Below are 57,671 nucleotides of genomic sequence, written 5' to 3' on the forward strand. Positions count from 1 at the left end.
GCCCGGTAGCGCGAGGAAAGATCCGCTGTCGAGCGGAATATGTTTGCCATTTTGTTCTGCGACGCCAAACCCGCCGATAACGTAGAAAATTTGTGATGTCGCAAGCGGGTCGAGCGTAATTTTTTCTCCGCCGGTCACGCGAATAAAATTTGCCAGCAGCCCAGGGCCGGTGGCTGGCGCGGCGCAATGTAATTGGTCTGACAAATCTAACGGCACCACGCGAGTTGCGCCATGGTTATACAGCGACGCCGGAAATTGGTGATAGGGCACGCGAGAAATAATATTGGCGCCGATCGGATTCGCGGCTTTTGAATACTCATAAAACACCGCGTCGGCAGTGACATCTGCAGGATGAATAGTATGACGCTCAACGATGGAATCAGTCATTTTATAGCTCCTTATCGGGAATAAGGGGTCAATCACGCCCCTTGGGAGAGTACAAAACTACTGTAGCGTTGAGGTGAGCAACACAGTAAGGCCTGGCCCGGCAAAACTGTGTTGCGTTAATTCATATCAAACCCGTCTGCCGGGGCGCATTACTCGCGAAGATCAAGCGGTGAAGGTTGAGGCGGCTGTTTTTTACTGCCGATACAGAGCGCGCCAATGCAGGCGCAAATGGTCAACAGCAACAAGGGTGCCAGCGCGTAAGTAAAACTGCCGGTGCTGGTTCGTATCGCGCCGATAAGCCAGGTGCCGATAAATACCCCGAGATTGTTAAGCGCGTTGATTTGCCCAATCGCGACTGCGGCAGTACCGGCCGGAAGCAATTCCGTCGCCATCGCCCAAAATGGGCCTTTAATCATTGAGGCCGCCGTGATGGCGACACACAGAATGAATAATGTCGGCCACAGGTGCGTGACATACATGCTGCCCGCCAGACCTAACGCGCCCAGGATCAGGGGCAGGGCGGTGTGCAGACGGCGTTCGCCATGTTTATCGGAATGTCGTCCCCACAGATACATTGCCAGGCTGGCGATGGCAAAAGGTACCGCATTAAGTAACCCAATTTGCATGGTGGTGAGATTAAACGCCTTAATAAATTGCGGTTGCCACAGCGCCAGGCCATTGGTGACGGCGGTGCCGCCCATATAAATCAGGGTCAATAACAAGACGCGCGGATGAAATAGCAGGCGTATCAGGCTGCCTTCAATGGCATGATGCGATGCGGTTTGCTGTTCACGGGCGATCTCTTGGCTTAGCCACTCCCGTTCTGCGGCGGATAGCCATTTAGCCTGTCCGGGCTGTTCCGGTAACAGGGTAATCGCCAGCACACCCAACAGCAGCGCCGGTATCCCTTCAATAATGAATAACCAATGCCAGCCGCGTAGGCCTAGCACGCCATCGGCATTCAGTAGCGCGGCGGAAAGTGGGGAACCCAGTACGCTGGAAATCGGCAATGCCATCATCAAGATCGCCACCATCCGTCCCCGGTATTTTTTCGGGAAGCAGAGGGTGAAGTAGTAGATCACGCCAGGGAAAAACCCGGCTTCGGCGATGCCGAGTAAAAAGCGCAGCGCATAGAAAGAGAGTGGCCCCTGGACCATGGCCATGCAGGTTGATAAAACTCCCCATGAGATCATCACCGCGGAAAGCCAGCGCGTGGCGCCAACCTTCACCATCAGCATGTTACAGGGCACGGCAAACAGGCAATAGGCGACGAAAAAGAGCCCGGCGCCCAGGCCAAAAGCGGCGGCGGATAAACCGACATCGTCGTTCATTTGCAACGCGGCAAAGCCGACATTAACCCGATCCAGCGAGGCCAGAAAGTAGCCGATAGTAAACAGCGGCATTAAGCGCCAGGCAATTTTACGGATGGTGTGGCTTTCGAGTTCAGCGGTCTGGATTGTCATCATAGGGATACTCTTTGCGGGTTGTGCTGGCATTTTTGTAATAACCAGTCATTGATCAACTGAGCAATGGCGTCGCTGTTACGTTCCATCATCAGCAGATGAGAGTTGCCATTAATACCGTGCTGGGGCAGATCGACGAAGGTGACATCACCCCCCTGTTGTTGGAGCTGGTGGAAAAAAACGTCGGTACGCTGACGGATTTGCGGCCAGCGCTTATCGAGTTCGAGATTATCGCCATACACCACTAAAATAGGGATTGCGCTTAACGCGGCGATTTCGTGTCGTTCAGCCGCCTGTGCTGGCTCAATCGCCACAATAGCCGCGACTTTATCCGGGCAGCGTGCCGCCGCGCGTAATGCAAATACCGCACCCTGGGAGTGGGCCACAATCGTGACCGGGCCGGTGCGTTCAAGCAATGCGCACCAGGCGGTTAGCATCAGTTCATCGGTTTTGGTCCAGCGCGGAACCACTTGGCACATAAAATCGGCAAAGTGTTCGAGCGGAAACTGACACTGGGGATAAGCGGCTTGCGACAATGCCTGCGGCGTCAGTTGGCTGACCGGCGAACCGATACGAAACTGCGTAAAGCAATCTTCCGCGGTGCGTAAAATGGGCGCTTCCGCAAAAGGCGGCGCGTCCGGCGCCCAGCCTGAGCGTCCACGTTCCACCGCATCCGCGTTATACACGCGCCAGCCACGCCGTAAGAACCACGGTAGCCAACCGGCGCGTCCATCCGGCGTTTGCTCCCACATTGCGCCGGTCATTGAACCGCCATGCCAAAAACTGAGTGGCGGAGCGTCAATGTTTTGCGCCGGGAAAAAGTATTGCACATACATTTGCCCCAGCCACTGCGTGCCATTGGGGTTAATCGTGACCGGCACGCCGCCGGGCGCCAGTACCACTTGTTTGGTGGGCAACGAGGTTTGTACTCTCGGTTGTCCGGCGAGATAAAAAGAGCCGAAGGTTTGTAAGGTGAGTGCGCTATCCGCTTGCGACGTCATTCGGTTTAATCCAGGTGAGATAAGGTAAATTCAAGCTGCGTTTTTGCCTGTTGTAACAGGGGAAGGCAGGCGGCCACTTTTTGCTCGCTCATCCGGTCGGATGGGCCGCCGATGGTCAGTGAGGCAAAGATTTCCCCGGATGCTTTTAACAGCGGCACGCTGATGCCGGTAACATTAGGTAAGCGCTCGCCACGGCTTAGGATCCAGCCACATTGGCGTAGTTGGCTGAGTTGCGCTTCGAGCGTGAGACGCTTCGTGGGGTCGGTCACCAGTTCGGCAATCACCGCCTGGCGGCGTGCCTCTGGTAGCCAGGCGAGAATCGCTTTGCCGCGCGAACCAAGGTGCAAAGGGGTTCGTTCCCCATTACGAATTGCGATCACAATATCCTGGCGGCTTTCGGTCAGTTGCACGCAAATCGCCGTCTCGCCATCCGGCATACTGCAATAAGCGGTTTCACCACTTTGGTCGGCCAGGTTTTTTACCGTTTCGGCAATCAGCGTATCCAGCCGTAAATGCTGGCGAAAGAGCATGCCGTATTGCCAAAAACCAATGCCGATTTCATAGCGACGGGTAACGGCGTTTTGTTGCATCAAACCCTGACTGCAATAGGTGGCCAGTACGCGCTGAACGGTTGAGGAGGAGATGCCGCTCCATTGGCTGAGTTCGCGTACTCCCCAGCTTGGTTTTTCCGGCGTGAACGCCTTTAACAAATTCAGTGCGGTATTAAGCGCGCTCATTGCTTGTCCCTAATTGCGGGACGCTGTCCCTATTTTTGGATGCGGTTATTTGTGATCTTAACGTTAATGATGTCAACGAAATGCTGCGTTTATTGCCGGAAATGTGATCGTGACGAGGGTTTGAAATAGAGGGAATGGGATGAGGGGGGTGATAAGGCGCCGTGAAGGTGGGAAAGGGTATTTAAGAAAGGATCTAATTATTTAATTGTTTTGCAGCCAAATTTCTGAATCCATTGATAAACGGTATGAAAATTTTCTCTCCTTAAAATATCTGCTTTTAATACCGAAACCGTTTGCTGAAAATAAGGCGCAAACAGCACATCATATTCAACATTAGGATGGCCTGTTAAACCGCAAGCGATATAGAGATGTGCCTCTGGTGTCAGATGGCGATCTTTAGCCATATTAAGTAATTTTTTTTCCGCGTTAGGTGAGCCAATAATCGCTTGTAGATATTTTTCACCCTCGCTTTGCTGCGCGATAAAACCGTTATTACCTAAAGAAAAATACGCAACGGCAGCAAGTTTTTTTTCAGGATCGTCTTGCTGGTCAAACGCCGAAACAACGGCGGAAAAGAATAACGTGATGAGCAAGGGCAAGGTGCTAATTTTTGCCGGGTGAAACAGAGTGATAAGGGCTTTGGTGTGGGGATTATTTTTAATCATTCCAACTCCGTCTGAAATCGTATGAATTCCGTTCAAATCCTTAAACAAGCGTTACATTTATCATGCTGTCATTTGCCGGTCAATACATTTGATAATCATTCTCGTTTGTGCTACTAAAAGGGCTCATGCGCGCAGCGGGTTGTGCAAGCTTTATCAAACCAGAACAGGGAGAGAAAAATGGTAAGTAACGGAAATGTAGCGACGCAGCGGCTATTTTCAGTGGAAGGGGCATTACATCTCTACTCCAGCCCTCCTGCGGTGCTAACCCCCGCCGATCTCTATTTATTCAAAGAAAATGAACAAATAAAACAGGTCATATCGGATTGTAATATCTATCTGATCACCACACGGCGGCGCATATTAATTGACTGCGCAGATGTTTCTGTCAGAGATAATATATTATCGGGTTATTTTCTGGTGGTGCGTGATAAGCGCCGGGTACGGGTTCGGTTCCAATATCCTGGCATTACCGATCATATTGGGGAAAATGTCCGTGTCATTGAGGCGAATGTTGATCCTTCCGGCGTCTCAGTCGAGATAGTGACCTCGCGGGGGCGTATGCAGCTGATGACGCATATTATTTTAGCCAGTGCGATTTCAGATTTAACCTTCGAAGATAAGCGGTTAGAAGTGTTGTACATTGGTCAGGGAATAGGGCGTTCGACTAAGCGCAGCGCGGTTGACCGTCTGCTCAATCACTCGACTTTTCAGCGTATTTTAGCCGAAACGACCACTTATCAGCCGGATAATGAAATTCTGTTATTACTCTATCGTTTTGAACACCAAAAAATGTTTGCCAGCACAGGGGGGGACCTTAATACCGAACCAAGCGCATCAACAGAAGAAGAGATGCGGCATCTGGCGCGCATTCGCCGTGTTCAGTTTAACCGCCACGGTATCGTCGCCCTGGCAGAAGCGGCATTAATTCGCTATTTTCAACCTTTTTTTAATCTCCATTTTAAACATGCCAATTTTACCGCGAGAAATAAAATAAAAATATTAAAGAAACTGTTAAGCAAAGATATCACCGGAATTATTGTTGAGATCGCCTCGGGTAATATTAATGCGCAATTAACCACGCCTGGCGCATTACCCCTGAATATGTCAGAGATACTTACTCCCGCGCAATATAATGGTGACTATTTAGACACGCCAGAGCTTAAACGACAGTGGGAAGAAGAGTTACATCTGATGTGCCATACGCATTTTGCGCAATTTCCTCTCACCACAGCCGATGAGAGAGATACCTTTCTGCATGGAATGGTGTGGCGCGGTGAGACAGAACGAAATCCGCCGCTGTTTTAAACAGCGATATCGGTCATCACGGCTTCACCGCTGAGTTTTTTATCGGCCATTAGCGTATTAACGTCAGGCGTTAATACGCAGTTTGACCGCCTGTTAGTTCTGAATAATAGTAACCGTATGGTTTTGTCCGTCATCAAGCAGTGGAATTCGGTCATCTGGCAGTATTACGCCATCCAATGCTACCTGATATTCTCCACAATTACGCGAGATGGTGATGTGATACTGGCTGTTACCTTGTTGCCAGGTTATACCAAGCGAGGGCCAATCATGAGGCAACTGCGCATGTATGGCGAAGGTCGTACCGTAACGCTTAATTCCCAGTAACTCCTCTGTCAGCAGGCGGTATGCCCAACCGGCGGAACCGGTATACCAACTCCAGCCGCCACGTCCGATATGCGGAGCGACACTGTAGATATCCGCGCTCATCACATAAGGTTCCACTTTATATCGTGCCACATCATGGGCGCTCAGCGCGTGGTTTATCGGGTTGAGCATCGACCATAATTGCCAGGCGCGTTCTGTATTACCCATGCGTGCAAAAGCCATTACCGCCCAAATAGCCCCATGCGTATACTGCCCACCGTTTTCCCGCACGCCTGGCAAATATCCCTGGATGTAGCCCGGATTCGGCCCGTGACCATTGAACGGTGGCGTTAAGAGTTTAATTAACCCGGCATCGTCTTCTACCAAGTGCGCATCCAGTGCCTGCATAGCCTGTGCGCTACGCGTCTGGCTGACGGCGCCGGATAGCACAGACCAGCTTTGTGCAATGGCATCAATCTGACAATCCTGTGACCCTTTAGACCCCAAAGGTTCACCTCCGTCAAAATATCCACGTCGGTACCATTCACCGTCCCACGCGGAGGCTTCAAGGTTTTTCTGTAAACTTAGCGCTTCCGTGCGGCACAGCGTCGCTGTTTTGCCGTCTTGATGTTGTTCGGCAAGGTCTGCGAAGCGCTGTAAAATGTCGTACAGAAAGAAACCCAGCCAGACGCTTTCGCCTTTACCTTCAATACCGACCCGGTTCATCCCATCATTCCAGTCGCCTGCGCCCATCAGTGGCAGACCATGCCGCCCGAACCTCAAACCATGCTGAATGGCTTTCACACAGTGCAGCCAGAGCGTTTCTTCAATGGCGCTGGCAATTGGGGTATCGTAAACCGATTCCTCCCCGGTCTGGAGCAGACGCCCCTCCAGATAGGGTATGCGCTGTTCCAGCACGCCGGTGTCGCCAGTGGTTTCGACATAGTGACAAACGGCCAGCGGGAGCCAGAGATAGTCATCCGAGCAGCGCGTGCGTACACCGTTGCCATGAGGTGGGTGCCACCAGTGCTGTACGTCGCCCTCAATAAACTGCCGTGAGGCACACAGTACTATCTGTTCTCGCAGGCGTTCCGGCATGGCATGGCTCAGCGCCAGCGAGTCCTGCAACTGATCGCGAAAACCAAACGCGCCGCCGGATTGGTAGTAACCGCTACGCGCCATAAGACGGCAAGCCATCGTTTGGTACAGCAACCAGCCATTCACCAGTAAATTAACCGAGGTATCAGGTGTATTGACCACAATGAGATCGAGCATGTGGTGCCAGTAGCGGTGCACATGGTTTAGCTCTTCGCGGGCGGCCTCTTCGTTCAGATAGTGGGTGAGGGTGGCTTGGGCCTGCGCCGGGTCTTCGCCAACGCCGAGAACAAAAATAAATGTCTTCTGATCGCCATCAATCAAAGTGGCCGCTGACTGTATCGCACCACAGGGATCGAGACCGGCCCCGGTTTTATCCGACAATTGGCGTAACGCCATCGCGGCTGGTTTTTGCAGAGAACCATTGCGACCGAGAAACTCGCGCCGGTCACCCGTCAGCGAACAGTGAGAGCCGGTGACGGCAAAAAATGCGGTGCGAGCGGAACCGTTACTATCGTAAAAGTTGTTGGCCATCACACCGCAACCACCCGCGATGTTGACCGCTTGCGTGACAACGTGGAGGGCAGATTTTGTGCGTGATTCACCGAGTGTCCACTCGACATAGCCCGTGACAGACAATCTACGCGTACGCCCGGAGTTGTTACTGAGCGTTAGAATGGCGAGTTTAACCGGTGCCTGCTCGGCGACCAGCACTGTCAGCTCGCTGTCTATACCGCTTTCGCGGTGGGCAAACACACTGTAACCGAAACCATGACGGGACAAATAGTCGCCCTCACCTCGCAGCGGCAAGGTGGTTGGCGACCAGCACGCTCCGCTCTCTTCGTCGCGTAGATAAAACGCTTCTCCGCTGCGGTCACTGAGCGGATCGTTTTCCCACGGTGTTAACCGATATTCATGGGCATTTTCATACCAACTATAAGCCTGTCCCGCTTCAGACAACACGCTACCGAAACCGGGATTTGCCAACACATTTGACCAAGGGGCGGGAGTCGGCTGGTTTTCCCTGAGCAGTATTTGATACTCGCGGCCATCCTGAGAAAAACCGCCGAGCCCATTGAAATGCAGTAGCTGACCGGTATCCGGTGACCAGGGCGTGTGCTGATTCATCTCTGTCTTGATGTGGGGGACAAAGGGTTTTGGCGACGTTTTTAATGCATGAGTGCGCTGAGTCAGTTGTTCATTAAGGCCGCCTGCGCGGTCATCAAGGCACAGGTGCGCCACGCTCATCAAAAGTAGCTTATCTTCAGCGGAAAGATGTTCGCCATTACGGACAAAAATTCCGCCTGATTTATCCAACAAGCTGGCTTCAGACCCGGCATAAATCAGATCCATAATTTGATTTTGTAGCGTCTGCTGGTAGCCGCCAGGGCTATCATTCAGGATCACTAAATCCACCATCAATCCTTTCAGCCGCCAGTATCGGTGCGCCTGAATCAGCGTGGTAATCGACAGGATACTCTCCTCGCTGGTGACACTGAGCAGCACAATCGGTAGATCACCAGAAATGGCCCAGCCCCACAGGCCGGACTGACCGCGCCGGTTACGGCTGATTATTCGACTGTCAGCGCGTAGCTCCTGACTGGGGTAAAGGATCGCACTGGCAAGGCGGTTAAATAGCCCTGCATCATCCTCGTTGGCGTTAATTTGCCGTAATACCACTTGACTGTGTGACCAGGCCAGCTCAAAGACACGGTCGGCGATCGGGCGATCGCGATATTTTTCCAGCAGCGCCAGGCTAAGCGATCGGCTTTCGCTGATACCATAAACGATATCAATAGTGACCGCTTGCCCGGGGCGCAGGGTGATAGATTGTTGTATCGCCAGCATCGGATCCAGTACCGAGCCTGCTGTGTTGCTGAGTGCGCTGCTTTCACTGGTCGTTAGCGCCTCGACGGTGCTCCTGCCACGACCAAGAAATTGCGCCCGATCGGTGTCAAACGAGGCGCGCTGCTGATGGTCGCCATGCACGATCATCATGTGAAACAACCAGGGATTTTGTTCGTCCGGCGCGCGCGGGCGTCGGTGGCATAAAATGGCATCAAGGGCAGGTACCAGCTCGGTCTGGATAAATAAATTGCTGAACGCCGGATGCGCTAAATCGCTAGCGGCAGGTGCCAGCACCACCTCAGCGCAAGTTGTCAATTTTATGGTGCGTGGCTGGCGACCGCGATGCGTCAAGGTGATCCTGCGTAGTTCAATATTATCTTCCGGCGATACCACGACTTGTGTTCTGACGTTGAGCGTACCACAGGTACGTTTAAACTCGGCCCCGGCATCGTTGAAGATCACTTGGTCGTTGCTGCTGGTATCACCTGCAGATTGCCAGCTATTGCTCCATACTTCGCCGGTTTGCGGATCGCTGATATAGCAGAATGCTCCCCAGTTATCACGGGTGGTATCGCTATGCCAGCGTGTGAGAGCGAGGCCGTTCCAGCGGCTGTAACCGCCGCCAGTATGAGTCAGCATCAGGTGATAATGACCATTGGACAGCAATTGAACCTCTGGTGCCGGGCTATCTGCTGCGGTGAAAATACGCGGTTCATAGCGAACCGGTTTTACTCTGCCTTCATGAGACTCAAAATGACGACGCGGGCTGTAAAGATCGACGGCATCCGGTACTCGTTCCTGTAATAGCAGGCTCGCCGATTGGAAAGCGGGATTCGCCATGAACCGATCTGCCATTGGGGCATTAAGCAGCGTATGTGCCAGCGCCTGAAATGCCATACCCTGATGGTGTGCCATCCATGATTGCACTACCGCATATAATTGTCCGCTGGCGAGGCGTGACGGCGTATAGTCCAGCGCTTCATAGAAACCGTACTCGCCGCGTGCACCGTTTTTTTCCAGCTTGAGGAGATTGTCACAGGCTTTCTGTGGTGAAACCATCAACGCGAGCAGAGTGGCGTAAGGAGCGACTACCATATCATCAGCCAACCCCCGACGAAGGCCAAGGCCGGGAACGCCAAATGCTTGATATTGGTAATGTTGCTGAACATCAAAAGCGTAGTAGCCTGACTCTGAAACCCCCCATGGCACCCCACGTTCTCTGCCCCAGCGAATCTGGCGAGCTACCGCGGACTGACTCATTTTGTCAAGCAGGCTACCGGGCCAAGTCGGCATTACCAGATTCGGCATCAGATATTCAAACATTGAACCGCTCCACGACATCAGGGCGGTTTCATTATCAATGGTAGTAAACAGCCTCCCCAGCGCGTACCAGCTTTTGAGCGGCAATTGGTTAGACGCAATAGCGAGGAAACTGGTCAGGCGAATTTCCGATGGCAACAGGTCGTAGTGACTTTTATCGAGTGTATTACTGTCGCAGTTGTAGCCGATATTGAGTAGATGGGTCGCTTTGCTGTACAGGAAGGTGAAATCCATTCGTGCATGTTCATTCAGCCGCTGTTCCAGTTCGGTGATAATGTCGAGCCGCAAGCGTGCCAGTGCGATCGTTGATGCCGGAGGCGTTCCTTTGCCGATATATGTTGACCGGGCCAGCTCGTTCAGTGAGGGTAATTGCTGCGCATCAAACGCTGGCGTTAACCAGCCAAGCAGAGACGACCATTCGTGGCACAGCAGGACCAACTGATGTTGCAAATGCCCGATCCAGCGCAGAACCAGGCTGTCTTCGCGATCGCACAACGCATGCAGATGATTGCTTTGAGCGCGCATACTTTTTAGCTCAGTCAATAGTCGTGCCGGAAGCAGCGAAGTGGCATTGATACACTGTTTGCGCAGTTGCCGTAGAGCCGTAGGGACGTTCTGACCCCAGTGCTGCTCCAGGATGCCCAACGTATCATCCAGCCCGGCTAACACTTGGACTGAATTTAATATCGGCTGATTGCGCATGGCAGACAGCCCTTCACGTAGTGTTAGTAAATGACCGGCCATATTGCCGCTATCGACACTTGAGACATAGCGTGGGCTGAGTGGGGCACAGGTACGGGTGTCATACCAGTTATATAAATGCCCCCGGAAGTGCTCCATTTTATCCAGCGAATCCAGGGTAAGGGTGATGCGCTGTAACACTTCGCCCAGCGGAAGGTAGCCAAAATCCCAGGCGGTAAGGTTAGCCATCAGTGAGAGGCCAATGTTAGTAGGGGAGGTTCGATGTGCGATGACTTGGTGCGGTATTTCCTGGTAATTATCAGGCGGAAGCCAGTTTTCTTTGGCGGTGGCAAAAGTTTCAAAAAATGCCCAAATTTCTCGACTGGTCTGACGTAACAGCAATTTCTGTTCTTTATTGGGTGAAAACGCGTTATTGACCGGCGGGCGGCTCATCCAACTCAGTAGCATCGGTGCCAGACACCATATGATACTGACTGGCAGAGCGATTACCGAGAACAGCGGTGTAAAATGCGCGGTTAAAACCGTTAATGCCACGCCGCTGACCACATTCAGCCACATCGCCCGGTAAAAGCGGATGGGTGAGTTTTTTGTCTGTTCATTGTCCGGGCTATAACTGGCCCATTGGCTGAGGTTACGCTTGCTGAACCCCAGACGCCACAGCGTCACGGCAATGGCGTACAGAGAATAACCGGCCTCGTGCGGCAAGGTAACAAAATTCAGTCCAACCCGGGAGAGCCGCTTAAGTGTGGCGGCAGCAACCAGAAATAGGTGTTGTCTAACCGGACGGCGAGCAGGTTTATTGAAAAGATCGTGGGTGAGAGTTAAGGCTGCTGGCAATAGCCATACCAGCACCAGTACGCTTAGCCAGTAAAGCGGATTCGGTAGCCAGAGTAATGCACAAAATAGCAGTATCAGCAACGAGGGCGCGACCAGACTGCGTCGCAAATTATCGAATAACTTCCAATAAGAAAGAGCGGATAATGGATTTCTGGCGTGCGTGCCATCTGCTTTTCTTACGCGGAGTTTGAGCCAGTTAAGCAACTGCCAGTCGCCACGGATCCAGCGCGTGCGCCGCGCGACGTCCGACAGATAGTTATTCGGGTATTGTTCGTAAAGTAAGACTTCGCTCAGTAACCCCGATCGGACATAACATCCTTCCAGTAAGTCATGGCTGAGTACCAGATTTTCAGGACAGGTATTTTTTGTCGCCTGAATAAAAATATCGACATCATAAATCCCTTTACCGACGAATGATCCTTCGCTAAAAAGATCTTGGTAGATATCTGAAGACATCATCGAATAAGGATTATTACCCGGTACGCTGCTACGCATGGCGGCATAACGCCCTTGTCCCTGACGCGGGATTTCCTCGGCTAACCCTGGCTGTAAAATCCCATATCCTTTGACCACTCGCTGACGTATGGGATCATACTCTGGTCGGTTCAATGGATGTGCCATGGTCGCAACCAGCTTATGCGCCGTATCGCGCGGCAGCACGGTATCGCTATCCAGCGTGATGACATATTTAATCCGCACAGGTAACCGGGGATCATCAATACCCGTCATGTTGGAAAACTGCTTCGCGGGCTGGCGTAACCAGCTATTTAGCAGTGCCAGTTTGCCGCGTTTGCGTTCGTAACCCATCCAGACACTTTGTGGTGAATTCCATTCGGGGGCTCGATGGAGTAGATAAAAGCGCGGATGGCTGGCTGAGTAACGCCGATTGAGATCCTGTGTCTGTTTGATCGCCTGATCGAGCAGGGCGCTATTTTCCGGGGAGTTTTCATGGGCTGAGTCAGCGAAGTCGGTTAGCAGGGCAAAATAGAGGTTTTCGCTCTGGTTGCCTAACCAACAGACCTCAAGACTGGTGAGGAGTTTGCTCATGCCTGTGCTGCTGGTCAGCAAACACGGAATGACGACCATGGTGGCGGATTCTTCTGGGATTCCGGCAGAAAAATCCATACGCGGCAACGGTCGCGGAGTGCGGAAACGGGTAGTGGCCTCGCTCAGCAGGTCGCTGACCAGTTGGCTGACCACTACAATTAGCGGGATGGCAAGAAGTATCAGCAGCCAGTCAATCCCATGCCGCGCTGTTGCCTGTACTATGCCTGCCGTTGTTGCCGTGGTCAGTAAACTTAGGCTGCCAAGCCAGGAAAGTAATGGAACTTGGTTGAAATTGTGCCGCAGGCGGATGAGCCGTGAGGTATCCGCCGACAGTTGTATTTCCAGTTGCTGACGGCCTTCACCCATCAGGTAATAACCGATATGGCGTCCTGGGGTATCAGACGCGGCTTCCCTGGAGTGTGCCAGTACGCGGTGGGCGACATCTGGTTCGCTGAAGCGACTATCACGGGCCAAAATCTCAATGACATGGCGATAGTGGTCTCGGGTATCAAATTGCATCAGAGGATAGATGCCGGCCGGATCCAGGCGTAACGTTTGTTCCACCACGCTCATCGCTTCAGCGAAGTCCGCCCAGTTTGTTTCACTCAGTAAACGTAAACCGGCAATACTATTGCTGACCGAAAGCTGGCTGGCGGCCAGTTGTTGATTGAAAAGATGAATGAGCGCATCGATTGTGACGCCCTGTTCAGTAAGATGTTGTTCAACCCAAGTCAGTGGCAGCATCAGCATATTGCCGCGCCCTTGCAGACGGCGTACCAGTTCCGCGACAAATGCGCTGCTTAGCGGAGGGCGAGAGCGGGCCATATCGGCGATTACCATGATCAAGTCGGCGGGGGCGCTCTCTGCACATTCGAAAATTCGCGTTACCCAGCTATCGGCCAGATTGCGCTCTTGTTGGGCTTTTACCACCTCGATACTGACCCGACGCAGGTTCTCAATCAAGGCGAGACGTAGCATACCGGGTAAAGCCCATACTTCTCCTAATGTGAGCGACGTTTCCTGTTGATAGGCGGTGATATAGTTGGTCAGACTGACCGCGTCCCAGCGTCCGTCGCCGTGAGCAATTGCTTCGGCAGCAATATCATAAATGCGTGGACAATGATGCGGCGCGGTCAACGCCGGAAGACCTTTGCCGAAGTTTTTCGGCAAGTGCTGGCGGACGATGCGGATTTGCTCTTCAATAAGGTAGTAATTATCCAGCAACCACTCTCCTGCTGGCATGATGCTGGCTTTTTTACCTGCATTGAGTACGTAGCAATTTTGCGTAATTACCGCCTCATTGTTATCAAGACGTTTGAGAAGGTAATAAGGCAGTCTGTCAGAAGATAATTTATGCGAGCGTGCCAGCTTTTGACCGTAGCGCTCCATCTGCGGCGTTGAAAACAGCTCGCTTTTAAGGCTATTTTCAACCACCGGCTCGTTGTCCGGAAACGGCAGAAATTCTAGTGCTGGCGGCGACGGATCGGTGCCGGTAAGCCACTTCTTAAAATTCATTTTCATAGGATTGCTCTAAGGCGACATTCGCGCGCAGGAGCAGTTGAGAAATCAGTTCAGAAACGTTCTCTCAGGATGGGCGTAAGGCATCAGGGATTTAACAGCTGCGGATATATTGCTTAAATATAGAACAGATAATTTATGTCCGAATAGGCTTTAGGGATCAACGTGGTGCAACAAACAAAGCCTTACAGCCGGGGCAAAGCATGGCCTGCTTGAGACGAATTTTGGAGAGCGGTTGCGAGGACTTAAAACGACAAAGGGGGCAGGTGACAGTGGTTGTCGAAGTGCTACCGATTAATTTCATTGTGTAATCGATAAAAGACATGATGATTAACCTTTCAATGAATGAGCTTTATTCTATCATGTCATGGTCAAAGAGTATGCAGATAATATCCGATGCCTCCGCGCGCGGACTGACGCTTATTTTGTGGGTTAAAGCGATTATCATACGCACCGCGTCGCCCACATCCCGATACTTTGGTATTAAAGGCGCAGCAGTAGCGTATGGAATGTTGATAAACAGCAATAGGCTTAACTCATCATCTCATGGCGGATCCAGTCAATAACGGAGCGACGTTGAGGTTGCCATCCCAGCAATGAATAAGCATTTTTACCGCGTACCCGGCTGTTAGAGCCCAGGCCATAAGAGGCCATTTCGTAACCCCACTCCTTAATTGCCTCTTCCAGCGGCCAATCTTGCGGTTCCCCCAGATTAAGGGCTTGCGCGATAGCGGCACTCATATCGCGAAACGACGCTTCACCGCTTTCCACAAAGTAGAAAGTTCCCGCCGGGGTGTTTTCAAGCGCCAGTAGATAAAGCGCCACCACATCATCAATATGCACATTTGACCAGATGTTCTCGCCGGGGCCGACATGGCGAACCACGCCGCTTTTTTGTGCTTGTTTTAACAAGCGAGGCAATTGCACGCTGTCACGCGGCAGTGCGCGCGGGTGACCATAAATTAGCGTGTTACAGAGAACCGCTGAGCGCACGCCTTTGTTGGCGCTCTCCAGCACATAATTATCGATCGCCACGCGTGCCGCTTTATCCTCGGTGGGTTCCGGGAGATGGCCTTCACTGTAGATTATATCGCTGGCATGGCCTCCAGAGGCATCGCCTACGATGCTGGAACCACTGGTATGCAAAAAGACTTTATTACTGCCAGCCAATGCTTCGACCAGCGTTTTGACGGCTTCAAAATGGTCGCTGCTTGCGGCGTTAATGACCGCATCCGCCTGTTTTGCTTGCCGGGTAAGTAGGCTGGCATCGTCCAGCGTGCCCACCACGGCAGGAATGCCCAGTTTTGCCAGCGCTTCCGCTTGCTCCTGTTTACGCACCAACCCGGTGACATCATGGCCTGCGCGTACCAGACCCTCCGCAATAGAACCCCCAATAAAGCCGGCGGCGCCGGTTAAAAATACTTTCATCTGTTCCACCTTTTGCGTTGGTTAATTTTGCGTCCCAATCAGTATAGGCCTGCTTTATTGAACAAAAATTGTTAATTACTCAAAAGATTATTGCATTAAACGCAATAATTTTTGCGAGACTTGATTAATAAGCGAGAGCTTATAAATAAATTAAAATGGCCCCGGCCTGGTTCCGTGGCGTGAGGACGTGATGGTTTAGTGAGTTCGGTGACCGTCTGAGCGATCACCTTTAATAAGATGGCAGATACACAGAATTATTTACAGGGCAATTTTCGGAAACCATGATTCAGAACTACTACTTCATCAATCCGGACTTTATGTTCAACGGTGATCGGTTGTCATTTGTTAAATATTATATTTTAACTGAATTGAAACTCAAAGTTAAAAAGAAAAAATAAAGCCACGGAAAGGAACGGGTCAAAATCTTAAACTGCATTATCTCTGACTTAATAATAAATTTAAATGATGTTTTTTATTTTTTGTGTCAGTAATAAAAGTATTTTTAAGGGAGGAGACAGCATTAAGAAAATATACTAAATGAAACAATGGTATTACCTGCCATTAACACATTGGCTCCAAATGCCCGGATGGCGATGTCAGAGAACATTCCGCTTTTATAACAATCTTTTGTTCCGGTCAGAAATATCTCCTATAATCCACTCCTGAAATAAGTTTAATAATTACATACAGGGAACTGTAATGACGGTGAAAGCGACAAAGGAAGGTGATGCCTGGACAACCTACACCAAAGTTGTTCCGGTGAATGCAATTGCCTACTGTTCTTCCAGCCCGACCCTTTATTTTCATCCCGACAGCGAAACCATTATCTCACTGGATGCATGCGACGGAGACCTGCTTGAGCAGGAGCATAACCGGCTTTCTCTTTTACTGGCCGCCCGCGTGGATGCACAGCAGCGTATTGAAATCCTGACCACTGAGGCGGGGAAAATCGGCTGGGGCGGATTAACAGAACGGGAGCGTTATCAGTATCTGCTGAAACAGGAGTACCAGAAGCTGGATGAAGCCGTTATCGCACTACGTCATGAACTGGCTGACCTGACGCCTGCCAGTGCGCTTGTACAGGCAACGCTGCTGGACGAAAACGCGAAAAAAAGCGCCATTGGTATTACGGAACTGATTGAAATCCGGGGTAGTGAATACCGGGGCGGGAAATACACCTATGTCCGCTCAGATAAAATTCGCAGCCACTGGCGGCGCTACCGGCTTAATGACGGTGAGAAAAAAACGAATTCCCGGAGTTTCATCACTACCGTCAGCCATACCGGAGAGGATGGTGTAACCCGGACGCGACAGACCGTTGATATGGACAAGCTGAAATCGCAGCTTGCTAAGATCAAGCCCTCCATGACCTTATGGGAGCAGAAGCTGATTGATGACCATGTTGATGTTCTTGCCTGCTGGGCAGAAGAACTGAACGAGAGCCTGAAAAAACACGCAGAATCCGGCAGCGGTAATATGGTTTTTGACAGTCAGGCACAACTGCTGCGCTGGACATATGGCGCAGGGCTTAAAGGGTGCCTGAACCCGTTCGAATATGATATTCGTACCCGCCAGAGAAAACCCACGGCCACCGTCAGCGGTAAACTGAGTGCTTACGCCAGTATGGCACTGGCAGAAGGAAAAAGTACGGCAAAAGTTTACTGGCCTGACCATGCCGGGGTGCGCATCTGTTACCCACTTGACCCGGAAAGAATACCCGGTGGAGGTATCGGCGTGCTAGGGACGTTGCGTTTTGATTTTGAACTGGCGCTGTCGGGGACTATCGGGGCCAGCCTGGGCATTGAAGCCGGGGTGGGTTTCTCCGGAGATACGGTTAAAGGCTTACCGGTCAAAGCGGTTGCCACAGGTATTCCCGGCTACTGGCGACAGGTGGATATTTCAAAAGCGGCGGAGGACGCAAAATCCGGCGCGGAACTGAGCCTGTTTGCCGGGGCGGAAGCGGGGGCTAACCTTGGTGGAAAGCTGGTCTGGCTGAATCCTGATAAGGACGGAAGAGGTAGTGAGCAGTTCAGTACGCTGGCGAAGGTGGCAACAGGTGTGGCTGCACAGGCCGGGTGGGGGGTTAGTGGCTGCGTGGAACTCAGTTGGAAAGACGGTAAGGTCCGTATCCGGGTTAAGGGTGGTCTTTGTTCTGGCATGGGGGCGAAAGGCTCGGTGACGCTGGAAGTGGATGGCCGGGCCATTATGACCGAGTTTATGCCCTGCCTTGTCTATATGCTGCGCAATGCTGATTACACCCGGCTGATGGCGATTATGACAGAAGATGATTACAACTATTTTTGCGCCATCCCATTACTGGTCGGAATGTACGGCCTTAACCGAGTAATTGATGCAGGTATATCGTTAAAAACTGAACTCAAACAAGGCTGGGATGACAAGGAAGCCCGTGTTGCACTAATGGAGAATATTCTCGCCAAAGATGACTGCATGAAATTCGCACCACCGGAAAGTAAGGGGGCGGTTATTGCCTCGCTGATTGAAACTAGCTTCTGGGATGGAGTAGCCAGCCCGGCCAGCCACAGGGCAGAAGCGTGTGAAGGTAGCACCACCTTTGCCAGCCGTAAGCGGGCGATACTGAACGTGCTGCGCTGGGTACAGTCAAAGCGTGAGCATGAAAACGTCATGCAGCACCTTTCTAAAAATATTGGTAAAAAAGACGACTGGAAGATGAATGAAGCGCGCGTGCTGGCGTTTCTCGGGCAGGGTGAGGAACCACTGGAATATGGCTATGACGGCATGTTTGTCCCCGGCGCGCAGAAAGTCATCATTACCCCCAGTCACTATGCAGAAAATCTGCATGCCATATACGACTGGCTGCCGGATGCGCCCGCTGTGCCAGCCGGACATCCGAATATGTCTGAGTGGAGACTGACAGAAGTGCCTCTGAGGTATATTCACAGTTGCACACGCTACATCACCACCCAGCATGGACGGTAAGTTGTGAAAAAAGAGACACTGGTTAAGATAACCGTAACGGCACTGGTTCTTATCTCATTGCCCGGTTGCCACGACGAGCAGAAGGAAAAAGCAGACCAGGATACTCTGGTCAGAACCTCGCTGGATAATCTGCTGATGGTGCAGGGCGGTGAGTTTCAGATGGGAGATTTTGGTCGTCTTGTCGGAGAGAAGCTCCCTTTTAATCCTGACCCCGATACGCCCCTGCACCGGGTTGTGCTGTCTGATTTTCGAATGGGAAAATACCGGGTTACTTGGGGAGAGTTTAATCGCTGGCTTGATTTTCAGGGGCGCGAGAAAAACTTTTATTATAGATGGACAATGAACAATAAAGATCATGATTTTCAATCAGATAAAGTTTATATGGGGAATGCCTATCCGGCAACTGTAAGCTGGAAAGATGCTCGTGCTTACTGTAATTGGCTGGGACAGGTTAGTCACCGTAATATGGATCTGCCCACCGAAGCCCAGTGGGAATATGCCGCACGTAGTCGTGGAAAATTATTTATGTTTGCTAACGCCGATAATAAAAATTACTTTCATGACGATAAAGATCGTAACTACGCCTCTTCCAGTGATAAACAACCCGTTGGCAGTTTCCCACCCAATCCATTAGGCCTTTATGACATGATGGGTAATGGGAAAGATTGGCTAAAAGACTGGTACTCCGCAGATTATTACAATATCTCCCCTGAAAAAGACCCACAGGGGCCACGGTCGGGCAAGAAAAAATCAGTGAGAGGTGAGCGTGGTTCCGGGCATACATTAACTATCATTAGGAATAGTAGCAAACCAGATTCAGAATGGGGTTCAGAATTCCGCTGCGTGGAAAACAGTCCTCTGAAATAATTTTTAACCTGTCAAATATTTCCCTTCTGCCAGATAACGTAAAGGAGCCGAAAGGCTCCTTAACATGCGCAGAAATTCAGCACCGCCGCCGTTCGGGCTACTTTAGCTTAAGCAACTTCACCGTGGCCTCCACGTCGATCTCATCTTCCGAGAAGATTAACGTTGTGCCCTGGAAGGTGGTAATCGCCAGCTTTCTCAGCGAACGCATTTCACCGGCTTTAGCTGCGGTTTGCGGCCTGATGCTATTCATCAGCGCGCCTACCGATAACACGGTATTTTCTTTATCAATACGGGCATCGGCAGGGACTTCTTCGCTGTACACCAGATAAGACTTGATCGAGGTGAGCTTAAGACGTTCACCAGCAATATAGATGTATTTACTTTCTGGCAAGACTTTTACCGCATAAGCGGATAAGCCTTTGTTATTGGTAGTGGGTTCGAAAGTTACCGACGCATTTTTCTTGATCAGTTCCGGATTCGCGACCTTAACCACATGAAAATAGCGATTGTCGCCATTTTCATCTTTAATAAACCCAAAACCTTTATCCTGAAACCAGGTTGTGATCGTTCCGTTCATCGCCATTACCGCCTACTTAATCGTTTATCTACTTCAGATGGTTTTAATCGTAAAACCAGACATCTGTTACCGTTAATTACCACATTAAATCATCGGGTACTTTAAAATCCGCGTACGGATCTTCTTCATCCTGCTCTTCCTGACTCAGCGCGTTGTTCACAACAATACTGTTAGCATCGCGCTGCGCGATTTTGTCGGCTACGCTTGCCGGGATAATCGCATATTCACTCTCCGTGTTGTTGCCGATCTCTACGCGCGCAATAGCGAGGCGACCACTAATCAATTGCGCTTGAGTCAGCCCGTCTACCCTGATTTTTTTAATCAGATTATTATCGGTGAAGTTAAAACCAATATCGCCTTTGGACACAACGATTCTATTCATTTCAATGAGTTGCTTAACCTGGGCTTTATATTCTTTCGATAAAACCGCTTGTTTTTGTTGCTGGCTTAGTTGCTTATCACGTTCAAGCTGCGCTTTTTTATTTTCTGCCACTGCCTCTCTAGCCTCACGAGCCTGAACGCGTGATTTTTTAGCCGTTTTTTGGACCTTGGTCATTTTTTTGCTGGTCACTAATCCAGCTTTCAGCATTTGCTCTTGTAAGGTGAGTTTTGTCATCTTGGTTACTAAATCCGTTGAATAATGGGAGGGATTATACCTGTAATTTTTAAAACTGTACCGAGAACAGCCCGCGTGTCGGTAGATGAATCTACAGTTCCACGGCTCAAACCGCACCGGTAACTAACTGGAGATAGGCGTTGACGGATTCTCCGGACTCCTGACGACGACTGAAAGGATAAGGGGTTGCCCGGCGCTTTCATTGCCGCCTTGCCGGATTTTTTTGCACGTCATCCGTCCATTAACATTGCGCTTGGGGTGACCGATCGCAGCGTTAACCTTGCAGAAGTATGTATTCATAATATTTCAGCGAATTATGCAAGGCTGTGGGCACCCGGTGGAAGCGTTTCGCTCATCGCAGGCGCTCGCTCACGGAGGAATCTGACCAGGATCTTTACTGCTGCTGGAGAATGCGGCTGTTTCAGATAGTAAACATACCAACCAGGGAACTGGGGAGACCAGTCTTCCAGAACGGGTATCAGTTGACCGGATTTAATATAGGGGGCTAACATTCGTTCATTCCACATTGTAATGCCGACGCCCTGCAATGCAGCGGCCAGCCCTACATAACGATGTGATACGGTAAGTGGCCCATTGACAGCAACCGCTACCCGATGGCCCTCTTTAATAAACTCCCATTCATACAGACCATAACCGCCTGGTTGATGCCAGCGCCAATTGATGCATTGATGCTGCTGTAAGTCTGCCGGTTCTTTGGGCGTTCCGTGTTTAGCAATATATGCGGGAGAAGCTACAGCCAACTGGCGCATCTGCCCGCCAAGTGGGGATGCCACCATGTTTGGTTCCAGGTATTCACCTAACCGGACACCGACATCAAAACCCTCTTGAACGATATTGACAGGTGCATCGCTGGCTGAAATATCAAGAACGATGTGGGGGTAGTTAGTGTGAAACTCGCCTAACAAGGGGAGAAGATACTGCTCCAGAGCGGCGTGAGGAATATGAAGGCGGACAGTTCCATATGGTCTTTCGTCTGCTCCCTGGGCTTCCTCCAGCGCTTCGTCCAGGGCCGCCATCGCTGGCTTCAGTTTCGCCAATAATCGCGAGCCTCCCTCTGTTAGTGAGACGCTGCGAGTGGTTCGGTGAAACAGACGTGAGCCCAATTCCTTCTCCAGATCCTGGATAACCTGGCTTAGGGTCGAAGGCGACAGACGAAGTTCACCGGCGGCACGAGCAAAGTTTCCTTGTTCTGCAACTGCCATGAATGCCCGTAATCGCGCGTACTCTGCTCGTCTCATTATGTGTTCCAGTCGAATAGATAATTTGATTTATGCAGCATAGACCGAATTATTTATTCTCTCTACCATTCGATAACAAGTCCATAAGCCATGATAGACCAAGGGGATCGAATGACTCGCGTGTATTACAGCAAGATAATCACTGCTCCGGCAGACAGTGTCTGGGCCATTATCCGTGATTTTGAGGGGCTGCCAGTTTGGTTCCCATTTGTCGAAAGTTGCGTGCTAAGCAGCGGAGCAACTGCCAGCCAGGTCGGTGCTGTCCGAACGAATACCGTGACCGGAGGAAATGTTATTCAGGAACGGCTTCTTGAGCTTTCTGACCGAGACCGGCGCATCGTTTACGATGTCATCAGCGGTGATGTCCCTGTTATCGACTACACCGCAACGCTTACGGTCCATCCGGTTAGCGAAGACAACTCCTCATTTGTCGCCTGGTCAGCGGATTTTGATGTGGATGGCGACATCGCTCCCGTTGCGGAGTGGGTACGCTCGGGGATTTTTGAGACTTGCCTGAAAGAACTGGAGCGCGTCCTTAGCGACCGACAGGTATCGGCGTGCAGAACCGAAGGAACCTTATAATGACCACTTCTCTTAAGCTTGACTCATATCGTCTTCTCGGGCGCTCCGGTCTGCGTGTCTCGCCGCTGTCGCTCGGGACAATGACCTTTGGCGCCGATTGGGGGTGGGGGGCTGATATTGACGAGTCGCGTCGTATGTTCGACTTGTATGTGGATCAAGGTGGCAACTTCGTCGACACTTCAGTCAATTATACCAATGGTACGTCCGAGCGATTTGTGGGTGCCTTCATGAAGGGCAAGCGCGATCGGATCGTGGTCGCGACTAAGTTCACTATGGCGCGCGAGCCAGGCAATCCCAACTCAGGTGGAAACCATCGTCTCAATATTATCCGCTCGGTTGAGGACAGTTTGCGTCAACTTGACACAGATCGTATTGAACTGCTCTACCTCCATGGCTGGGATTTCACCACCGCACCGGATGAAGTAATGCGCGCGCTCGATGATCTCGTTCGCAGTGGTAAAGTCGTTTACATCGGCATTTCAAACACACCCGCCTGGCGTATCGCGCAGATGCAGACGTTGGCGGACCTGCGTGGCTGGGCACCATTTGTGGCACTTGAAGTCGAATACAGCCTTATCCAGCGCACTGTCGAACACGAATTACTTCCCATGGCGCAGGCCCTGGGGCTTGGTGTAACGCCATGGTCTCCACTCGGCGGCGGAGTCCTCACAGGGAAGTACGCACGTGCTGACCTCCTGCAACAGGACGAGACCGGCGTTTCGGGTTCGCGAAAGGGTGTTAACGCTTCTTCGGGTAATCTCACTGAGCGTTCACTAACTATTGCTGAGACTGTTCGCGACATCGCCAGCGAGACTGGCGCGACATCGGCGCAGGTCGCACTTGCATGGACACTCGTCAATCCTGTCGTCGCGTCACCGATTATCGGCGCACGCACTGTCGCCCAGCTCGAAGATAATCTCGATGCGCTCTCCGTAACGCTAAGTTATGAACAACTGGAGCGCCTTGAGGCGGCAAGTAAGCCTGAGCAAATTTTTCCTGCCGTCTTCATGAGCCGCCCCATGGTTCAGGGGCTCATTTTTGGCGGTGCGGAAGTAACGCGTCGGATGTAACCTGGATTAACGGACAGGTTTTGCGCGCTAATGGCGGTATGATCTGACTCGCAAATCGATAACGTCTACTCCCTGGCTGCAAGGAACTCAGATCATGAACAATCAAATCATCGTTAACACTGGTCAGCGCAGGGAATACTTTTTTATATCACATCGCTTTTGAGGCACTCCCTTCGAAGTGCTCATTAGGGATGCAATCACCGAAACACCACCGGCGAGTGCTTGAGTTTGAGCGTCGTTAGTGGTTTGTCCAAACTGGATTGACTGGAGTCTGCTCATGGCATCGAAAACTTGGTTTATTACTGGCATCTCTCGGGGATTTGGCAAGGCGCTTGCCGAAGCTGCACTGGCTAAAGGCGATACTGTTATCGGTACGACGCGCGACGGAACCACATCGATCACAGACGAAACTGGCCGTTTAAATGTATTGCCTATGGATATCACTTACGCTGCATCGATTCCTGAGATCATCAAATGTGCAGTGAACATTACAGGGCGGTTGGATGTAGTCGTTAATAATGCAGGATATGGCTTGCTCGGATCGGTAGAAGAAGCCTCTGAAAACGAGATTGAGCATCTGTTCGATGTCAATTTCCACGGTACTCGCCGCGTAGTCCAGGCGGTATTGCCTTATCTTCGACAACAGAAATCCGGCCATATTGTTAACATAACTTCAATCGCAGGATTAGCTCCTTCTGCAGGTTCTGGTTACTACGCAGCGGCCAAGTTCGCCGTAGAAGGAATGTCGCAAAGTCTTGCCCAGGAAATTGGTCCGCTTGGAATTAAGCTCACATTAGTCGAGCCCGGAGCATTTCGTACTGATTTCCTTTCAGAGCATTCGATTCGTATCAGACCTTTAACCATAGGTGACTATGCTGAGACAGCAGGAAAAGCGCTAGCTTATCTTGAGAAGATGGCTGGAGAACAGGCTGGGGATCCAGCTCGAGCCGCGGATGCTATCATCCATGTGGTAGAGGCCAGCGAACCGCCTCTCCATCTCGTACTTGGGCCTGATGCATTCCGGCGCACACAGGAAAAGCACGAACAATTTGCAGCAGAGCTAAAACGCTGGAAGGATGTTAGTCTCAGCACTAACTTCAAATAAAGGGAATTGAGTGCTATTCGCGTCGCACAGATAGCAAATGAGATATTGCTTCTCTTGGATATGTGGGGTTCATAGATTTTAGCAGATAAACTGCTGGAGGCGTGTGCTCTACATATCGATCATGCACTGTAATGTTTCAGAGCGTTCTAATGGGAAGATCGCGCTATACATTACGTTTTAGATTCTGGTTGTATTCTTGGCGATTCTCTAGCGTAAATATATGATGATTTATTGATGTTGATAAATATCCATCCTAATTTGTATTAGTCGCGACTTGATCTGACATATGGTCTTGAAAGGTTGAGAGTTACCGGTTTTGATATGGGTGTCGAATCCTTATACAAAACACGAGTTAACTCTCATGCTTCATACTACCAATCCCGTCTTCAAACACAAAGCCGGTTTGCTCAATCTGGCTGAAGAACTCATTTACGGAAAAGCCTTTTGAAAGCGTGTTTGGTTTCTTTAATATGCCAGAGGTAATGGGCCTGCAAGATAGACTTGCAGGCATTGAACAAAGTGCGGTAGGCGAATAATTAACTTAGGAGATTTTAGTAGATAGCAGACAAAGCTACGTACAGACCTTCGCTGCGCGTCAGTTGTAGGGTAAAATGTTATCGATTTTCAGTTATATAAAAGTAAGATTTTCCACTTTGGATCATTACTGCAGGCAATGAGTTTTTTTCGTTGGGTGCCAAGTATATAAACATCCATGATGGGAGATTATTGCTTAGCTTCTGTATTAAAGCTCGACGGTCTCGTTCTTCAGATGCATTAGGCTTTAAATTGTCAGTAATATCAATGGAAATGAAAGAGGGATCAATAATGTAACTTTCAGATGAACCCGAACCGATAAACTTTGGGGTATTAACCAGCCCTGTTGAGCCCTTAAATGAAATATAAAAAAGACATGCGTTCGGTTTTTTCTGGTTTGTAAATCGATTTGTTTTGCAGCTAATATCTCTATCCCAAATAAAATAAGTGCTAATGCGTGAGGAGTTTCCAGCCAGCCCAAGTGTAAAAGTATTTAATGGGCCACCATTCATCTCTGACATTCTGTTAAATTGCATGTCAGGCCAAGTCTTTTTTATTGCCTTATCTAATATTTTTTCGGCAACTAATCGGGATTGTTCTTTTGAAGTTGCCATTTCTTTTGGGACCCATATAAGAATGTGGTTAAAAGCCCATTCCTCAGCAGCCATGCCAACTGGATAATTATATTTTATAATAGGATCGAGGTTCATTCTGGAAAGGTTTTTAGGATTATTGTCGGATGTAAACCCCCAGTAGTAGTTATAATCATCAAAAATATTTTTCACATTAGGTGAAACTTTTTTATCATAAAAAACATCCATATTGCTTACGTAGTTTACGTTCCATGCATAACTATGCATTATGTCTTTTTTTGTTGGTTTAGAGATGAAAGACTGGCAGCCAGTTAATAGCGCAGAAGCCATTAGCAAAGATGTTAATTTCTTCTTCATTATTAAAATACCCTTATTTTCCATTTAATGATTGAGTGATTAATAGTGTTGTGTTTTTGTAGGTGTACTCTTATTTTTGGCGAAATAATTTCAATTACCAGATTAGTTTACCATCTTAAATCTCTACTGAGATAGTAATTTTCCAAAAAGAAAATAGAGTTTATCATTGACTCGCACTCTTGTCCTGCGCATTCTATACGCAACTGTTAATTCTCAAGGAGGGGCGTGTGAATTATCCCCGTCCAGCCTGGCGATATATTGCCTGCATACCGTGTATCATCGGTCTGTTGCTGTAAACCGCATTGCGTAGGTAGGATCAACCAACATGAAGCCGGTTATTCCTGATTACTTGGGGTCAAGGACAAGGCCACATCCTGGTAATGTGGCCTTTTCCGTGCCCAATATCAATAGGCTTGCGGCTGTCGTTGCATCACCAGAATTGCCTGACGTGTTGCGTCACGAAAAGAACGGCACAATTGTAAAGAGACAGCGAGTTGACTTTTCATTTTATCTTGATTGCCAAGTTGTTGACTCAAAAAATCAGAAATGTGCTGGAGATCTTTTACTGCTCTGGCACCCGCATCGGCCAATGTTTTAAGCTGCAGGTCTTTAAGCTTTGAGCGCAAAAGCTGAACGTTATCGATATCTTTCTGTAGTGCTATCTCATAACGATTGAATACATTTTGGATTTTATCTTCATAAGCTGAAATAATATTGTATCGTTTGTTTTTTTCTTTCAAAAATTCTTCCAGAGAACATTTTTCGATATCATAGCTTGATGACCGTGTCGATGAATATGCAGTCATTCCGGCGTAGTCAATACCTGCAAACATGAGCGAGTCAGCAACCTCTGCCATTATCGACTGAATGTCTACCTGTGATTTTACATCGGCTTTGTTCAGTACAATATACAAGTTTTCAGCCGTAAATGATTGCTGGCGAATGAAATCAATATCTGACTGAGAAATCGTCCCGGCAGGATCCAGTCCAATGACCCAAATCATCGCAGTACATTGGTCAAGGAGTTTTGCCGAGGTGTTTCGATCCGCCTGCTCTGTGATATTCATTGTGCCGGGATTATATCCTGGGGTGTCTACCAGGCAAATATGCTCAAATAATGCTTCGTTCATAGGGACTTGTAAGCTGATTAATGGCATTATTTTTCGCAGGTCGAATCCGAATGAAGAGAGGTACTCGTGCGACAATGCCTTAAAAATTTTGCTGCTTAAGCGAATACTACCACCATTATTCGCAGCACCAGAAATGCATGAGGAGGGGGCGCAAACCACAAAACTCGGAATGACAGTGACAGGGTTTAATCCCGTTGCCAGTTTTATTGATTTATCCAGTATAAAACTATTAATGAACTCGGATTTTCCGCTGCTGAACCCTCCTGCAACGCCTACTATTGATTTGCCAGATGCTGCAGGGAAGGTGTTAAGGTACACAAGCTCGTTAAGGATGTTTTGCAAGTTAAGTAGTGCACCTGCTTCATCAGCTAACGACGATTCTTCGGCAGCAAAGGTGGCATAATCGGTATAAAGCAGATGGCGAAAAGCATCAATCCCTTCGTTCTCTGCCGGTTGGGCAGACAAAATAGACTGAATCAACGTAAGCCGTTCATGCAGTGTCAGATTATCTTTGTGCAATTGAGAGTAATCATTCTGTAGTTGTTGATGTGATTCATCAAGCTGGTTTTTAAGCCCTTCTAACACCTGCATATTGGCGTGTTTTTGTGAGAGTAACATCTGCGTAGTCGTTATGGTTTCATCGAGCGATGCCACTTTATCGGCAAGATGTGCATTACGCGTTGATAGCTCACTACGCTGTGCTTCAAGAGCACCTATTTGTGTCGTCAGCACCTGCTTTTGTTGCGAGATCGCCTGCTGGTGCTGGGTTTTTAAATGCTCTATCTGCAGGTCATGTTCCGTGTCCTGCTGAAACCGTTGCTGCTGATGATTGAGCTGTTGTTCAGTGAACCTTTCATCAACTTTTTTTTCAAAATCCTCAAGTGCCTGCGCGATAGTGGCGGCAATTGTTTTGCGTTTAAAACACCAAAAATGGGTGAGTATCTCCAGATCCGAATAGACAGTTTTAGTTAAGTGCATGTTCCCTGTCATTATCTGATCCCCTGAATCTGTGCAGAAAAACGCTGTAGACGATCTATCGTCTGCGTGCTGTTTTCAACCTGGCTAGTAATTTGTGCAATCTTTGCGTCCATATTTTCAATGAACGTGTTCGATATATTTGTAGGGATGGCTTTTTCTATCCTGGCAAAATAATGTTTGATCTCGTCAGTGGTCGTATTGCGAAGCTGCGCGGCAAATGTCTCTGCATGAGTGATGAACTCATCCGCCTCATGTCCTATTAATCGCCCCTTTGGTCTAAGTTCTATAGGAAGAGGAGTGTTCAGTGAAAATGTGTTTTTAGGGATAGATGCAACTGCAGACAAGATGACATCGGCCATCATCATGGGATCACACTCGCCTTCAAGGATTTTGTCGATTTCTGGGGTGACAGCCTGACTAATCTCTTTTTCCAGTGCCTCGTGCTGTTTTTCGGCAGCGCGTTTTAAGGATGCTTCAATTGTCGTAATAAACCCTTTCAATGCCACGGACACTGGGCCTGACTGGACGATTTTTTCCGTCTTGCTATAGGTTTCGCTCCCGCCTCCCCACATTTTTCGGGCAAACCAGTTTCCTAAGCCTGACTTCTCGCGCGTATGCTGAGAGGTTTCTATGGTGCTGCTATCGTCTATTTTTTGCTGCGTGCCTTGGAACAGCTTATCCGCTTCTTGCTCTAATCCAGAGACGACCCCCTGATAATAGCGGTTTACGCAGCTGCTGTACTTAATATCAATTCTCTTTTCGAGAACATTGCGCTTACTCAGCAGATTCTTGCTCTGTTTCGCCAAGCCATCTAAGTCAGATCTGTTAATCAGCGCAATACGATCCCCGATACGTTGTTGGAGTGCGTTGGTAAACTTATCCAATGTGCCTGCTTTATGCACGATCAGGTGCTGCATTTTCTCCCTGATTATGCTGTCTTTCTTTTGGCGCACATCTCCAATTATGCGCCGTATTGTTTCTATATTGGCCAGCGTGGCTAAGCTGTACTGAGTCAGATCATGATTATGCTCGCTAAACCAGTCGGCATAATCTGCGGTTAAATTGTCCCAGGTTTTTTGCTCATTGGCGTCCCACGTATCGGACCTGTCCAGCCGTTGGGCTAACCCGTGCGCCACACCTGAGCAATGCAACAAATGCTCGCCAGGGTTACGAATAATATTGTCGAAAACCGAGCCAACTTCAGGAGACTGGTGTTTAAGCCCGCTCAGCGTGCTGGACGCTCGCTGCATTAGAGAAGCTTTGATATTGTCTAACGTCTGGTTTAAAAGTGGGCGCTTTTCGCTACCATAAAGTTGGGTATCGACTTGGCTTGCAATCAATACCAACTCTTGCACTCCCTCTTTGGCTGTGATCCGTCCTATAAGCTCTATGTCATTTTCATTCAGAAACTGACCTGCCGGGCTGACGATAAAGACAACGTCGCAGGCTTTAAGCAGCTCAACGGTACGTGCCTCACGAGATTGCACCGGGTCGTTCATGCCCGGCGTGTCAATCACACTTATATCTTTCAGCGTATCGATCGGCATGTGAATATGCACGACCTTGGTGAACGGCATATATTTCCCTTCTGCGCCCACATAGTCGAGTAGCTGAGCTGAGAGGCTTTGGTGGCTTTCTGGTTCCAGAGTTCCCACGAGCTCAAGGTCGGCAGGGGTTAATCCCGATGCCTTCATACGCTTAAATTGATCATAAGAGGCACTCAATTCTGGCAGCGTATTCTGGGCTTCTTGAGAGGCTTGTTTCTCAATAACGGCTAAAATACGCTCTTCATCAACTGACGTGCCAGTTTGGATGCGTGCGGTAAATTCAGCGTACTTCTGGTCCTTGAGCTTTTTAAGTTCGAAGGCATATTTACTAGCGTTAAGCTCAATCTGTTTGATATCACTGGCGGTATAAAATTCTATCGTGGCACGGAATTGCTCGCCATAAGAGAGTGTAGTTAAGGCAGCCGTCATTGGGGTTGCGGCTTTTGGAAGCGTGTTCTCTCCGTCAAAAAATAGCGCATTCAGCAGGGAGGACTTCCCCGCCTTTACGCGGCCTACCATGCCAATATTCAGCAAACGACCACTGGTGCTAATTTTCTCAAAAGCAGCGGATAATGAGGATGCAGAGTCAAGGCCGTGTGTAGACTTAAGTTGTTGTATTTCTAGCTCAAAAAGATCGAATACTTTAGAGGAAAGCGCTTCAATTTTTTGGGTTTTTTCGATTAGATATTGATATTCCATAACCCAGTCCTGCTTAGTGATAGAGGTAAGATGTGGCTAATGCTTTTAACTTAGTAGAGAGCGATTGAAGCGCCTCGATCTGCTTGTCAATGTATTCTTGTGCCTGCTCCTGTTCATGCTGATAAGTGGCAATCAGGGTTCTTTGCTGATTGATCTGTTCTTCGAACTCGTTGCTGACACTGTTCAAAAGGGCATTCAATTGCTCATCAACAATTTCAGGTAGTGCTTTGCGCATTTCGCTTTTAATCCCAGGGAAGATGGAATTTAATAAGTTGCTGCGCGCTTTCTCTTCGGCATTAAACGAAGAGAAGAAGCGAATAATTTCCGGCAAAAAGACAATCACAATTTCAAGCACAGGATTTAGGACAGAAGTGCTGATAGCAAACACTGTCGAAATGAGTCGGTATGTTTTTCCTGCATCTGCTTTGTTTGGGAATTTTTCGCTGACGGTTTCAAAAAAACTGCTCACGGCTTTCAACTGACTCTCAGTCTTATCGGCAATATTTTGGGTCCAATTCTGATCCAGAGAAGCCATCACTGGATTATTTTGCATCAGGTTAATGGCAATGCCATCCACCAATTCGGAGGAGATCTGTTCCATCTCATGTTTCAGATTTTTCGTGAGGTTAGAACGAATAATATCGGCAATTTCACGCTCCAGCGCCGGAGCAGCGTTTTTCTGGGTTAAAAGGTGTGTCAGCCGATCGAGCTGATTATTGAGCTCTCTGTCAATCGAGTTAATGATGCGTGTAACAAGCGGGTCTGAGTAACGATACTTCAGCTCTTGCTGAGCCCTGTTATGCTGGCGAATCAGCTCATCCAGCGACAGTTCAAGAGATTGAAGAGCGCTGTGGTTATCACTTTGGCTATTATTAACCACGTTGCAGGAAAAATTGATCTGATTGATGAGATCGATGTTCTGATCTTTCAGTCCGTCGAGGAACACATTACTAAATAATATTTCCGGATCTATTGTTGCCAGTAAGCCGCTGAGCGCCGCCGATGAGGTGTTATCAATGGGGATTACATGCTTCTCAGCACTAAAATAGAGTTCAAGCTGGTTGTCAATATAGTCTGAAACTTCCTTAACCTGTTCTGCTGCGCGCAGATTCACTTTACTCAGAATAAATGAGAAGTCACTGTTAAAGACTTTGATGTTATCAAGTTGACGTAAAATAGATTGCGTTAGGGTTCCTTCCTCAATACTGGTGACAACAATAAAATGAACGCCACGAGGAAGGTAATAGGCCAGCGCTTTATTATGGTTTTCGAGGGAAGAGCCGTAACCCGGCATATCAACCAGAATCAACGGGGCAATAGCTTCCAGAGTCGGGCAGTTGAGGTACAGCCGTAAGTGGCAGTAATCGCTGGTTTTTTTATTTATCACGGCCAAATCTTCAACGGGTAAACGCACTTCGCTACCATCATGCTTGATCGCCTGTAGCCAGGGTTCAGGTGAAAAATGCAGTTCGGTGGCAAGTTCAGTCTCAGGCGCAATACCAACAGGCAACACATCCATACCCAAAAACGTATTCAGTATTGAGCTTTTCCCTACGCTAAATACTCCAATCACCGGGACAAGAAGTTCCGTTTTTTCAATCCGGGCAGGTAACGTCTTGTCCCAGTCGAATTCCGAACCTTTTAAAAGGGTGTTTAGCTGATGCGTATATTCAATAAATTGCTGCTGTGTCTTTAGCATTAATAATTAATCCATCTCAAAAGTTATCTTAGAGCCTATTCCAGACGATGATATTGCAAGCAAAATGTAGCATCGCCTCGTAGTTATCGGCTTTCTTCTCCCATATCTTTAGTGCGGCGAAAGCGAATCAACAATCCACTATTATGTTTAAGCATTCTGAAATGCTGTTCCATTGGGCTATTATCGAAAACAAGATAGGGAGCATACCGATTACGGGGAAAACCACACGCTCAAGCATATCTCGTTGGCGCGTTTTGGTGATTTCTGCTCAGTCTTTCATTGCAATCACTCTTTAGCAATCAGCTCAAAGGTGGATGCGTCTTTGCCGTTAGGTTTTACTTTTAGGTTTAACTTATTGAAATTATTAAGAAGATAAAGCTTTTCTTTGGGTTTTACCGTGCGGCATTGCGTGTTGGTGAACATAACGATTCCTTGTCTATTTCTTATACCATCATTGTACTCATCTGAAATGAAGATGGCAGTTGATTATAATCAATTTCTGCTGCGCTTCTACGCTATAACCTGAGTCACTATGAAAGCAAAAATCCACGCGAATGCGTGGATTTTAGATGTTTTTTAAGCGCCATGAGATTTCGTAAAATCCCATAAGGTCACAGAAGCAAATTAGACGTTGAACAAGAAGTTCATCACATCGCCATCCTTCACAATATACTCTTTGCCTTCAGCACGCATCTTGCCGGCTTCTTTCGCGCCTTGCTCGCCTTTATAAGTAATAAAGTCTTCATAGGCGATGGTTTGCGCGCGGATAAAGCCTTTTTCAAAGTCGGTATGGATTTTGCCAGCCGCCTGCGGAGCGGTCGCGCCAACCGGAATAGTCCAGGCGCGTACTTCTTTAACCCCGGCGGTGAAGTAGGTTTGCAGGTTGAGCAGGGTATAACCGGCGCGAATAACGCGGTTTAGCCCTGGTTCTTCCAGGCCCAGCTCAGCCATGAACTCATCACGCTCTTCATCATCCAACTCAGCGATATCCGATTCAACCGCCGCGCACACCGGTACCACCACCGAACCTTCTTGCGCCGCAATTTCACGTACCTGATCCAGGTACGGGTTATTTTCAAACCCATCTTCATTGACGTTGGCGATATACATGGTGGGTTTCAGCGTCAGGAAACTTAGATAACGAATCGCCGCTTTCTCTTCGGCGCTCAGATCTAAGGCACGTAACATCCCGGCATTTTCCAACTGCGGCAGGCATTTTTCCAGCGCCGCCAGTTCGGCTTTTGCATCTTTATCGCCGCCTTTGGCTTTTTTCTGCACGCGATGAATAGCACGTTCGCAGGTATCCAAATCGGAAAGCGCCAGCTCGGTATTGATCACATCAATATCCTCCGCCGGATTCACTTTACCGGAAACGTGAATGATATTGTCATTCTCGAAGCAGCGCACCACATGACCAATCGCTTCAGTTTCACGGATATTGGTCAGAAACTGGTTACCTAAGCCTTCACCTTTTGAGGCGCCTTTTACCAGACCGGCAATATCGACAAACTCCATTGTGGTTGGCAGAATACGCTGAGGTTTCACAATCTCCGCCAGTTTGTCGAGACGTGAGTCAGGCATCGGCACCACGCCGGTATTCGGCTCAATGGTACAGAACGGGAAGTTGGCCGCCTCAATACCCGCTTTGGTCAACGCGTTGAACAGGGTGGATTTCCCGACGTTAGGCAGGCCGACGATACCGCATTTGAATCCCATGTTTGAATCACCTTAATCGCTTAATAATCAAGACGTTCATTTACGCCTTAATTGAAACAAAGAAAAATCTGCGCGCATTATACACGTAATTATTACCGGGATGGCGGGGATTTCACGACCTGACGCTATCGTGGCCCACATGTGTCCGCCAGCCCGGAAGAGGTTAGCCTGCTTTAAATGCGTGCAGCCGGTTCATTGCCTTGAGACGATCCTCTTTTAACCACAGCTCGGTACAACGCGCGGCTTCATCAATCGCCTCTTCAATCAGCGTCTGCTCGGCGGCTTGCGGCTTGCCCAGCACAAAGCCAACCACCTTATTGCGATCGCCAGGATGACCGATACCAATCCGCAAGCGGTGGAAGTTGAGGTTGTTACCCAGCTTGCTAATAATGTCCTTTAAACCGTTGTGACCGCCGTGGCCGCCACTTTGCTTAAATTTTGCGACGCCAGGCGGCAGATCCAACTCATCATGCGCCACTAAAATTTCTTCCGGGGCAATGCGATAAAAGGTCGCCATCGCCGCAACCGCTTTTCCACTGAGGTTCATAAAGGTGGTAGGCACCAGCAGACGGACATCTTCGCCGCCGAGCGAAAGGCGCGCGGTGTAGCCAAAAAACTTGCTCTCTTCTTTTAATGACTGATTGTGGCGTTCAGCCAGCAAATCGACATACCAGGCACCTGCATTATGGCGCGTAGCGGCGTATTCGGCGCCGGGATTGGCAAGGCCAACAATCAGTTTAATACTGCTCACGGTAATCAGTTCCTGAACATGCGCAAAGAGCGATAGTTTACCGGGCCAAACCGGAGAATACAAAAAGGAACCAATGGGATTGGTTTCGGAAAGAAACAATACAGTTTCTATAAATAATCAGCCGGTTATACGTAAAGTTTTGTCAAAAATAACCAGATTGTGTGATCTAACACGCATCGTAATATTCAGCGATCTCCTAAACTTATTAGCACTTAGCAATACGTGCTGTGATTTGTAGCGAATGGAGGTGGTGCATGAAACGTAAAAGCGCGACATTAGCAGGTAACTTCCTGATGGGACTAGGGTTGTTCACCATGATTGTGGGCGTGGGATATTCGGTCCTGAATCAGTTACCGCAACTCAACTTGCCGCAATATATGACGCATGGTGCGATTTTTAGCATCTTTATTGGCGCATTATTGTGGTTAACCGGCGCCAGAATTAGCGGGCGCGAAAAAGTAGCCGATCGTTATTATTGGTTGCGTCACTGCGGCGATAAACGCTGCCGTCGCCAGTCGGAGTCGCAGCGCCACCATCACGGCTAATAATATCCCGGTGGATCGCTTCAGGTCTGCCGGGGATACCACTCCATCGTATCGGCGGGCTCGTCGGAAAAAAACGCCTCAACCCGATTTCGCCCTCTGGCTTTAGCGCGATACAAGGCTTCATCTGCTGCCACCATTAGGTTGGCGAACTGCGGTTTTCGCCGGGCGGTTGCAATGCCAATGCTGACCGAATAGTTGACGTTATTTGGCGCTGAACGTTGCACCGCCAGCCGGATACGCTCACTCAGGGCATAAGTATTTGGTGCTGAGCTAATCAATATTGCGGCGAACTCTTCACCGCCCAGGCGAGAAAAATACGCATCCGCTGGCAACGCCGCCATGGTTACCTGACAAAAATCAATCAAGACCCTGTCGCCTTGCACATGCCCGTAGCGATCGTTAATGCTTTTAAAGTGATCGAGATCGAACAAAATCACGCTAAGCGGCGCGTTGTGTTGTAGACAGCGCGCTTCAAGTTTCTCTGCACGAATGAATAAAGCGCGTCGGTTCCACACGCCGGTGAGGGGATCGAGTAGCGAGGCTTGCTTGTACTTTATTTGCGTGCGCTCATTCACCATCGCCATAATGGTAAACGTCAGGCCGATAACAAATAAAATCGACTCCATAATCACATACACGGAAAAGGTCGAACCGCCAATGGCGCCGCGTAGCGGGCTGACGGAGCCTTGATCGAGAAAGATCCGCAACACATGAAAGCACAGATGGATCCACAACAATAAACGAGCCGGCCAGAAGGTAATGCGTAAGGCGCTACGCGAACGGGAAAGGGATTGGATCAGAGCGGCAATATAGATAATGCACAGCAGGCAACTGACAATAATGCGTTTCGGTAGGGAATAGTAGAAAGCAGGGAACAGGCACAACAGCGCCCATAACAGCGCGCCGCCCAGCCAACTGTAACCGCAAGGTTGCCCGGCAAATACGCGAAAAGCATTGAGTAACATGCCGTAACCAAGCAACAGCATGATATTACCCAGCCCAACCGGTAAAAACTGTAGCCCGAGGGTACGCAAACTACTTAAGAACACCGCAATCAGTATCATGACAAGCGCTGCGGAGGTAAACCCCAGCACGCGATCGTACTGTGAACCGCTCCAGGCGAATAACATAACGATGCTCAGGAAAGCCAGCACGGCGAGTTCGCAAATAAACAGGGTGTAGACGTCGAGAGACATGTCAGGCTTTCCGGAGTAACGATCGCAGCAAAATACCACTTATGCCGCAAGGGCAAAAGCAAGGCGGTTGGTATTGCAGTAAAAAAGGCGATACGTCATCTCCTGGCTAAATTTCCAGGTAGATAATAGCGAGACGGAGCGCGATGGCGGGGGCTTTGTATGGGTGAGCGAACGGAAGTAAAAAGAAAAGCCGGATTTACCCGGCTTTCCGTTAGTACCAATTAATGCTCAAACATGGCGGAGATCGATTCTTCGTTGCTGATGCGACGAATCGCTTCGGCCAGCATGCCTGAAAGCGTTAAGGTGCGTACATTTGGCAGCGCTTTAATTTCATCCGATAACGGAATGGTGTCGCAAACCACCACTTCATCAATCACCGAGTTACGCAGGTTTTCTACCGCATTACCGGAGAAAATCGGGTGGGTCGCATAGGCGAAGACGCGTTTTGCACCGCGTTCTTTCAACGCTTCTGCCGCTTTGCACAAGGTGCCGCCAGTATCGATCATATCGTCAACCAACACGCAGTCACGACCGGCAACATCACCAATGATATGCATAACTTGTGAAACGTTAGCGCGTGGACGGCGTTTATCAATAATCGCCATATCGGTATCGTTTAACAGTTTTGCAATCGCGCGTGCGCGCACCACACCACCAATATCGGGTGAAACCACAATCGGATTTTCCAGGCCGATTTGCAGCATATCTTCCAGCAAAATAGGGCTGCCGAAGACGTTATCTACCGGGACATCAAAGAAGCCCTGAATCTGTTCTGCGTGTAAGTCCACCGTCAAAACGCGATCAACGCCGACGCTGGAAAGAAAATCCGCCACAACTTTAGCGGTAATCGGCACACGAGCGGAACGGACACGCCGATCCTGGCGCGCATAGCCAAAGTAAGGAATAACAGCAGTAATACGACCAGCAGAAGCACGACGCAGCGCGTCAACCATAACGACCAGCTCCATCAGGTTGTCATTAGTTGGGGCACAGGTGGACTGGATGATGAAAATATCACCACCGCGTACATTTTCGTTAATTTGTACGCTTACTTCACCATCGCTAAAGCGACCGACGGCAGCGTCGCCCAGGCTGGTGTAAAGGCGGTTGGCAATACGTTGTGCTAGTTCCGGCGTAGCGTTACCAGCAAAAAGCTTCATGTCAGGCACGAGAAGAACCTCAGGCTTTGCGTCCAGAGAATGAACAGGCTCACAGCGGCGGCGGCACTTTGCCGCTGTAACCGTTCATACGGGTATGTTGATGCATCACGTGCAGCGTCAGGAACAGGTGACACTGTCACGCTCACGCTTAATGCCCGGAAAGGGTACGATGCAACGGAGAGACATTAACGCCTCGCGCCACAAATCCACGCAACCATTTCGGGGCCAGCTCAAGCACCTGACGGGCTGCAGACTCGGTGTCGAATTCAGCAAACACACAAGCGCCAGTTCCTGTCAGGCGCGACGGCGCGTATTCTAGCAGCCAGGAAACAAGCTCATCAACCTCGCGAAAACGTTTTCTTACGACTGCTTCACAATCATTGCTGAAAGGGGTGTTCAATAATAGCGCAATGCTGCGCTTTGGCGTATCGCGTTTTAGGTCAGGATGATTAAAAACTAACGGAGTAGGAACACTAACGCCGGGGTGGGCCACCAGATACCATTTCTCCGCCGGTTCGACTGCCTGCAGTTGCTCGCCAACGCCTTCAGCAAACGCGGCATGGCCGGCGACAAAAACCGGCACATCCGCGCCAAGACGCAGGCCAAACCGGGCCAATTCATCCAGAGTAAAACCGCTCTGCCACAGGTGGTTCAATGCGACCAGTACCGTCGCGGCATTGGATGAGCCGCCGCCAAGGCCACCGCCCATCGGAAGACGTTTATCAATGCCAATCTCGGCGCCCGCCTCGGGGGAAAGGCTGCCGCGCGCCAGCGCCTGGGTTCTTAGCAGCCTGGCGGCGCGAATAATCAAATTCTCCTCATCCGCCACGCCCTCCACCGGCGCGAGCAAACGAATTTGCCCACTCTGGTTCGGCGTAATGGTTAGCGTATCGCCATAATCAAGGAACTGAAACAGCGTCTGCAACTGATGATAGCCGTCATCCCGACGGCCGGTGATGTAGAGAAAAAGATTCAGCTTTGCCGGCGAGGGCCAGGTGGTGATCATTGCAGGGTCCAGCTATCCATACGCAGTTTGATGCGCTGATCGCCTTCGCGCAGCTCCAGATTGCTCGGCAAGTCTGGCGTGACTTTATTATCGTAACCCTGATAGGTCACTGCCCAGGTTTGGCCGTTACGTTGGTAGTTTAACGATTGCAGACGATATACGTTATCCAACTGGAAGTCGCTTGCATCGCCCGGTAGGCCGAGGATCCACTGACGTAAACTGTTAAGTGGAATATCCATACCGGTCAACTGCGAAATCATTTTTTCCGCATCGTTGCTGACATAGCGATGGCCTTTGCTATCGACCAGTTGCACCACGGAGCCCTGTGCATCCAACTGGAGTTCGGTGCTGCCTAACGGGTTAGTTAGCAACAGGCGATAACGGTCTGGCGCGCTTTGTTGCCAGTTAAAGCGGGCATAGACTTTTTGTTTATCAGAAATATAAGCAAAAGAACCCCGCGTTTGGTAATGGGTGACTTTTTGCACCGCCTGTTGATGTTGTTGCCATTGAGGGGAGTCAGGGCTTTGACCAGGCGCATGGGGTTTATTAATGGTACAAGCGGCCAGCAGCAGGCTGGCGAGGGGGAGAAGCTGCAGTAAGCGGCGTTTCTGCGAATACATAAGGTGGTCATCTCCTCAGACACGTTTTTAATTCGTAACCGCTAACGCTAACCATCCGCGTTTAAGCCGTCAATGCTCAAATTGCCTTAATTTCGCTTAATCGGCTATATCTTATTACAGTCATAGGCTTTGTATGGCTTTTCTTGATCCCGCGCATCTTGTAGAATGCGCGTCATAAACCCTGGCAACATTGGGATAACTCGCCTGGATCACCATGACGCTGCTGGCTCTCGGAATTAACCACAAAACGGCCCCCATCGCGCTACGCGAAAGGGTTACCTTCTCACCAGATACGCTACAACAGGCGCTGAACAGCCTGCTGGCGCAACCGCTGGTGCAGGGAGGCGTGGTGTTGTCGACCTGTAATCGCACTGAGCTCTATTTGAGTGTTGAGCAGCAGGAGAACTTGCAAGAGCAACTGGTCCGCTGGCTGTGTGATTATCATCACCTAAGTGCTGATGAAGTGCGCAAGAGCCTGTATTGGCATCACGATAATGAAGCCGTTAGTCATTTGATGCGTGTCGCAAGCGGTTTGGATTCATTGGTGCTCGGCGAGCCGCAAATTCTCGGGCAGGTAAAAAAAGCGTTTGCAGATTCGCAACGCGGTCATTCGCTCTCCAGCGAACTGGAGCGCATGTTCCAGAAAACATTCTCAGTGGCAAAACGGGTACGGACGGAGACCGATATTGGCGCCAGCGCGGTTTCGGTCGCGTTTGCCGCCTGTACATTAGCGCGTCAGATATTTGAATCGCTGGCCACGGTCAACGTTTTATTGGTCGGTGCCGGTGAAACCATCGAGCTGGTCGCGCGCCATCTGCGCGAACATAACGTGAAGAAATTACTGATTGCTAACCGTACCCGCGAACGCGCACAGGCGCTAGCGAGCGAGGTTGGCGCTGAAGTCATTGGCTTGGGCGATATTGATGCGCGTCTGGCCGAGGCGGATATTATTATTAGTTCAACCGCCAGCCCGCTGCCGATTATTGGCAAAGGGATGGTGGAGCGTGCGCTGAAAGCGCGCCGTAATCAGCCCATGTTGTTGGTGGATATTGCGGTTCCGCGCGATGTGGAGCCTGAAGTGGGTAAGTTGCCTAACGCCTATCTGTATAGCGTGGATGATTTGCAAACGATTATCGAAAACAACATGGCGCAGCGTAAAGCGGCGGCGGTGCAGGCGGAAACCATTGTGGCGCAGGAGAGCGGTGAGTTCATGGCCTGGCTGCGTGCGCAAAGCGCCGTTGAAACCATTCGTGATTACCGTTCTCAGGCAGAGTTAGTGCGCGCAGAGCTTGAGTCGCGGGCATTAACCGCCTTACAGCAGGGCGCCGATGCGCAAGATGTCTTGCGTGATTTGGCGCGGAAGCTGACCAATCGTTTGATCCATACTCCTACCAAATCTCTCCAGCAGGCCGCTCGCGATGGCGACGAAGAACGTCTGCAAATTCTGCGTGACAGCCTCGGGCTGGAATAGCGAACAAAATAAAATTTACAAGGTAAACCATACCAAATGAAGACTTCTATTGTTGCCAAACTGGAAGCCTTGCAGGAACGCCACGAGGAAGTGGAAGCCATGCTGGGTGACGCGGGCGTGATTGCCGATCAAGAGCGTTTTCGCGCTTTATCGCGTGAATATGCGCAGTTGACCGATGTCAGTCAATGCTTCCGTCAGTGGCAGCAGGTGCAGGACGATATTGAAACCGCGGAATCGCTGCTTAGCGATGTTGAGATGCGTGATATGGCGCAGGAAGAGCTGAAAGAGGCCCGTGCGCGTAGTGAACAACTGGAGCAGCAGTTGCAGGTGTTGCTGTTGCCGAAAGATCCCGATGATGAACGGAACTGCTTTATTGAAGTTCGTGCCGGCACTGGCGGCGATGAAGCGGCAATTTTTGCCGGCGATCTGTTCCGTATGTATAGCCGTTATGCCGAGAGCCGCCGTTGGCGGATTGAAATGGTGAGCGCCAGTGATGGCGAGCACGGCGGCTACAAAGAAGTGATTGCCAAAGTGATTGGTGAGGGCGCCTATGGGCGTCTGAAGTTTGAGTCTGGCGGTCACCGCGTACAACGCGTACCGGAAACCGAATCGCAAGGTCGTATTCATACTTCTGCTTGTACTGTGGCGATTATGCCGGAAGTCCCGGAAGCCGAGCTGCCGGAAATTAACCCGTCTGATTTAAAAATCGATACCTTCCGCTCTTCGGGCGCGGGCGGTCAACATGTTAACACCACCGATTCGGCGATTCGTATTACTCACTTACCGACCGGTATTGTAGTCGAGTGTCAGGACGAACGTTCACAGCATAAAAACAAGGCTAAGGCCTTGTCGGTGTTGGGCGCGCGTATCCATGCGGCAGAAATGGCAAAGCGCCATGCCGAAGTGGCCTCAACCCGTCGTAACCTGTTAGGCAGCGGCGATCGTTCCGATCGTAACCGTACCTATAATTTCCCGCAGGGACGGGTGACCGATCACCGCATTAATCTGACTTTATACCGCCTGGATGAGGTAATGGAAGGCAAGCTGGATGCGTTGATTGAACCGATTGTTCAGGAATACCAGGCCGACCAGTTGGCCGCGTTGTCAGAGCAAGATTAAGCATCATGGATATTCGATGTTGGCTAAAAGCGGCCGTTGCGACCTTGCACGGCGGCGACAGCCCGAAGCGCGACGCGGAGGTGTTACTGGGGTTTGTGTTGGGCAAATCCCGCAGTTGGTTGATTGCGTTTGATGAAACGCCGCTTACTGCGCAGCAGCAGCAACAACTGGATGCGTTACTTGCCCGGCGCGTCAGCGGCGAACCGGTGGCGCATTTAGTCGGGGAGCGCGAGTTCTGGTCGCTGCCGCTCACGGTTTCTCCCGTTACGCTGATCCCACGTCCGGATAGCGAAATTCTGGTTGAACAGGCGCTAGCACGCCTGCCCGCCACACCGGCCTCGATTCTCGATCTCGGCACCGGCACCGGCGCAATTGCGCTGGCGCTGGCGAGTGAGCGTCCTGATTGCCAGGTACTCGGCGTTGATCGGATTGATGAGGCGGTAGCCCTGGCGCAACATAACGCCGCGAAGTTGCAGATCGCCAACGCGACATTTATGCGTAGCGACTGGTTTAGCGCAATTCCTCCCCAACATTTTGATGTCATCGTGAGTAATCCGCCTTATATTGATGCAGACGATCGGCACCTGTTAGAAGGGGATGTCCGCTTCGAGCCGCGTAGCGCATTGGTGGCTGGCGAGCAGGGGTTGGCGGATATTCGTCTTATTGCGCATGGCGCACGCGAAGCGCTGTCCATCGGCGGTTGGCTGTTGTTGGAGCACGGTTGGCGGCAGGCGCAGGCGGTGCAGGCCATTTTGCGCGAAAATCAGTTTACTGCGATTGAAACCTGTCGGGATTACGCGGGCAATGAACGTGTTACCGTCGGGAGAAAACCATGAAATCCACGTGGAATAATAGCACTGGCAGAATGATGGCAAGCGTGACTCACGCCGATATTGCCTAATGTGACCAGTATAATAAGGAAAGCTCAGTGATCGCTTATTACGCAGCCATAAAATACCTTCATATCTTTACCGTCATCGTGACAATTAGTTTATTTGTCCTGCGTTTCTACTGGTTACGTACCGGCTCCGCAATGCTGTCGCGCCGCTGGGTGCGCATTGTGCCGCACCTTAACGATACGCTGCTGTTTATTTCCGGTATCTGTTTGGTACTGATCACGCATTTTTGGCCCTTTTCACCGCAGGGCGCATGGCTGACTGAAAAGCTGTTTGGCGTTATCATCTATATCGCGCTTGGTGGTATTGTGTTGGGCAAACGGCCTCGTGCGGGTAAAACGCGCTGGCTGGCCTTTATTATTGCCCTGGCGCTATTGTACGTAATCATTAAACTGGCTCTCACCAAAATACCACTATTGGGAATTGTATGACCTCCGTCGCCCACATCGATTTTTCCTCCACACCGCTTTGTGAAGCGCTGATTGCCGCATCGTGCGCGATTCGTGACGATTTTCCTTCGGAGACAGTCGGCGCGCAGTTACGGTCAATGGTTGCGGAAGCGCGGGTGTATATCGCAGCGGAGCAGCAGCAAGATCTGCGGCTGGAAAAACTGCTGGAGCTTTTCTATGGTCAGTGGGGGTTCGGCGGCGCTAGCGGCATCTATAATCTTTCCGACGCGCTGTGGCTCGATAACGTGCTAAAAAGCCGTCAGGGTACCGCGGTTTCGTTAGGGGTGATTTTATTGCACATTGCCGGCGAACTGGAGTTACCGCTAATGCCCGTGATTTTCCCGACGCAGCTGATTCTGCGCGCTGACTGGCTGGATGGCGAAATGTGGTTGATTAATCCGTTTACCGGCGAAACGCTTGATGAACATACGCTTGAAGTGTGGCTAAAAGGGAATATTAGCCCTACCGCCGAATTGTACGATGATGATTTGGATGAAGCCGAGTCCGTCACGGTTATCCGCAAGATGTTGGATACGCTGAAAGTGGCGCTGATGGAAGAGAAGCGCATGGAGATGGCGTTAAACGTCAGCCAGGTTTTGCTACAAATAGACCCGGATGATCCGTATGAAATTCGCGATCGTGGGTTAATTTACGCGCAGCTTGAGTGTGAACACATTGCGCTAACCGATTTGATCTATTTTGTGGAGCAGTGCCCCGAAGATCCGGTTAGCGAGATGATCAAAGTACAGATTCACTCAATTGAACAGAAACAGGTCACGCTGCATTAATGCGCGTGGCCCTTGCTTAAAAAGGCGAAGGCATGAAAGAAAAAGTAGTCAGCATTGGCGATATTAACGTCGCGAACGACCTGCCGTTTGTACTGTTTGGCGGTATGAACGTGCTTGAATCACGCGATCTGGCAATGCGCATTTGTGAGCATTACGTCACCGTCACCGACAAGCTGGGCATCCCTTACGTATTCAAAGCCTCTTTTGATAAAGCAAACCGCTCCTCCATTCGCTCCTATCGCGGGCCTGGCCTGGAAGAGGGTATGAAAATTTTCCAGGAGTTGAAACAGGCATTCGGGGTGAAAATTATTACCGATGTGCACGAAGCGGCGCAGGCGCAGCCGGTGGCGGATGTGGTAGACGTTATTCAGCTCCCGGCTTTTCTGGCGCGTCAAACCGATCTGGTTGAAGCGATGGCGAAAACCGGCGCGGTGATTAACGTGAAGAAACCGCAGTTTGTTAGCCCAGGCCAGATGGGGAACATCGTCGAGAAATTTGCAGAAGGCGGTAATGACAAAGTGATCCTGTGCGATCGCGGCGCCAACTTCGGCTACGACAATCTGGTTGTTGATATGCTCGGTTTTAACGTAATGAAAAAAGTCTCTAAAAACAGCCCGGTTATCTTCGACGTCACCCACGCGCTGCAAACTCGCGATCCCTTTGGCGCGGCCTCCGGCGGACGTCGTGCGCAGGTTGGCGAACTGGCGCGCGCCGGTATGGCGGTAGGTATCGCAGGGTTGTTTATTGAAGCGCATCCGGACCCGGAAAACGCCAAGTGTGATGGCCCGTCCGCGCTGCCATTAGATAAACTGGAGCCGTTCCTGGTACAAATGAAAGCGATTGATGACTTAGTGAAATCCTTCCCTGAGCTGGACACCAGCCGCTAAGCCTTTCTTACGGCGTGGCGCCCGCCACGCCGCCTTACTTATAGCATTATCGTCATCAAATACCCGACAAATAACGCCAGATGTGCCGCGCCATTCAACACGTTGGTTCGACCGGTTGAGAAGGAGATATGGCACAAAATCAGTACCGCGCTCATGATCACCATATGCGGTGGCTCAAGGCCAAATACTAATTGCTGACCGGTGAAAGTAGCAATCAACGTCACCACCGGCACGGTTAGCGAAATGGTTGCCAGCACCGAACCGAAAAACAGGTTCATTGCGCGCTGTACCTGGTTTGCCAATACCGCTTTAATGGCTCCCAAACCTTCCGGTGACAGGATCAACAGTGCGACAAGGAACCCGGTGAACTGTTGTGGCGCATTGAGTTCGGTTAACAGATGCTCAAGCGGCCCGGCATTCATTTTGGTCACCGCAATCACCGCCACTAAATGTACAATTAGCCAAAGTGTATGCCAGAGGCTACTGTGCGCCGACGGTTTACCATGGTGCGGGTCGCCATCATCGCTCTCATCCTCATGCTCATAAATAAACAAGTTTTGGTGGGTTTTGGTCTGAATTACCAGAAACACGCCATACATCGCGGCGGAAATGGCGGAGACCAATAAGGCCTGACCGGTAGTAAAGTCGCCGCCAGGCAACGCGTTAGGGAACACCAAAACCAAAATTGCCAGCGGAAAAATGGCAATCATATATTGTTTAAGACCCACCAGATTTAGATACTGCGTGGCGAATTTCCTGCCGCCCAACAGTAGGGCAAACCCCACCAGGCCGGAAGTGACGATCATAATAATCGAGTAGAGCGTATCGCGCATCAACGCAGGCGCCGCGCCGCCGGTTGCCATCAGCGCAGAAATGAGGCTAACTTCCAGTATCACCACCGAAAGAGAGAGGATCAGCGAGCCATAGGGTTCACCCAGCCGGTGAGCCAGCACATCCGCATGTCGCACCACGCTGAACGCGCTGCAAAGAATGCCGACCAGGGCTAACAAATTAATGCCGATAATTAAGGGCAATGAGGTAGAGGAGCCCCAGAGCGCCAATACCACCAGAGCGATAATCGGGAAGAGTAGTGAATACTCGGTATGGCGAGTTTTTGTGCTCTCATGCGCACCCATAGGCGGGCTCTCCTTTTGTGTCCTGAAAAGCGGAATTAAATAAGAGCCGGTCGGCCCTGTATTATTATGGTGTTAAATTGCTCTTATCACTGGAAATAGTGTAACGGGTCAATCAATAAAAAGGACTTTTTTTACCAAAGTTTACCCCTTGACATGATATTGCCTTAAAGCGGATATTTTTACTGCTTATCTGCGTTATCTTAGGGTTAATGAAGAGGTTAAAAAGCCTGCTTTACATTTTTCCTCACGCCAGTCTGAGTTGAATAACCCGCTACGCCTTGAACTCTCCGTACAGTGGTCCATGCTTTAAAGACCAATGAAAGGAGGTTTGATTATGCCTTATCAATCAAAAAACGCACTGCCCGATAGCGTGAAAAACGTGCTCCCCGCGCATGCACAGGAAATCTATCAGCAAGCGTTTAACCATGCCTGGGATGAGTATCAAGAGAAAAAGGATCGGCGCGGCAATGAGTCGCGCGAAGAGGTGTCGCACAAAGTGGCCTGGTCTGCGGTAAAAAGTAAGTATGAAAAAGGCGACGATGATAAGTGGCACCCGAAGCATTAAGCCATCATCTATTCGGTGAGGTTCTGTTGGCGAGCGGTGGCTCGCCAACCATAATCGGTTTTTCTTATCGTAGTGGGCCAATCTCGATTCTCTCCTCATTTTTTCTTCTGTGATCCACTTCAAACTTGAAAGCTATCCCGGAAATGAATAAGGTCATTAATAGCTGGCGAAACACCAGGTCTCAATACTGTTCTCATCAGGAGGGATGAGGAAGTCAGGCGCAGGGAGGGCAAGCTGAGGAGAAAAGGGTGTTAACGCGAGAATTCTTATTAAAAGCAGACTGTAAAACCGCTTTTGGCGATATCGAAGACTCGCTGTTATGGACCGGGGAACAGCGTGCCGCCTCGCTTGCCGCGACGTTGGCGTGCCGCCCGGATAACAGCCCGGTATGGATTTTCGGCTATGGGTCATTAATGTGGAATCCGGTGTTTGAAGCGGAAGAAATTGCCGCTGCCACGCTTAATGGCTGGCATCGGGCCTTTTGTTTGCGGTTAACCGCTGGTCGCGGCACCGCCAGCCAACCCGGCCGTATGCTGGCGCTGAAGCAGGGCGGTAAAACCAGCGGTCTGGCCTTCTGTTTACCCGAAGCGCGGTTGCATGATGAGCTGGAGTTGTTGTGGAAGCGCGAAATGGTCACTGGCTGTTATTTGCCGACGTGGTGCGATTTATTGCTGGATGATGGCAGAAAGGTTACCGCGCTGGTGTTTGTGATGGACCCGCGTCACCCTTTGTATGAGGCCGATACCTGCGTGACCACCATCGCCCCGTTAATTGCACGTGCCAGCGGCCCGCTGGGTACTAATGCGCAATACCTTTTCTCGCTGGAGCAAGAGTTAGTTAAGCGCGGCATGGACGATGAGTGTTTGCGTGATTTAGTACAGCAGGTGCGCGAGTTGCAGGTGAATCACCATCACTTACAGGGGTAGAGCGAGCCTGATGCGGCTCGCTGATGTGCGCGAATTCACTGGGACGAGGGGTTAATCAGCCAGGTTCCCGCTTTATCGATGGTTAATGTTTGGCGGCGAACCTGATTTTGCTGGTGAACTTCAACCTGATATTGGCCCGCCGCTAACTTCAACGTAGCAAAACCATTCTCAGCGGTCGTCGCCTGCCAGGCTTTGCCGTTGATTTGCAGCGTTTCACCATTTTTCAATTTGAGATAGACCGTGGCTATTTGCTGGCTGGCCGCAGCGGCGGAAGGCGCGGTTTCACGCCCGCCAGTTTGGGTGGACGACAGGTCGGTAGGGTTATCGCCGTGGTTAATAAACACCGTTAGCCCGATCACCGCCAATAGCGCCGCGCCGCTTAGAAGTAACAGCGGTGCTGAGAGGCGCCGAGTGGTGCGCGGCGTCAATGGCTCGGCCTGCGGCGCAGAGTGATTGACCGCCAACACCACCGGTTCTGGCGCATTAATGACTTCACTTTCCGGCAGCACTTCCGCGGGCGTGACCGCCGACACCAATTCTTGAACTTCGCTCACCGGTAAATCAATCAGCGCGGCAAAGGCGTCAATTGATTGCGGCCGATCCTCGGCTTTCATCATTAACGAGCGATCAATTGCGTGTAAGAGTGCTAATGAGTACCCGGCGGGCGCCTGTTCGGCCAGCGGTTGATAGCTATCTTCAATACAACGCACCACGCTAACCGGCGGCGGCGCGCCGGTGATCAGCGTATGCAACACGGCGCCGAGCGCGTAAATATCGGTCCACGGGCCTTGCTCGCTATCACTCTCCTCACTGTACTGCTCCAGAGGGGCGTAGCCTGGTTTCAGCATGATTTCCGTTTCATCTGATAAATTGCCGATCTCCTTACGCGCAGAACCGAAATCCAGTAATACCGGCAGTTGGCTATCTTGAATTTGAATATTGTCGAGTGCGATATCGCGGTGTAAATAGCCGGCCTGATGAATAGTACTAATTGCGCCGAACAGTGGCGGTAAGAGCTGACGAATCCACGCTTCATTAATGGTTTCGGGACGGGTTTGTTGCCACTCTTTGAGCGTCATACCGCTGTAGTAGAGGGTTCCCATATAGGCAGTGCCATTTTCTTCCCAGAAACGCAGTACGTGCAATAACCCCGGATGATTGAAACGCGCCAGTAAGCGGGCTTCCTGAATAAAACTGTGTAGCCCGGCAGTAAAGAGTTTCTGGTGACGTTCGCTGCGCAACGCCAGAGAAAGGTCCGCTTTGCGTACCGCCAGCGAAACCGGCATGTACTCTTTGATGGCGATGGTTCGTTCCAGCAAGTGATCCCAGGCGCGATAGACAATGCCGAACCCGCCGCCGCCGATAACTTCCTTAATCTCAAACTCATTAAAACGGTGTCCCGCCGCTAACGCGTTAGGAACGGTTTTATTATTTTCATTTGCCGACATAGTTGCCACTCTCTGAGCGCTTACCGCCTGCGCAGTGCAAGCGGTACGCCTGCAATTAATTAACGGTACGGTACGCGCCTATCGCCGGGTCGGCGAGGTCGGCATGTAAATCATCGACCAGTAAAACGGTCAGTTTCTGTCGCGCATCAACATAGGTTGACCAGTTTTTTTTGGTTTCATCGACGCGGCTTTTTACCGTTGCCACATTTTGCGCATCGCCTTTATCCATTTTTATCAGTAGCGCGCCATTAAATGCCCAAGCGTGAAGCGCAGGGTTAAAGGGAAGAAGTAGCCAACTACCCGCCGCGCCGCTCTGTGCGACAACCATCCGCTGCTGGTTGACTGCGACGATCTTCAATTCGTTGGCCTTTGGCGCCAGCCCGACCAGCGGGTAACCGTGATAAAAACTAACCGCGACAGGGGTCGTTTTACCGTTGCGGGTCAGTGACAGTGAGGTTTTTCCCTCCAGCCAACCGTCGGAAGAGCAGCTCAACGCATGGTCGTCCGGAATAAACAGGGCCTGGCTATCTTGATGCCAGGCAGTGCGAAACCCACAACCGCCTGGTAGGGTGAAGCGCGGCAACGGCGTGGTATCCGCCGGGCGTGATAAATCCAGCGGCGCGGCGTTACCGGCATCGGCTGCTTCGGTAGCGTCAGCGGTCACGATCAGACGCCAGTTTTGTTCTTTCGCCGCAGTACCGCTGGCTAATACGGAACCTTGCTTATTGGTCATTTGCCATGGTAACTCTTCCAGTTTCCCGCACTGGTTAGCGAGCAGGGTTCCGACGCGAGGTAAAAAATTGGTCAATACGTTGGAGGTCTTACTCTCACCGGAAACAATGCGCAGGGGGAGCGTTTCGGTACACCAATCGTCAGGGGCGCTACTGTCGACATTATCAATATATACTTCAAGCGCCAGGCTAGGCGAATAGACTACGCGATAATCCTCTGCGTGGACGGCAGAAGCCATCAGTAAAGTGATAATGCCGGACAGCCAGTATTTCATATCTTTCCTTGGTGTTAATCGCGAGGCGGCAAAACGCGTGCCGAATCAACCGATGAAAACAACAGCGTTGCGTCTTGCGGCGAACCCAGCCAGACGGCAACAGCGCTTAAATTATCACTTTTGGCGCTGCGGTTGACCACTTCTTGCATCAGTGAAAGCCACTCATCACAGTCTGATACCATCCTCAACGCTTGTTCCATTTCGGCGGTAGCAATGTTCAGCCAGAAGCCATCAGAGCAGATTAAAAAGGCATCGCCATCTTCCAGCGATTGCAACTCACTATAGGTGGCCCCGCGCTCCGCTTCCGCACCTAACGCATTATAAAGTAAATTGCTGTTAATTCCGGCATTTTCATAACCCGCTTCTCTCATTTGCTGCGCCAGACTATGGTCACGGGTAACCTGATGAAGGTAGCCGCGCCGAAAGTGATAAACCCGGCTATCGCCCGCGTGCGCCCACCATCCAAGCAGGTGAACGCGGTCAATAAATAGCGCGGCAAGGGTGGTGCTCATCTGCGAAAATTTCGGATTAATCCGTTGTTGTTCCCGTATCGCCAACCGACAGTTTTCAATCGCTTGTTGAGTTTGCGCCGGGCCAAGAAGGCGATCGCCATCCAGTTGGGAGAGTAACGTGTCACAGGCGGTCTTGGCGGCGATCTGGCCACCCGCTAACCCTGCCACGCCATCACAGACCACGAAACAGCCGCTGTGCTCGCCAAGCAAGGTACCGAGCCGGTCTTGATTAGTCTCGCGCGCGCCCTGCTGCGTAATGCTGGCAAAAGTTATATTCATTCATTAGCCGCTTTGGTTTGAGAATCTTTATACTGATTGACTTCGGCATCATAAGCGTGCAAAAACGCCTCACCGAATAAGGTATGAAAATCATCTTCTATTTCGCCAGCGGTACGCTGATAGTTGCGGATAAAAAAGTCCCACATCGCCGCCTTCCGCGCACCGGGAAAGCGCAACTTCGCCGTTAGCCCATCCTGGCGTGCGCTCTCTTCCAAACGCTGTGGATTAAACGATTGCAGCATAGCGGCGATGATGGCGCGGATCCCGGCAATCATCCCGAGCTGGTGGGCTTGTAAATCCACCAACGCATCGCGCACCGCTTGCTCTGGCTGCATGAACCCCGGCATTTGGCTCTGATACATCTGCATCAAGACGGTTTTGCCGGAGGGCAAAATTTTAAACGGGTTGTTGGCTTCATTCAGGATCATGGTCATTTCCGCTTTCACACCACGTTTGAGGATCGAGCGGGAAGAGAGCAGGGCAACCGTTCCCTGAGAGAATAGGCTCAGCATACGGCCAGTCATACGCATTTGTTCTTCGCTGAGCGGAATCGGATTTTGTCCGCTATCAAGCCCCATACCGTCGAGCAACGCCTGAATCAATTTCTCCTCGCTGACCGGCGCGACAGGCTCTTCCTGCTCACGCGGATGTCGGGGAACCGGGTCGATATCCAGCCGCGCGCCGCTGCTTTTTGTCGCTCGGGGACTACTGGCATCAATAAACTGGCCGTGATGCGTTGGCGTAATAATGGGCGCCTCGGGCTGCAAAATGCCGAGCGGATCGCGCGGCGCATCCTGCTGTTCGCTGAATAACGACAGTGGGTCGACCGCCTCCGCTTTCGGCGTCGCCTGATGCGCAGGGTCGCTGACCTCAATCTGATAGTCGCCAATACCTAACCTGTCGCCGTGATGGAGTAGCACCTGACGGCCACGTTCGAGCGGCATACCGTTGAGCACCACCGACGTGACGCTGCCACGGTTGGTGAGCCGACAGTGATTATCGGATGAAATATGAATTAATGCCTGCAGACGTGAAATCGCCCGGCTCTCATCAGGTAACACCAAATCATTATCCTGGCTGCGACCAATGGTTCCGCCGGGCGGCGCAAAATCCACCGCAGTGGTCGGTAACCTTGTCTCGCTTTGCACTATGGTAAATCGCATGAAATTTCCCGCATCAAAAGGTCTGGACCGCGCAAGACGTTACTCAAACATCGGCGGATAGAGCCCGTTACGGCCTGGTTGCGCGCCAGCGGCCGGATTAAACAGTAAGGAAAAAAGCTGCGCGGTTAGGCTGCCGCTATGTTTATGGGTGGCATGAACAAACCCATCGCTGCGGTTACTCCACCAATAGCTCATAAACTGATGGGGGTCGAACCGGTCCGCCACTTCATGCCAGCTCAACGTACAGGGTAAGTCTTGGTAACCAATAACATCCATAATAGCGGAACGTTGTTTTTCCGGCACTGGCAACGGTATTAACGAGGTTAATTGTTGTTCAAGTTGGTCGGGCGAAAGCGACTGACGCACGCCGCGTAGCAGCGTATCGCCCAGCGCTTGATACCAGTCGCCGGAGACGGCGAGCTGCGCGGGATGCCATTCATGCAGGGCAAAGGTGTGTAACGCCAGCAATGGCCAGGCACGTCCCACCCGATCGCAGGAGGGTAACAGACAGCCCATCTGGATACGTTGCACGCCAGCCGAGGGCGGTAAAACAAAGTTCCAGACCGGTGCGCGCAAAAATACCTCGGTCGAAACCGCCGGTTGATGGTGCCAATCAGATAACCCTTGTTGAAACCAGTTGGCCCAACTGGTGACGAGATTATCAGGCAGCCGCCGTTGGAGAAAATCACCGGCTACCGGCAATTTCCCGTACCAGCCGGGTGCCAGTCTCTCCGCCATAAAACGCCTCATTACGGTTTTCTGTGGTTCGTTGGCGGATAGGGCGTCAACGACGTCATCGCCAGCGGCGTGCTTTTACCGGATTGATTAAAACCACTCGCCAGCTTACGCATCATTAACGTGTTATCACGCGCGTAAGGTGAGGACTGTATTTGTCGATCCAGCAATTGACTCAGGTGCCAATCCAGTTGCTGTAAATCTTGGTTAGAAACCCCAGCGGGCAGGTTCCGCTGCAAACTTTGCATTACCCAACCGCGTAAGAACGCACCGTCATAATTGCGTGGCTGATACAGCATCTGATAGGCGCGCAACGCATTGCGGCTATACTCGCCATCGTTCCCACGATCGTGTCGTAGCGTGGCGGTAATTTGCTGTGCCACGCGCGGCAATAGTAGCGATTTTAGCGCGTTCTGATAAAGCACCCACGCGGCATCGCTGACCTGAGCGCCGCGATACAGCCCGGCACGCATACTCAAAGGCGGGTTTTCCAGCGCAAAGCCGGTCGGCTGCGGTAAGCCCACCAGGTTATTTAAAAAGGGTAGCAGATCGAAAATGGTTCCTGCGTTTTGGTGCATCAATTGCTGCCCTTGACGAGTAATAACCGGTATACGTGCTTCGACCTGCGTTAAATAGCGCTGATTTTGGTAATAACTCAGCAACCAGAAGCCTGATGCTATTGCCAACGCTGCCGCCAGCACCGTATAACCGCACCAGTGGAACAAACGGTTACGGTGTTCCCATGCGCGGTCGCTACCTGCCAACCCTTTTTCCTTAAAAATAAGGTCGGTCAGCAGGTTGTGAATAAAGAAACTTTGCCCTTTATTGGCCGGAATGGGTGCCGCGCGGTTAATGCTATCCCACGAGGCAATGGACTGCCCCTGGCCTTGCGGTAATTGCAGTTTACGCGTCAGTTCACCCATGATGCGATCAAATGGCAAGCCTTCCTGAGTACCGCTAGTAAAGAACAACCCACGCACCGACCAGGCGACATCGCTGCCGCGCGGCGAAAACACGCTATCCAGATACTCTGCTAACAGAGGGCGCAATGAGGCGAACTCTTGCGGGAACAGGAAACTGTCGGCGCGCTGAACCAAGTCGTTGGTTTGCGTCATTTTCCCTGCCAGCATTTGCGTGAGTTCAGCCGTTAGCAGGTGAAATTGTTGGTCAAAACGGGTATGGAGTTCAGGTACGCTGTTGCGATTGGGTTCCCAGGGAAAGGTAAATCCCCAGATTTTTTCGCGCTGAGCTTTATCTAACGCGCCGAAATAGCTCACAAAACCTTTCAAAAGATCGGTTTTGGTGACCATGACATACACCGGAAAGTGGATGCCGGTCTGTTGATGTAGCTCTTCCATCCGGCTGCGTAGCGCGCTGGCTTGGGCAAAACGCGCTTCCGCCGAGTCGCTAAGCAGGTCGGCAACACTGATGGTCATGATCACGCCGTTAATCGGCTGACGGGCGCGATAACGTTTGAGTAACCCAATGAAAGTATGCCATTCACTGGCATCACGCGCGCGTAGGCTCTCTTGCAAGGTATAACGCCCGGCGGTATCCAGTAACACCGCGCTGTCGGTAAACCACCAGTCGCAATGGCGCGTACCGCCTACGCCACGAATCGCATGATTGCTGTTGGCATCGGCCAGCGGAAATTGTAGGCCGGAATTCACCAATGCAGTGGTCTTACCGGCGCCCGGCGCGCCAACAATGATGTACCACGGCAGTTGATAGAGGTATTGCGTATTCCAGCGCTGTAGCCAATGGCCTTCCGGTTTGCGATAGAAATGCGCTTTTTTCAGCAATGTCGCCGCATCATTAAAACGTTGGGTCAGTAACGCTTCGGTGGCGACCTGTTCGGAGTAATCGCTGTGGCTGGTTTGCAGGTTATGCAGAAGCTGGCGATTAAACCAGGCGTTATACAAGCGTGGGATAAGTTGGAACAGGATCCAGAAAAAATAACACAAACCAATCAGCAGTTGGCGGTTAACCACCGGTTCCAGCGGGCGTTGTTGATCAACCGTCAACAACGGCCCCACCATCCAGATCAGGCTGGAAAGGGCAGTAATACCAATAAAGCCCCAAAACAGGCGGCTGGTAAACAGTGAAAACATCGGATGTCGCATCACCGTGATCCTTGTTCTGACGAACCGACCGGTTCAGGTGTGACAAAAAGCGTAATTTCCACCCGGCGATTACGGGCGCGGTTTTCCCGGCTGTCATTGGGTAACAACGGATCGCTATCGCCACGGCCTTCCGCTTTAATTTGATGGCCGGCGGATAATTGTTGGGTGAGTAACACGCTGATCGACTGGGCCTGTGCCAATGAATACTCATAGTTCGAAGCGAAGCGCCGGTCATTCAGTGGACGATCATCGGTATAGACCGAAACTAACACCGACCCTTTGACGTCATTCATCGCCGCTGCCACACGCATTAATAACGCGCGGCCCATAGCATTTAGCGCGGTTGCGTCATGATCGAACAGCTTGTCGGCTGGCAAAATCACCTTGCTACCGAATGCGCCATCGCTGACTTCGAGTTGCCCGGCGGCAATCACGTCGCCCAGCCGCTGGTGTAAGTTAAGCAGCGCTTGTGGCGTGGAAGCGCGGCGAGAAATGGAGACATGCGGTAAAGGCGTGTGGTAGATCTCGTGCAGTAGCGGTTCAGCGGCGTTACCGAGTCGCCAGTTTAGCCCGCTATAAATCATCCCGGCGAGGAAGGCCGTGACAGTTACGCATGCCCATAACGGAACCGGAGGACGCCAAAGAGGGTTAGTTTGTGGGCGGGCCTCAATGTGCTCGACCGACGGCGACGAAGTCGCGTGGCGGGTGTCGGCAATCAACTGTGCCAGCCGAGTGCGGATGGCGTCGCACTGTTGGCGTCCATTTTCCGCGCCACGATAGCGCCCCTCATAACCGAGTAGCAGGCAATAATGAACCACTTCCAACAGCCAAAGGTGTTGTTGCGGCGTCTGCGAAATCCGCGAGAGCAACTGGAAAAATTTCTCTCCGCCCCAGCTCTCATTATGGAAAGTAACCAGTAGGCCATTTCCCGACCAGATCCCACGGGTACCCCAAGGGGTTTGCGCCGCCGCTTCATCCAGCACGCTGCACAGGCAATAACGGGCGCCAATAATCATCTCGAACGCTAAGCCAGCCTGTTTGCTACGTTGCTCAAACTGGCGAATCTCTTCTACCAACTGGTGGCGCAAGCCCGCTGGGTCGTCATGGGTTGCCGCCAGACGAATTTGCACAATCGCATTCAGCAGTGGAGCGGCTGCCGCGAGGAGAAGATTATCTGTGCCCATCAGCGCCAGGTTACGGGCCGCGAGTTCTTGCGTCATTGCATCTCGTTAATCATGGCTGAACGTCTTTTCCCCCAATCAATTTAGGTGTGCGTTCCTCTTTCATTAGAGGCGCTAAATAATATCAACCAAATAATGATGCTAACGGTGCGAAACGTTTCGCCCGCGCGTCAGGATGAAAAATATGCTGTTTTACATCAACATAAAGTTGTGGTCAGTCTACCTGACACTTTTGAGAATTCAAGACATTGCATCACTCTGTTTATCATGATAGTAGCAGACGCGATAGGGCTCAATCGTAAAGCGGACGGGATTATAATTAAGGGAAAGGGGGGTGATGTCAGAGGGAAGCGCGTGACATCGTTGGCGTAACGATGTCACGTAAAGCCGGTCAGGCTTCGCTTTGTGCCGCTTCAATCACCGCAGAGAAGCTGTCCGGAATCGCCGGGCGACCATTAATCAGGCAGGTCGCGACAAAATCCGCCTCGGCATATACCGCGCCATCCTTGATAATCTTCTGGTTAAACACCACCCGGTTCTTTTTCTCATGGAAACCCGGAACGCAGGTCACCACAAAGGTATCGCCGCGTTGCAGGCTTTTTTTGAATTTAATCGTGTACTCCAGCAGCATATGAAATTTTCCTTCCGCTGCATCTTGCTGGAGATCAACGCCTGCCACCTCTTTCATGAAAGCATGACGAACGGTTTCCATATAGAACGGATAGTACAAACCATCTACTACATCCTGGAAATCAATATGCGCATCGTCAACGGTCATTGTCTGTGAATACATAATCACGTCCTGAAATTAAAACAGAGAACGCGCAACATACCATACTGTTACACAGAGTTGCGCGCGAATCGTCGGGCAGAGTTTTACAAAATGTAGCGAGATCAATTGCCAAAGCGACCAATCAAGCCCGCACCGCCGAGGGTGTGCCCCTTAAGTCGTTGCAAGAGCGCTTCGCGCGTTAACCCTTGTGGTAGCGCGTCAGCAGCCAATTCACTGGCGATTAAGGTAAAAACATAGTGGTGGGGGCCAGTACCGGCGGGTGGGCAAGGGCCATGATAACTCAGGGTGCCGGAGGAGTTCTTACCGCCGGTAAACCCTTTCCCTGCGCTCAGCGCGCCCTGTTCAAAATGCGTTTGCTGCGCGGAGATGTTGTAAGCCACCAGATGGGAAACGCCCAATCCTTTGGCGCCTTCCGGGTCGAAAACCAGCAGCGCAAAGCTTTTTGTCCCGTCTGGCACCGCTTGCCAGCTTAACGCCGGAGAGATATTTTCGCCGGTACAACTGGCATTACCGGGCGTCGAACCGGCAAACTTTTTATTCAACAAGGCATTGTCGGTGAAGTCTGGCGAGCGCAACGTAAAGACCTCCTGCGCCAGCAAAGGGAAGCTGGCGGCGAGCAGAGCGGCGCACAGCATGGCTTTTTTCATGCGGATTCTCCATTTCAGATAAGGCCGGATAAGTCTGGTCAATAATTCGACGCCTTGCCAGCGAAAACCAGGGTTACCGAGGAAAAAGCGACCGAACGGCACGTACCGACCTAAATTCGACTGCAAATATGTTAAGGTACGGGCTTACTTTTTTATGAGCCGTCCGGTCTCCGGTCATGAAACGGTGTAGCTAGCGATTATCACAACAGGTATGACAGTAAGAAGCAGGCACAAACAATGTTTATCTCGGGTTGCGCGGCTGGTGTTATCTGCGGCTTTGCTTAACCTGCCTGCGGCGAAGGCGCTCGAAACCGATGCCGCCGTGC

General features: G+C 50.8%; 47 protein-coding genes and 2 pseudogenes (2 of these 49 running past the window's edge). 16 read left to right on the plus strand and 33 right to left on the minus strand.

Features of this window, described 5'->3' with window-relative positions; genetic code table 11:
• The 5 genes from PMPD1_RS10075 to PMPD1_RS10095 form a co-directional block, all read right to left on the minus strand.
• Positions 1-387: the 5' end (the start) of a cupin domain-containing protein gene (locus tag PMPD1_RS10075; RefSeq protein WP_173633911.1), read on the minus strand. Its footprint begins 555 nt before the window's first position; only the first 387 of its 942 coding nucleotides appear in the window; the start codon lies at positions 385-387; the stop codon falls past the left edge of the window.
• A 149-nt stretch (positions 388-536) separates the two neighbouring features.
• Entirely contained in the window at positions 537-1,853 is a 1,317-nt protein-coding gene (locus tag PMPD1_RS10080; RefSeq protein WP_354292846.1) for an MFS transporter, read from the minus strand.
• Positions 1,850-2,851 (minus strand): alpha/beta hydrolase, encoded by a 1,002-nt coding sequence (locus PMPD1_RS10085; protein ID WP_173633912.1) that lies wholly within the window; start codon positions 2,849-2,851, stop codon positions 1,850-1,852. Before PMPD1_RS10085 ends, PMPD1_RS10080 begins: the two co-directional genes overlap by 4 nt.
• Before the next feature lie 5 nt (positions 2,852-2,856).
• Entirely contained in the window at positions 2,857-3,588 is a 732-nt protein-coding gene (locus tag PMPD1_RS10090) for an IclR family transcriptional regulator (RefSeq protein WP_173633913.1), read from the minus strand.
• A gap of 197 nt (positions 3,589-3,785) precedes the next feature.
• Positions 3,786-4,253 (minus strand): hypothetical protein, encoded by a 468-nt coding sequence (locus tag PMPD1_RS10095; protein WP_173633914.1) that lies wholly within the window; start codon positions 4,251-4,253, stop codon positions 3,786-3,788.
• Positions 4,254-4,430: 177 nt separating this feature from the next.
• On the opposite strand from PMPD1_RS10095, the gene PMPD1_RS10100 reads away from it, so the two are divergent.
• Positions 4,431-5,558 (plus strand): hypothetical protein, encoded by a 1,128-nt coding sequence (locus PMPD1_RS10100; RefSeq protein ID WP_173633915.1) that lies wholly within the window; start codon positions 4,431-4,433, stop codon positions 5,556-5,558.
• 93 nt (positions 5,559-5,651) lie between these two features.
• Here PMPD1_RS10100 and PMPD1_RS10105 read toward each other — a convergent pair whose 3' ends face one another.
• From PMPD1_RS10105 to PMPD1_RS10110, 3 genes are all read right to left on the minus strand, one after another.
• Positions 5,652-14,231: a GH36-type glycosyl hydrolase domain-containing protein gene (locus PMPD1_RS10105; RefSeq protein ID WP_173633916.1), complete on the minus strand. Its 8,580-nt coding sequence runs from the start codon at positions 14,229-14,231 to the stop codon at positions 5,652-5,654.
• A gap of 157 nt (positions 14,232-14,388) precedes the next feature.
• Entirely contained in the window at positions 14,389-14,553 is a 165-nt protein-coding gene (locus PMPD1_RS22710) for a YnfU family zinc-binding protein (RefSeq protein WP_354292848.1), read from the minus strand.
• Positions 14,554-14,759: 206 nt separating this feature from the next.
• A complete protein-coding gene (locus tag PMPD1_RS10110) occupies positions 14,760-15,656 on the minus strand; it encodes an NAD-dependent epimerase/dehydratase family protein (protein ID WP_173633917.1) in 897 nt (298 codons plus the stop codon).
• Between the two features lie 699 nt (positions 15,657-16,355).
• On the opposite strand from PMPD1_RS10110, the gene PMPD1_RS10115 reads away from it, so the two are divergent.
• Entirely contained in the window at positions 16,356-18,614 is a 2,259-nt protein-coding gene (locus PMPD1_RS10115) for a hypothetical protein (RefSeq protein WP_173633918.1), read from the plus strand.
• Positions 18,615-18,617: 3 nt separating this feature from the next.
• A complete protein-coding gene (locus tag PMPD1_RS10120; protein WP_354292850.1) occupies positions 18,618-19,481 on the plus strand; it encodes a formylglycine-generating enzyme family protein in 864 nt (287 codons plus the stop codon).
• A gap of 97 nt (positions 19,482-19,578) precedes the next feature.
• Here PMPD1_RS10120 and PMPD1_RS10125 read toward each other — a convergent pair whose 3' ends face one another.
• The 3 genes from PMPD1_RS10125 to PMPD1_RS10135 all read right to left on the minus strand — a co-directional run bounded on the left by PMPD1_RS10125 (position 19,579) and on the right by PMPD1_RS10135 (position 21,933).
• Positions 19,579-20,064, minus strand: coding sequence for a cold-shock protein (locus PMPD1_RS10125; RefSeq protein WP_173633919.1), 486 nt, complete (start codon positions 20,062-20,064; stop codon positions 19,579-19,581).
• 70 nt (positions 20,065-20,134) lie between these two features.
• Positions 20,135-20,674: a DUF2058 domain-containing protein gene (locus PMPD1_RS10130; protein ID WP_173633920.1), complete on the minus strand. Its 540-nt coding sequence runs from the start codon at positions 20,672-20,674 to the stop codon at positions 20,135-20,137.
• 314 nt (positions 20,675-20,988) lie between these two features.
• Positions 20,989-21,933, minus strand: coding sequence for a LysR family transcriptional regulator (locus tag PMPD1_RS10135; RefSeq protein WP_173633921.1), 945 nt, complete (start codon positions 21,931-21,933; stop codon positions 20,989-20,991).
• A 111-nt stretch (positions 21,934-22,044) separates the two neighbouring features.
• Here PMPD1_RS10135 and PMPD1_RS10140 point away from each other — a divergent pair, with 111 nt between their 5' ends.
• The 3 genes from PMPD1_RS10140 to PMPD1_RS10150 all read left to right on the plus strand — a co-directional run bounded on the left by PMPD1_RS10140 (position 22,045) and on the right by PMPD1_RS10150 (position 24,690).
• Complete coding sequence (locus PMPD1_RS10140; RefSeq protein ID WP_173633922.1) at positions 22,045-22,515, plus strand: SRPBCC family protein; 471 nt, start codon at positions 22,045-22,047, stop codon at positions 22,513-22,515.
• The gene (locus PMPD1_RS10145; RefSeq protein WP_173633923.1) at positions 22,515-23,585 is read left to right on the plus strand and encodes an aldo/keto reductase; all 1,071 of its coding nucleotides are present in this window, start codon (positions 22,515-22,517) and stop codon (positions 23,583-23,585) included. The genes PMPD1_RS10140 and PMPD1_RS10145 overlap by 1 nt, the downstream gene beginning before the upstream one ends.
• Positions 23,586-23,862: 277 nt before the next feature.
• A complete protein-coding gene (locus PMPD1_RS10150; protein ID WP_173633924.1) occupies positions 23,863-24,690 on the plus strand; it encodes an oxidoreductase in 828 nt (275 codons plus the stop codon).
• Positions 24,691-25,304: 614 nt separating this feature from the next.
• On the opposite strand, the gene PMPD1_RS10155 is transcribed toward PMPD1_RS10150, so the two are convergent.
• The 8 genes and pseudogenes from PMPD1_RS10155 to pth form a co-directional block, all read right to left on the minus strand.
• Positions 25,305-26,174 (minus strand): hypothetical protein, encoded by an 870-nt coding sequence (locus PMPD1_RS10155; protein WP_173633925.1) that lies wholly within the window; start codon positions 26,172-26,174, stop codon positions 25,305-25,307.
• A 404-nt stretch (positions 26,175-26,578) separates the two neighbouring features.
• The gene (locus PMPD1_RS10160; RefSeq protein ID WP_173633926.1) at positions 26,579-28,294 is read right to left on the minus strand and encodes a dynamin family protein; all 1,716 of its coding nucleotides are present in this window, start codon (positions 28,292-28,294) and stop codon (positions 26,579-26,581) included.
• Complete coding sequence (locus PMPD1_RS10165) at positions 28,294-30,528, minus strand: dynamin family protein (protein WP_173633927.1); 2,235 nt, start codon at positions 30,526-30,528, stop codon at positions 28,294-28,296. Before PMPD1_RS10165 ends, PMPD1_RS10160 begins: the two co-directional genes overlap by 1 nt.
• 13 nt (positions 30,529-30,541) lie before the next feature.
• Positions 30,542-32,227, minus strand: coding sequence for a dynamin family protein (locus PMPD1_RS10170; RefSeq protein ID WP_173633928.1), 1,686 nt, complete (start codon positions 32,225-32,227; stop codon positions 30,542-30,544).
• Between the two features lie 28 nt (positions 32,228-32,255).
• Positions 32,256-32,352, minus strand: a pseudogene (locus PMPD1_RS10175) (IS5/IS1182 family transposase); the annotation flags it as partial.
• A 68-nt stretch (positions 32,353-32,420) separates the two neighbouring features.
• Positions 32,421-32,650 (minus strand): annotated as a pseudogene (locus tag PMPD1_RS10180) (tyrosine-type recombinase/integrase); the annotation flags it as partial.
• Between the two features lie 201 nt (positions 32,651-32,851).
• On the minus strand, positions 32,852-33,943 hold the full coding sequence (ychF, locus tag PMPD1_RS10185; protein WP_173633929.1) for a redox-regulated ATPase YchF: 1,092 nt from the start codon (positions 33,941-33,943) through the stop codon (positions 32,852-32,854).
• 163 nt (positions 33,944-34,106) lie between these two features.
• Complete coding sequence (gene pth / locus PMPD1_RS10190; RefSeq protein ID WP_173633930.1) at positions 34,107-34,694, minus strand: aminoacyl-tRNA hydrolase; 588 nt, start codon at positions 34,692-34,694, stop codon at positions 34,107-34,109.
• A 254-nt stretch (positions 34,695-34,948) separates the two neighbouring features.
• Between pth and ychH the strand changes: the two genes are divergently transcribed.
• On the plus strand, positions 34,949-35,239 hold the full coding sequence (ychH, locus tag PMPD1_RS10195; protein ID WP_173633931.1) for a stress-induced protein YchH: 291 nt from the start codon (positions 34,949-34,951) through the stop codon (positions 35,237-35,239).
• Between the two features lie 20 nt (positions 35,240-35,259).
• On the opposite strand, the gene PMPD1_RS10200 is transcribed toward ychH, so the two are convergent.
• From PMPD1_RS10200 to lolB, 4 genes are all read right to left on the minus strand, one after another.
• Positions 35,260-36,435, minus strand: coding sequence for a GGDEF domain-containing protein (locus PMPD1_RS10200; protein WP_173633932.1), 1,176 nt, complete (start codon positions 36,433-36,435; stop codon positions 35,260-35,262).
• A 221-nt stretch (positions 36,436-36,656) separates the two neighbouring features.
• Positions 36,657-37,604 (minus strand): ribose-phosphate diphosphokinase, encoded by a 948-nt coding sequence (gene prs / locus PMPD1_RS10205; protein ID WP_173633933.1) that lies wholly within the window; start codon positions 37,602-37,604, stop codon positions 36,657-36,659.
• Between the two features lie 139 nt (positions 37,605-37,743).
• Positions 37,744-38,601 carry a 4-(cytidine 5'-diphospho)-2-C-methyl-D-erythritol kinase gene (gene ispE, locus PMPD1_RS10210; protein WP_173633934.1) on the minus strand — a complete coding sequence of 286 codons (858 nt, stop codon included), beginning with the start codon at positions 38,599-38,601 and terminating at the stop codon, positions 37,744-37,746.
• The gene (gene lolB / locus PMPD1_RS10215; protein WP_173633935.1) at positions 38,598-39,221 is read right to left on the minus strand and encodes a lipoprotein insertase outer membrane protein LolB; all 624 of its coding nucleotides are present in this window, start codon (positions 39,219-39,221) and stop codon (positions 38,598-38,600) included. Before lolB ends, ispE begins: the two co-directional genes overlap by 4 nt.
• Positions 39,222-39,435: 214 nt before the next feature.
• On the opposite strand from lolB, the gene hemA reads away from it, so the two are divergent.
• From hemA to kdsA, 6 genes are all read left to right on the plus strand, one after another.
• Positions 39,436-40,692 (plus strand): glutamyl-tRNA reductase, encoded by a 1,257-nt coding sequence (gene hemA / locus PMPD1_RS10220; protein ID WP_173633936.1) that lies wholly within the window; start codon positions 39,436-39,438, stop codon positions 40,690-40,692.
• 36 nt (positions 40,693-40,728) lie between these two features.
• The gene (gene prfA, locus PMPD1_RS10225; RefSeq protein WP_173633937.1) at positions 40,729-41,811 is read left to right on the plus strand and encodes a peptide chain release factor 1; all 1,083 of its coding nucleotides are present in this window, start codon (positions 40,729-40,731) and stop codon (positions 41,809-41,811) included.
• 5 nt (positions 41,812-41,816) lie between these two features.
• Complete coding sequence (gene prmC, locus PMPD1_RS10230; RefSeq protein ID WP_173633938.1) at positions 41,817-42,647, plus strand: peptide chain release factor N(5)-glutamine methyltransferase; 831 nt, start codon at positions 41,817-41,819, stop codon at positions 42,645-42,647.
• Between the two features lie 95 nt (positions 42,648-42,742).
• A complete protein-coding gene (locus tag PMPD1_RS10235; protein ID WP_435529735.1) occupies positions 42,743-43,138 on the plus strand; it encodes a SirB2 family protein in 396 nt (131 codons plus the stop codon).
• Positions 43,135-43,944: an invasion regulator SirB1 gene (gene sirB1 / locus PMPD1_RS10240; RefSeq protein WP_173633940.1), complete on the plus strand. Its 810-nt coding sequence runs from the start codon at positions 43,135-43,137 to the stop codon at positions 43,942-43,944. The genes PMPD1_RS10235 and sirB1 overlap by 4 nt, the downstream gene beginning before the upstream one ends.
• A gap of 32 nt (positions 43,945-43,976) precedes the next feature.
• On the plus strand, positions 43,977-44,831 hold the full coding sequence (gene kdsA / locus PMPD1_RS10245; protein WP_173633941.1) for a 3-deoxy-8-phosphooctulonate synthase: 855 nt from the start codon (positions 43,977-43,979) through the stop codon (positions 44,829-44,831).
• A gap of 38 nt (positions 44,832-44,869) precedes the next feature.
• Here kdsA and chaA read toward each other — a convergent pair whose 3' ends face one another.
• Entirely contained in the window at positions 44,870-45,967 is a 1,098-nt protein-coding gene (gene chaA, locus PMPD1_RS10250; RefSeq protein ID WP_173633942.1) for a sodium-potassium/proton antiporter ChaA, read from the minus strand.
• A gap of 334 nt (positions 45,968-46,301) precedes the next feature.
• Between chaA and chaB the strand changes: the two genes are divergently transcribed.
• Both chaB and PMPD1_RS10260 read left to right on the plus strand, forming a co-directional pair.
• Positions 46,302-46,532 (plus strand): putative cation transport regulator ChaB, encoded by a 231-nt coding sequence (gene chaB / locus PMPD1_RS10255; protein ID WP_173633943.1) that lies wholly within the window; start codon positions 46,302-46,304, stop codon positions 46,530-46,532.
• A gap of 248 nt (positions 46,533-46,780) precedes the next feature.
• Positions 46,781-47,458, plus strand: coding sequence for a gamma-glutamylcyclotransferase (locus tag PMPD1_RS10260; protein WP_173633944.1), 678 nt, complete (start codon positions 46,781-46,783; stop codon positions 47,456-47,458).
• 35 nt (positions 47,459-47,493) lie between these two features.
• Here the strand turns inward: PMPD1_RS10260 and PMPD1_RS10265 are convergent, their stop codons facing one another.
• From PMPD1_RS10265 to PMPD1_RS10305, 9 genes are all read right to left on the minus strand, one after another.
• Positions 47,494-48,906, minus strand: coding sequence for a serine/threonine protein kinase (locus tag PMPD1_RS10265; RefSeq protein ID WP_173633945.1), 1,413 nt, complete (start codon positions 48,904-48,906; stop codon positions 47,494-47,496).
• Between the two features lie 55 nt (positions 48,907-48,961).
• The gene (locus PMPD1_RS10270; protein WP_173633946.1) at positions 48,962-49,912 is read right to left on the minus strand and encodes a hypothetical protein; all 951 of its coding nucleotides are present in this window, start codon (positions 49,910-49,912) and stop codon (positions 48,962-48,964) included.
• A 14-nt stretch (positions 49,913-49,926) separates the two neighbouring features.
• Positions 49,927-50,703: a PP2C family protein-serine/threonine phosphatase gene (locus PMPD1_RS10275; RefSeq protein WP_173633947.1), complete on the minus strand. Its 777-nt coding sequence runs from the start codon at positions 50,701-50,703 to the stop codon at positions 49,927-49,929.
• Positions 50,700-51,866 (minus strand): type VI secretion system-associated FHA domain protein TagH, encoded by a 1,167-nt coding sequence (tagH, locus tag PMPD1_RS10280; RefSeq protein WP_173633948.1) that lies wholly within the window; start codon positions 51,864-51,866, stop codon positions 50,700-50,702. Before tagH ends, PMPD1_RS10275 begins: the two co-directional genes overlap by 4 nt.
• 39 nt (positions 51,867-51,905) lie before the next feature.
• Positions 51,906-52,604, minus strand: coding sequence for a type VI secretion system-associated protein TagF (tagF, locus tag PMPD1_RS10285; RefSeq protein WP_173633949.1), 699 nt, complete (start codon positions 52,602-52,604; stop codon positions 51,906-51,908).
• An 11-nt stretch (positions 52,605-52,615) separates the two neighbouring features.
• Entirely contained in the window at positions 52,616-54,724 is a 2,109-nt protein-coding gene (gene tssM, locus PMPD1_RS10290; protein ID WP_173633950.1) for a type VI secretion system membrane subunit TssM, read from the minus strand.
• Entirely contained in the window at positions 54,724-55,944 is a 1,221-nt protein-coding gene (icmH, locus tag PMPD1_RS10295) for a type IVB secretion system protein IcmH/DotU (protein ID WP_173633951.1), read from the minus strand. The genes tssM and icmH overlap by 1 nt, the downstream gene beginning before the upstream one ends.
• 352 nt (positions 55,945-56,296) lie before the next feature.
• Positions 56,297-56,698, minus strand: a complete 402-nt coding sequence (locus PMPD1_RS10300) for an acyl-CoA thioesterase (protein ID WP_173633952.1) — start codon at positions 56,696-56,698, stop codon at positions 56,297-56,299.
• 101 nt (positions 56,699-56,799) lie between these two features.
• Positions 56,800-57,345 carry a YbhB/YbcL family Raf kinase inhibitor-like protein gene (locus tag PMPD1_RS10305; RefSeq protein WP_173633953.1) on the minus strand — a complete coding sequence of 182 codons (546 nt, stop codon included), beginning with the start codon at positions 57,343-57,345 and terminating at the stop codon, positions 56,800-56,802.
• A 262-nt stretch (positions 57,346-57,607) separates the two neighbouring features.
• Here PMPD1_RS10305 and PMPD1_RS10310 point away from each other — a divergent pair, with 262 nt between their 5' ends.
• A protein-coding gene (locus PMPD1_RS10310) for a YchO/YchP family invasin (protein ID WP_354292853.1) crosses the window boundary here: on the plus strand, positions 57,608-57,671 show its start. The gene runs 1,334 nt beyond the window's last position; only the first 64 of its 1,398 coding nucleotides appear in the window; the start codon lies at positions 57,608-57,610; its stop codon lies beyond the right edge, outside the window.

It is taken from the genome of Paramixta manurensis (assembly GCF_013285385.1).
Classification (GTDB): Bacteria; Pseudomonadota; Gammaproteobacteria; order Enterobacterales; family Enterobacteriaceae; genus Paramixta; species Paramixta manurensis.

Excerpts from the sequence above, each read along its gene's own strand:
- PMPD1_RS10145 (WP_173633923.1), top strand. The coding sequence starts at position 22,515 with ATGACCACTTCTCTTAAGCTTGACTCATATCGTCTTCTCGGGCGCTCC.
- PMPD1_RS10270 (WP_173633946.1), bottom strand. The coding sequence starts at position 49,912 with ATGAAATACTGGCTGTCCGGCATTATCACTTTACTGATGGCTTCTGCC.
- sirB1 (WP_173633940.1), top strand. The coding sequence starts at position 43,135 with ATGACCTCCGTCGCCCACATCGATTTTTCCTCCACACCGCTTTGTGAA.
- PMPD1_RS10095 (WP_173633914.1), bottom strand. The coding sequence starts at position 4,253 with ATGATTAAAAATAATCCCCACACCAAAGCCCTTATCACTCTGTTTCAC.
- PMPD1_RS10275 (WP_173633947.1), bottom strand. The coding sequence starts at position 50,703 with ATGAATATAACTTTTGCCAGCATTACGCAGCAGGGCGCGCGCGAGACT.
- PMPD1_RS10265 (WP_173633945.1), bottom strand. The coding sequence starts at position 48,906 with ATGTCGGCAAATGAAAATAATAAAACCGTTCCTAACGCGTTAGCGGCG.
- PMPD1_RS10080 (WP_354292846.1), bottom strand. The coding sequence starts at position 1,853 with ATGATGACAATCCAGACCGCTGAACTCGAAAGCCACACCATCCGTAAA.
- PMPD1_RS22710 (WP_354292848.1), bottom strand. The coding sequence starts at position 14,553 with ATGTCTTTTATCGATTACACAATGAAATTAATCGGTAGCACTTCGACA.
- PMPD1_RS10300 (WP_173633952.1), bottom strand. The coding sequence starts at position 56,698 with ATGTATTCACAGACAATGACCGTTGACGATGCGCATATTGATTTCCAG.
- lolB (WP_173633935.1), bottom strand. The coding sequence starts at position 39,221 with ATGTATTCGCAGAAACGCCGCTTACTGCAGCTTCTCCCCCTCGCCAGC.
- tagH (WP_173633948.1), bottom strand. The coding sequence starts at position 51,866 with ATGCGATTTACCATAGTGCAAAGCGAGACAAGGTTACCGACCACTGCG.
- prfA (WP_173633937.1), top strand. The coding sequence starts at position 40,729 with ATGAAGACTTCTATTGTTGCCAAACTGGAAGCCTTGCAGGAACGCCAC.
- kdsA (WP_173633941.1), top strand. The coding sequence starts at position 43,977 with ATGAAAGAAAAAGTAGTCAGCATTGGCGATATTAACGTCGCGAACGAC.
- PMPD1_RS10150 (WP_173633924.1), top strand. The coding sequence starts at position 23,863 with ATGGCATCGAAAACTTGGTTTATTACTGGCATCTCTCGGGGATTTGGC.
- PMPD1_RS10125 (WP_173633919.1), bottom strand. The coding sequence starts at position 20,064 with ATGGCGATGAACGGAACGATCACAACCTGGTTTCAGGATAAAGGTTTT.
- PMPD1_RS10140 (WP_173633922.1), top strand. The coding sequence starts at position 22,045 with ATGACTCGCGTGTATTACAGCAAGATAATCACTGCTCCGGCAGACAGT.
- PMPD1_RS10135 (WP_173633921.1), bottom strand. The coding sequence starts at position 21,933 with ATGAGACGAGCAGAGTACGCGCGATTACGGGCATTCATGGCAGTTGCA.
- PMPD1_RS10110 (WP_173633917.1), bottom strand. The coding sequence starts at position 15,656 with ATGAAAGTATTTTTAACCGGCGCCGCCGGCTTTATTGGGGGTTCTATT.
- PMPD1_RS10155 (WP_173633925.1), bottom strand. The coding sequence starts at position 26,174 with ATGAAGAAGAAATTAACATCTTTGCTAATGGCTTCTGCGCTATTAACT.
- chaB (WP_173633943.1), top strand. The coding sequence starts at position 46,302 with ATGCCTTATCAATCAAAAAACGCACTGCCCGATAGCGTGAAAAACGTG.
- PMPD1_RS10090 (WP_173633913.1), bottom strand. The coding sequence starts at position 3,588 with ATGAGCGCGCTTAATACCGCACTGAATTTGTTAAAGGCGTTCACGCCG.
- prmC (WP_173633938.1), top strand. The coding sequence starts at position 41,817 with ATGGATATTCGATGTTGGCTAAAAGCGGCCGTTGCGACCTTGCACGGC.
- ychF (WP_173633929.1), bottom strand. The coding sequence starts at position 33,943 with ATGGGATTCAAATGCGGTATCGTCGGCCTGCCTAACGTCGGGAAATCC.
- icmH (WP_173633951.1), bottom strand. The coding sequence starts at position 55,944 with ATGACGCAAGAACTCGCGGCCCGTAACCTGGCGCTGATGGGCACAGAT.
- tagF (WP_173633949.1), bottom strand. The coding sequence starts at position 52,604 with ATGGCGGAGAGACTGGCACCCGGCTGGTACGGGAAATTGCCGGTAGCC.
- PMPD1_RS10160 (WP_173633926.1), bottom strand. The coding sequence starts at position 28,294 with ATGACAGGGAACATGCACTTAACTAAAACTGTCTATTCGGATCTGGAG.
- ychH (WP_173633931.1), top strand. The coding sequence starts at position 34,949 with ATGAAACGTAAAAGCGCGACATTAGCAGGTAACTTCCTGATGGGACTA.
- PMPD1_RS10100 (WP_173633915.1), top strand. The coding sequence starts at position 4,431 with ATGGTAAGTAACGGAAATGTAGCGACGCAGCGGCTATTTTCAGTGGAA.
- PMPD1_RS10130 (WP_173633920.1), bottom strand. The coding sequence starts at position 20,674 with ATGACAAAACTCACCTTACAAGAGCAAATGCTGAAAGCTGGATTAGTG.
- PMPD1_RS10170 (WP_173633928.1), bottom strand. The coding sequence starts at position 32,227 with ATGCTAAAGACACAGCAGCAATTTATTGAATATACGCATCAGCTAAAC.
- PMPD1_RS10305 (WP_173633953.1), bottom strand. The coding sequence starts at position 57,345 with ATGAAAAAAGCCATGCTGTGCGCCGCTCTGCTCGCCGCCAGCTTCCCT.
- chaA (WP_173633942.1), bottom strand. The coding sequence starts at position 45,967 with ATGGGTGCGCATGAGAGCACAAAAACTCGCCATACCGAGTATTCACTA.
- tssM (WP_173633950.1), bottom strand. The coding sequence starts at position 54,724 with ATGCGACATCCGATGTTTTCACTGTTTACCAGCCGCCTGTTTTGGGGC.
- hemA (WP_173633936.1), top strand. The coding sequence starts at position 39,436 with ATGACGCTGCTGGCTCTCGGAATTAACCACAAAACGGCCCCCATCGCG.
- PMPD1_RS10115 (WP_173633918.1), top strand. The coding sequence starts at position 16,356 with ATGACGGTGAAAGCGACAAAGGAAGGTGATGCCTGGACAACCTACACC.
- PMPD1_RS10085 (WP_173633912.1), bottom strand. The coding sequence starts at position 2,851 with ATGACGTCGCAAGCGGATAGCGCACTCACCTTACAAACCTTCGGCTCT.
- PMPD1_RS10200 (WP_173633932.1), bottom strand. The coding sequence starts at position 36,435 with ATGTCTCTCGACGTCTACACCCTGTTTATTTGCGAACTCGCCGTGCTG.
- ispE (WP_173633934.1), bottom strand. The coding sequence starts at position 38,601 with ATGATCACCACCTGGCCCTCGCCGGCAAAGCTGAATCTTTTTCTCTAC.
- PMPD1_RS10105 (WP_173633916.1), bottom strand. The coding sequence starts at position 14,231 with ATGAAAATGAATTTTAAGAAGTGGCTTACCGGCACCGATCCGTCGCCG.
- PMPD1_RS10165 (WP_173633927.1), bottom strand. The coding sequence starts at position 30,528 with ATGGAATATCAATATCTAATCGAAAAAACCCAAAAAATTGAAGCGCTT.